Origin of the sequence: Asaia platycodi JCM 25414 (assembly GCF_000614545.1) — a bacterium.
Classification (GTDB): Bacteria; Pseudomonadota; Alphaproteobacteria; order Acetobacterales; family Acetobacteraceae; genus Asaia; species Asaia platycodi.
On record NZ_BAKW01000005.1, the window covers coordinates 1 to 57,671 of the forward strand.

Here is a 57,671-nt window from a genome sequence, read left to right on the forward strand (position 1 = left end):
TATATTCGTCAGGGACTTAGGAAGAAATCCGGAAAAATTTACCATCTTTATTTCCACTTTTGCAATTTACGAACAGAAAGCATGGAAATGATAGTTTATATTTTACAAAATATTATCTTTTCAAAAAATTACCGTGAGTTTTGGACTGTTTTAGTCTTGAAATGCGTCAATCCTTCTTCGGGGCGGGCGATTAAACAGAATGGACGAAGGATGCCCTTGCTCATACGAGTTGGAAACAGCTTATGAGTTACCATGCGAAACTGGCGGCATTCGCACCTGCAAGGATTGTCGATACATATGTTATCTGCACCAAGCATAAAAGTTAGCTCGCTATCCAAGCGTTGAATCGGCGATTCGAGCCCCATTAGAGTCCGAGAAGCGACTGCCTCACATGATCTAGCGCGGCTTGCAAAATTAGATTTATATATTCAACCGAAGATTGGAGACTTCACAAAAACACATCCGGCTTTTTATCCGACATGCGCTGTGCTGTGCTGTGCTCTATTCGTTCGCACAATGCGCTTTTCCAGAATGCTTGATTTATAAGGAGTTCTGGTGCCAGGTGAGGGATTTAGACCCCCGACCTTCGGTTTACAAAACCTGTTCGTTTATTCCGCAAGTCATTGATATAACTATTATAATTTTCAAAAACTTGCGACGACTTATCCGGCTTTCTATCCGGGTAGGTGCCACGGTTCTATAACCGGCCCATATGCCAAGATGGCGAAAGACCCCCAGATCGAGGATCTTTCGCATCGCCATGGCTATTCGATAAAGCCGACCTCAAACTTTGTCTTGCCGGCAAGCGACTGCAGGTTGGTGTTTTCCGGGTAGGACTTCATGAGCGGGAAGAATACCGACCCGCCGATGATACTACGGCCGTCAGCGTCTTTAGGACGCAAGCCCCAGACATCCTGATATGTCATCGGCACGGTTTGGCCGTTCACGGTCGTATTTCCGATATACATCATGATGTGACCGGGAATGTGAATGAGCGTGGTGAACGGCTTGCCGTTTTTAACGAGATAATCGAGCCGCGTTTCGACATCTGCCTTGCCAAGATCGACGGTGCGGCTTGTCGCCTGGATTTGTGCCAGCGAATTGCGCGGCATGAGGATGCCAAAGGGTATGAGCAGGCTACGCAACTCCGCCGAGCAGTCGTTGTAGAAGTTATAATTGCCCCAACCATAGGGACGATTGACGAGCGAGCGCACAAGCATGGCAATATTGGTGCGATTCATCGCTAGCGGCATCGGCGCAAAGGCTTGATCCTGGTCTGCATACCAGGCGATCTGCGCATGTCCTGTGGCATCGCTCACCGGGATGGCTACCTCGGTCACGCCAGATTTGGCATTCCTGGAAGGCAGAACCGTACCGCTGCGGGCCGTGAAATGAAAAACGTTATCGTCAAAAATCGAGACAGGCTGGCGGGTCGCTGCACCGAGATGTGCTGACGCCATTTTGACCCAGCTATTCACGAACGGCTCACGTGCCTGAGCGATATCCTCATAATGCACCCAGCCTGTGACATCCGGCGAGACAACATATCTCCAGCGATGATCGCGACTGACGGTCAGTGTGTAGACCGGCGTGCCAGGCCGCACAGACGACATCTGAAGATTATCGAACGGATAGCCCTCGCCTGCCTTGCGCGGGTCGTTATAGGCGGGGTCATCTGTCGGGAGCACCCGCACGAGGGTTTCCCGCAGAGCGATACCGCGATTGGCAGCGTGATAGCCGTTATCGATGTCTACCGCAGCGTTATCGCGCACCGCATTTTTCCATGCGTCATCGTGAGTTCTGAAGTTCTGCCCCCAGGACTGACGAGCCGCACCCAGATAAGCATTGATGCCCCAGTCGCGCGTGCTCTCCACGCCGGCTGCGAGCAGCTTGCCCACAAAGACAGGATTCCAAGGGGAATGACCGTCATCACCCATACCGAAATATTGTGATTTCAGCGCCGCGAAATAACGCTGCTGGGTTGCAGCGTCGATAAGGACCGCAGTCGGGTCTGCGCCGGCTAGGATCCATTGATCGACCGACTGCGAGTAGTTTGTAAGAGGGAAAACGGATTTGGTTGGGTCGATATAGTCTGGGTTCAACCTCGCCGTGTCCTGGGGTGAACGATCCGGCCCGCTCTGACAGGCAGCGAGGACGAGAGGTATAATAAGGAAAGACGAACGTAATATATGGGTTGAAACTCTATTTCTCACGGCGTTTCCTTTTATTCATGAAAAATATAGTTTGACTATATATGAAAATTAAAAAATGTAACTCACGATATTTTTATCATTGATACCGCCCATTCCTTTAATACGTGCACATCTACGGCGCACTCTCACGCCACGCTATGCAGCCGCTCAGGCATCAGCTTTTCCAGTCTGGCGAGGCCCTTGGCAGTAATACGCACCTGCTCTGTCACCTTTTCCGTGCCGTCGGGGCGGGTAACGGTGGTGATCTTGTGGTCCAAATCGCCGTTGGAGGTGTGGGCCTGATAGCCCAGCCAGTGATCGGCGCCGGGGCGGCGGTAGATCCAGCCATTATGCGCCAGCCAGTCGAACAGGGCCTTGGGGCGCATATGGAGGTTCTTGGCGGCAGCGGTGATGCACAGACTGCCCTCGGCATTCACCAGCCGATCGTACACCTCCGCTTTGGGCAATGTTTCCGCCAGCGCGGCTTTCTGCCGGGCTACCGTGGCCTGCAACACGGCCAGAGCTCGGGCAGCAAGGGCCTCGGGTGTTTCCTCCGGGGCAGCTGTCATGTAGCCGCCGGTCTTGCGTATGGCGGGTAGGACTTCCTCGAACACCCAGCGCTCGAAGCGTTCGGCCTCGGGGCGCTTGCTACGCACGATAAGGCGGCCATTCACCGTGGCTTTGTCCCAGCGTAAAAGCTGTTGTCCCGCCGCCGCGTAGAAACCTCTGTTCAGGAGCGCGACAAGCGTAGAGCTACGCATGGCGGCACTGCCCACATTGAACTGCCACGACAGAAGCGCCCCCTCCTGCCACGGAGCCAGCGAAACATGCACCGCTTCGAGCAATGTCTTACGCAGCCCGGCCAGCGTTTTGCCTGCGAGATCGAGCGCCTCTGTTTCTGTAACGGATTTCGTGACAGCCGTGACGGGCGAGCCATCACCGAGGAAGCGATTGCCAATCCCGATAGTCCAATACCCGGCCGGGCAGAGATAGGGCGCAAAACGCAGCCCCTAGATATCGTCCCGACGCAGAAGCGCCAGAGCGATTTCCAATGAAGCGATCGTCAATCATGTCTCCAAAACGAAAAAAGCCGCCCGGGTTGGGCAGCTTGGGTTAAGATCATCGTCAGCTATTGGTGTCAGCCGAACATATTCAGGTCGATATCAGGGATACCAGAGCGCATTCATTCCACTAGTTCAGGCGCGTGCTGCGTTGGCTCGTTTGCAGCGCCCCCTTGAATTCTCGACCGAGCCGACGCGAAAGGCCCCGTTGGGCTTCTCTCAGGGGCGAAATGCTGCAAGCCAACAGGTTGATCCATCGCGACGTATATAGCCTCGATACCGCCACGGGCATGATAGGTTTCATGCCAAAAACCCGCACCCGCCGTCATCTCTCGTATACGGCGCCACCAGTCGGCATGCGGTTCGCTGCGCGTAAAACGCTCGAGCGCATCTATATCGCGCCAGTATTGACGAAAACCGATATGCGTCAAACTGAACCTCAGTCTTTCGTCAGCAAGCAGGCCATCTGGGCGATCACGAGCAATTTGCGCCAATCCCTGCCCGATCCGTCGCATGGCAAGCAGGCTACGCCAGCCTCGCATCCGAAAACCGAGCATGATCATCACGAGATCGGGATACGCAGAAAGGTCGACGGATTGGCGGTTGATTGCGGCTTGCATGATGCAGCTCCATGGAGTTTACAATGTAAGCATATTGAGTTTGGTGTACATTGTAAACATGAACGATTCCGTTTCTAGCGATCTGCGGACACGCCTTGTCGCCGCAGCCTTGGCGTCCCTCGAGCGAGGAGAAGCAGTGGGGCTGCGCGCCGTAGCTCGCGAAGCTGGCGTGTCAGCCATGGCGCCCTACCGACATTTTCGAGACAAGGAGGCTCTTCTGGCCGCTGTGGCTCTGCATGGTTTCGAGACGCTTCGCGAAGTATTACTGGCGGCAGATCAACAGCCGGATGCCCAAAAGGCCCTACTTGCACAGGGCGAGGCCTATGTCGCTTTTGCCCGGCGTCAGCCTAAGCTTTTCCGCCTGATGTTCGCCGGACATGATGGCGGGCCACCACCTGTTGAAGACAATGCATATGGCGTCATGGTCCGGCGGGTTCGGCAAGTCGCGCCCGATAACCTGGAGGCCGCGACACTCGCCTGCTGGGCCGCGGTTCACGGCCTCGCCACGTTGGCTCTCGATGGTGGACTATCGCCTGCCGGATCATCCTGCGAACGTGCGGCCATTATGCTGGTGATCAGAGGCCTGCATGGAGATGGTGCTACTGAGTGAGGAGGAACGGGAAGCGTAACGACCGACCGCTCCCGCCCTCATGTCGGACATTGTTCTATATGGCATTTTCTTGGGAAGCGGACATCTTCTGATTATATATTAATAATATCGAATACTATCCAAATCCAATGGAATACAGGGTTGGAACGATAAGGTCTGTAAAATGATTAGAAATTTGATACCAATCGTAACATTCGGCACAAACACATTAAACTCAGTTTTATATCCAGAATCGTCGCAAAGAGAAAATAACAGTGAAGCTGAAATAGTTCGTAGTTTTATAATTTCTGGTCGGTTGCGAGGTTTTTTTTGTGAAACCCTCATAACATTTGAAGGAATCACTAGGCGTGATCGTCCATCAGCAATAGGAAGTACACATATAAACGCAAAAACCTATCAAACTGATATTTAAAATATTGGCATAAGAATCAGGATTAAATTTACCCCTCCTACTATCAACATAAACCATATGAATAGAATTAACGATGCGCTTTCTTTGCAAATTCTCCCACTGAGTACCGGAATGGAAATGGGAAACTTCCATTTAGATGACAAAATTTATCCTTTGTACAAGCAAGACGGTGGAATTATGGAATCAGTCCGCTGCATGGACAAGGTGCATGAGTTATCTAGAGGCTTAGGATGTAAAGGTGTGGGTAAAGCTGCTGCAATTAAACTCGGCTTAAAACTCACTCAAAAGTATGGGATTGGTAAAGACGAGCTGTTCTATAGAGGGTTAGGTCGCGCTAAAACCAAGGCTAAAAGAAAAAGCGTAGCCAACGTAGTCGCAGAATGGGCAGATGGCGACAGTATCGCAGCACACTATGGTTTTGGAATGGACCTATTCTGTAGTGAGGACTTTGGACGAAGTTCCAAAAAGGCATCGGTGCTTGATGAAAATCACAGGTGCTGGCTAAAATCTGATTTTGATATCGGCTTTGTGACGCTCAATGACCTTGCCCGAATGCTAACAGAATAGATTGAAGTGGTTTTATTATGTAGCTTCTTTCCCAATCGGCGGACTACAAGCGGGCCGTCTCTTATCCCCCCCTATTTCAGCCTAACGGACCGCCGCCGAATTGGCTCGATGAAGGGCCTCTCGCAGCGGTCCATTCTGCGCTCGCAGCTCCTCGATCAGCTCGAGATTAACCTTCTCCCGTGCCTCTAGATTGTCGACGCGGGCATTCAGCTGGTCGATCTCCTCCTGCTGCGACGCGATGGTGGCCTTCGAACTCGACGCCCCGAAGCCGATCAGCCAGCGGATGGTGAAAAGCAGCCCGCCAATAACCGCGACCCACCAGGGCTGCGGGGGCAGGTTCTCAGGCATTGCCCATCCTCCCCAACGCCGCCCGGATATTGAGCAGGGCAAGTGCGCCATAGGCCGCGATCGCAGGCACGTCAGGAATACGCAGCCGGTTGAAATTACGCACCGCCCGCGCCGCGAGTTCGGGATTGACTGGCTCGAGATCCGGCAGGAGGGACCGGCCGGCACGCAGGCGCGCCTCCCAATCCTTCCGGCTCAGATCCAGCATGTCAGTTCCTTCTGTTCATCGGGGGCAGGTCGTCACCCCAGCCGCTATCGAGGCCGGGCAAGGCGGGTTGATCGTCACGCGGGGCTGCGAGACGGGTATGCGCGTAGGGAAGGGCGGCCTTGGCGGCATCCGCGCGGATGGCGGCGGCCAGGCCTCGATTGCGGTAGATATGCGTGAGGAAGGCCAGCGGCGAACAGGCTGCCAGATCCTGCGGGCTTATGCCGCTCCGGGCATCGAGGCCGGGCGCAAGCGCCGAAGGATCGACCACGAGCGGGCCATTCCAGTCCACCTGCTTCCTGTTCCGGCTGCCCTTTTTGCGTCCGGCGCCAGGAGGTGCGCCACCGTGGGCCATTTCTACTCCCTTTCCTTGATAACTTGATTTCCTTGATAGGCCGGAAAATCCACCGCTGAGCCCTGGGCGGTTGCGGGGGTAGGGTCCGGCCGGACTTTTGTCTCGCCCCCTCGGGGGCAGCGGGGCGGGGTTTCGCGGGTGCCAAGGCAAAAGCCTGGTCTTTGAGCGAAAACGCTTTATTCGAAATCCACTTCATCGTTTGCAATCGATTTCGCGTCTGTTCCGTTCTGTTGGTAATGCACCGTAACCAATTGGCACTATGATTAGCTTTGCTCTTTCTCAGCCGATCCAACAATGAACGGAACGAACGAACACATGGCCTCTCGTCTCATTTCTGAACGTCATCCCTGGGTAAAGTATCTCGCACTCATCAGTATGGGGGTGGCGATCTATGCCGGGGCAATCTGGATCTCGTTCTCGCTTATTGTCGCTTTGGCATGGGGCGCAGTCATCGCCATTGCTGTACGGCCGATACAGCGCAAACTTGGTCAGTTTATCGGTGCGAAAATGGCAGCCGTCAGCCTTATCGGGCTGACATGCGTGCTCTTCACGATCATGGCTGGCATAGCGGGTTATGGCGCGGTGACCGAAATCGGATCGCTTTCAGAAAAAGCCCACCATCTCATTACCCCTCACCAAACATCGGCCCCGGCGAACGGCCCTGAAGCCGCCGCGCAAGACCATGCCGCATCGCCACAGAATGACGAAAGTGCGGGAAAGCCCGAGCCGTCAGATCATAGTGGGGAAGAAGCAGGCTCGGGCGACAGTGCGACGCCAGCTCTGCCGCCTGCCGTCTCAGCTCGGATCGACAAGGTCAAAAGCGTTCTTCCAGCAAGTCTCGCAAACAAGATCGACCCGCAACAGATCATGAAGATGGCCAAGGCCCAGGCCAAGTCGATCTCCAAGATCGCAGGACTCGCGGCTTTCAAAATCCTCAAAAGTATCCCGCATCTCCTAGAAGCCTTTTTCATCGCCATGCTGACTGCAGCATGCTGCCTTCTTTCCTACGGGCGGGTCACTTCATCTCTTCGCAGGGTCAGTATCGAGCTCACCCAGCGTGACGACATTCTTCTGCACATCGTTCGCAGCATTCGTGGTGCCGTCAACGGACTGGTTCTTGTCGGTATTGGTGAGGCCCTCGTCTGCTCGCCCTTGATCTTCATTGCCGATGCTAGCCACGCGGTTATCCTGACGATCCTTCTGGCCATTGCTGCCTCGATCCCCTTCTGCGGCTATCCGGCGGCAATTCTCGTAGGCGGTATCGTCGCGGCTTCAGGGTCGATGAACATGGGCATTGCCGTTGCCGGCTGGGGACTTTTCGTTCTGTTCTGCGGTGAGCATTTCGCCCGTCCGAAGTTCATCTCCGACGAGACCCGCCTGCCATTCCTGCACACGATGATCGCCATTCTAGGGGGCCTGCACATGCTCGGCCTGGTAGGCCTCTTCATCGGGCCGGCCATTGTGGCTGCCGCTCACATGCTGTGGTGCGAACTCGATGGCTCACGCCGAGGCCAAGAGAGCTCAAAACAAACGGCCTGACTGGCTTCCTAAACGGTTTCACGCCAACGGATCGCCCGAACGCGGGCGGTCTTGGTGCTGTGGCAGGGGCCGCAGAGCAGCCGGACATTACCCGGATCGAGCGCCGCGCCGCCGTCTTTCAGTTCATGGATATGATCACCGAAGATCCGGCACCCGGTACGACCGCAGGCCTCACAGCGTCGGCCACGCTGGGCCCGGAGGCGGGACATCAGGCCACGCCATTCAAGCGAGAGATAGATGGTTTGTGTCTGCTTCGGCAGCGCCGTTGCAATACCGGTCTTGATGCTACGAACCACTGGCAGGACGCATTGCAATCTGCGGACTGCCATGGATCGTCACTCCAGAAATCAGGCACAAAAAAAAAAGACGCCTGCCCGAATGGGGAAGCGTCTCGCGATCTTGGCAAGGAGAAGACTGCAAAAATGGAAATATTGGAAGGAAAAAATGCAGGTCAGGCGATTTTTCTAGCTGTGACCGCCCAAGCTTCCTCGAAGCGGGCTTTAGCTGCGCGTGTCGCTGCGCCTCATTCAGAGGCTTTGCGCCACGGGCGCTGCGCGCCGCCAAGATCGGTTCTGTGTGGCGCATAACGACGTCAGCGATTGACGACTATCTCGATCAGGAGGCCAGCAGGCCGTCGTGCCCAGCAATCTCTACCAAGCCGCAAACGGCACCTATTACGCTCGGATCCAGATCAGGGGGCGCGACATCCGCCGATCGCTACGCACGACTGATCGGCGTACAGCCCGGCAGCGACTCAAAGAGCTGCTCGAAAAGGCGGAAGACCAGCGCGCCGGCATAAAGCCCCCTGAGGTCAGGAACTGGGAAGACGCCGTGGTGCGGTGGGAGGAGCTGCAATTTGCCGATCTGCGCCCCAGCACCCAGACGCGATACCGCACGAGCCTGCGGCAGCTCCACCCCTATTTCGCGGGGCGGGATATCAGCCTGATTACCTCCCGCGATGTGCATGAGTTTGTGGCGGCCAGACGACGCACCAAGACCTCTGGCGCCACCATACGCCGCGACCTGATGGTAATGGGCCGCATCATGCGTGTGGCGCGTCGCGCCGGCTGGATTACCGCCAACCCGGTGCCGGACGAGATGGAGGAGATCAAGGAGCGCCGCGAACCCATCAGGTCCGTGGCCTTGCGCGACCTCGCACGCCTGACGCGTCGCGCCCCACCCGGCATGCGCGACATGATCCGCTTTCTGGCCCGGACCGGCTGCCGGCAGGAAGAGGCCGCCTCGCTCTCATGGGAGCAGCTGGGCCTCAACGCCCCCTGCCCCACCGTGACCTTTGCCAGAACGAAGACGAGATCGCCCCGCGTGGTCAGACTCTCGCCCAGGCAGGCCAGAGAGCTGCAACGCAGCCGCCCGGAAAACGCGAGCAGCTACGTGTTCCGCAACCCGTCAGGACAGCGCTACACCAACGTCCCGGGCCGCTTCCGCGTGCTTCTGGCCAGCGTCATACCGGACAAAGCCCGCCACTTCCGCTGCCACGACCTGAGACACACCTACGCCATCCGCGCCCTGCAACAAGGCGCCTCGATCTATGATGTGTCCCAACAACTCGGCCACAGCTCGGTCAAGACGACGGAGATCTATGCCGCCTGGTTGTCGCATCGGATAGGATAAGAAGAAATCATTACCTGCCGGACACACCTCTATAAACAAGCCTGACAGACTAGCCGCATGAGCCCTGGAAGGTTAGCATCAGGACATAGTGTTCTATGTCCTGGTCTTCTTGATGAATGGCTCTGTTGGATACGCCCCTTTAGTGCTCAGCCCTCAAGGCTGAAATCCGACAGGCCTCAGGAAGCCAGAAAACCGTGTATTCAGGGCTCCTTGTATGAACCACCAGGCTTTATCTTCTTTCATCTGGTCCGTCGCGGATCTGCTGCGTGGGGATTACAAACAGTCGGAATACGGGCGGGTCATTCTCCCCTTTACGGTGCTCCGCCGTCTGGACTGTGTGCTTGAAGCGACCAAACCGGCGGTTCTGGCGGAGTACGAAACAAGGACGAAAGCGGGCCTCTCTGATCCCTCGCATTTCCTGCTCAGGAAGGCCGGACAGTCATTTTACAATACCTCGCCGCTCGATCTGGAGACGCTGCTGGGCGATCAGGATCATATCCGCCAGAATCTCTATGCTTACGTGCAGGCTTTCTCCCCCGCAGCGCGCGACATTTTCGAGCGCTTTGACTTCTATGCCCAGATCGAACGCCTGGCGAAGGCAGATCTGCTTTATCTGGTGACCGAGAAATTTGCCAAGATCGATCTGCATCCTGATAGGGTCGATAATGGCCAGATGGGGCTGGTTTTTGAGGAGCTGATCCGCAAATTTGCGGAAATCTCCAATGAGACTGCCGGTGAGCACTTTACCCCACGTGAGGTCATTCGCCTCATGGTCAATCTGATCTTCATTGAAGATGACGATGTGCTGACCTCAGGCAAGGCCGTTGTCCGTGCCATTTATGACCCAACTGCGGGTACCGGCGGCATGCTTTCCGAAGCCGGGGAGTTCCTGCACGAGCACAACCCCTCAGCCCGCCTCACGATGTTCGGTCAGGAACTCAATGACGAGTCCTATGCCATCTGCAAGGCAGACATGCTCATCAAGGGGCAGAACGTCGCCAATATCATTGCCGGCAACACCCTGTCGGATGACGGGCATGGCGGGGAAAAATTCGACTACATGCTCTCCAACCCGCCTTTTGGTGTGGAGTGGAAAAAGGTCGAGAAAACCATCCGCAAGGAGCATCTGGACAAGGGGTTCGATGGGCGCTTCGGCCCCGGCCTGCCGCGCGTGTCTGACGGGTCGATGCTGTTTCTCATGCATCTGCTCAGCAAGATGCGTCCGGCTCAGGATGGCGGCAGCCGCTTCGGCATTGTCCTGAACGGCTCGCCCTTGTTTACGGGCGGGGCGGGTTCGGGCGAGTCAGAAATCCGACGCTATGTGCTGGAGAATGATCTGGTCGAGGCCATTATCGGTCTGCCGACGGATATGTTTTATAATACCGGCATTGCCACCTATGTGTGGGTGCTCTCCAACAAGAAGCCCGCACAGCGCAAGGGGCGTATTCAGCTCATCGACGCATCGAGCTTCTGGCAGAAAATGCGCAAAAGCCTTGGCAGCAAGCGCAAACAGATGAGCGACGAGCAGATTGCAACCGTCACGACCCTGTTCGGCGCCTTTGTGGAGGCCCAGCAGGCCACGGTGCTGGATGCAGAGGGCAAGGAACTCAGCCGTGCCATTCTGCGTGAGGGCGAGCCTGCCCCCGAAGCGCCGGCAGGCGGCAAGGTGAAGCTGGCCCCGATTTCACGCATCTTCCGCAATGAGGATTTCGGCTTCACAACGCTCACGGTTGAGCGCCCGCTCCGTGACGAAAAGGGCAAGATCGTGCTTGGCCTTAAAGGCAAGCAAAAGGGCAAGAAACAGCCCGACAGCACGCTACGCGACACAGAAAACGTCCCGCTTTCGGAGGATATTGGCGCCTATTTCGCCCGAGAAGTCCTGCCCCATGCGCCGGACGCCTGGATTGACGAGACCAAGAGCAAGATCGGCTATGAGATTCCGTTCAACCGCCATTTTTATGTCTTCGAGCCACCGCGCGACCTGCATGAGATCGATGCGGATCTGAAAGCTGTCTCTGCCAGAATTATGGCAATGCTTGGGGAGCTGGCAGAATGAGTTTGCTTGCTTATCCTGAGTATAAAGAGAGTGGCGTTGAGTGGCTTGGGGAGGTGCCCAAACACTGGGGCTTAATACGTTTACGCTTTGTCGGAGCATTCAATCCTTCAAAATCAGAGTTAAATTACCTCGACGATGAAGAACACATTTCATTCCTGCCGATGGAATCGATCGGTGACGATGGGTCACTAGATTTACAAATTACACGTCCACTTTCAGAAGTTCGAAATGGCTATACCTACTTCAGAAACGGAGATGTTACTGTTGCGAAGATTACGCCGTGCTTCGAAAATGGCAAAGGTGCGCTTATGCGTAACCTTATAAACGGCGTTGGTTTTGGTACAACCGAACTCATTGTAATCCGACCTCAGCGTGATCGGACCATAGGTAGCTATCTAAATTGGCTGTTTCGCTCGCCGATATTTCGCAGGCTAGGTGAAGCAAGCATGTATGGTGCAGGTGGGCAGAAGCGCGTTCCAGATGATTTTATCAGGAACTTGCATTGGGCGCTTCCTCCAATCAACGAACAAGCCGCCATTGCAGCATTTCTCGACCGTGAGACCGGAAAGATTGATGCGCTGATTGCAGAGCAGGAAAAGCTTCTCGACTTGCTTGCCGAAAAGCGTCAGGCCACCATTTCCCACGCCGTCACCCGCGGCCTCAACCCCAACGCCCCCATGAAAGACTCCGGCATCGCATGGCTCGGCGAAGTGCCGGAACATTGGGCGTCAAAGCCTATAAAGCGCGTCATTACTTTTCAGCGCGGCCATGATCTCCCTTTGGAAGAAAGAATTGACGGACCTTTCCCTATTGTTTCTTCTGCTGGAATATCTGGAAAACATAACATACCAATTACTGAAGGAGCGACCATCGTTACAGGAAGATACGGAACAATAGGGGAGTTTCATTTAATATCAGATCCGTGCTGGCCCCTTAATACTTCATTATATTCAATATGCATGCACGGAAATTGTCCAAAATATCTATTTTATATGCTCGAATCTATCAAACAACTATTCGTTCTCCACTCTTTGAAAACGGCAGTACCAGGAGTTGATAGAAATGACATTCATCCACTGGGTATTTACATTCCAAAAATTCATGAACAAGAAGCAATTGTCTTCCATCTTGATTACGTAATACGCAAAATAATTATACTCCGCGAGAATGTAATACAGGCGATTATTTGCCTTAAAGAACGCCGCAGCGCCCTCATCGCCGCCGCCGTCACCGGCAAGATCGATGTCCGCGGTGCGATATCTAAGGACAATGCGGCATGACCGATATCCAGCTTTTCCGACTCTCAAACGGCGTCGCAACCGAGCTCTCAAGTCAGACCGCCAAGCTGGAACGCGATCTGCAAATACTAATTGAAGCCAATATGGCGACCTGTCTGGGTGTGCGCTTTTTGGCCCGTGAACACCCAACCGGCAAGACGCATCGAGGGCGCATCGACTCACTCGGTCTGGATGAAAACGGTTGTCCGGTCATTATTGAATACAAACGCCATAGCACCGAGAACGTCATCAACCAGGGTCTCTTCTATCTGGATTGGCTAATGGACCATCAAGCCGAATTCCGGTGGCTGGTGATGGAAAAACTCGGCAAGGAGGCAGCAGGGCAGATCGAATGGACAGGGACGCGCCTGCTCTGCATTGCAGCCGATTTCACACGCTACGACGAGCACGCCGTGCAGCAGATCCCACGCAATATCGAATTGCTGCGCTACAAGCTTTTCAGCAATGATCTGCTACTGCTGGAACTGGTGAATGCCCAGAGCGTGCCGGATGCCACGTCAGTCAAAACCATAGCACCTGAAAACGGGCCTGCGGTCCCTCAGCCCAAAGTTGCCACGGGTAAAGACAAGTCAGTCGAAGAATGGCTTTCCGCGGGATCGACAGAGTTCAGAGAACTTTATGACCAGATTGTTAGCTATTTGAACAGCTTGGGCGATGATGTCCAAGAGAAGCGGCTTAAACTCTATACAGCGTTCAGACGCTTGAAAAACTTCGCCTGTATCGTAGTTTACGCCAACCGCTTCCTCGTCATGTTGAAGATCGACCCCGCAACCGTCACGCTTGAAGAGGGCTTCAGCCGCGACGTAACTCATATAGGTCATTGGGGCTCTGGCGATCTTGAAGTGACAATCCGAACGCTTGATGATCTGGAGCGGGCCAAACCACTTTTTGAACGTAGCTATAGCGAAAGCTGAACACTTCAGGTCATTCCGGCATAAAGTGAACGAACAGGGCCCTTGATGAGCACGCTGCACCAGGAACATCACTTCGAGACCGAAATCTGCCAGAGCCTGGCTAGCCAGGGCTGGTTGTATGCCCAAGGCGATGCGGCGCTCTATGACCGGACCAATGCCCTGTTCATGCCCGATCTGTTGGCCTGGATTGAAGAGACCCAGTCGGAGAGCTGGCAACGGTTGACCAAGACGCATGGCGCCCTGCTGGACGAGCGCCTTGCCGAGCGCGTGCGCAAGAACCTGAATGAGCGTGGCACGCTCGATGTGCTGCGCCGTGGTGTCGAGATGCTGGGCCTCAAAGAGCCTCTGATGCTGGTGCAGTTCAGACCCGCCCTGGCCATCAATCCAGTCATTCAGAAGCACTATGAGGCCAATCGGCTGCGCGTGGTTCGGCAGGTGCGGCACTCAGTCCACAACCCGCAAGACGCGGTTGATCTGGTGCTGTTCGTCAATGGCGTGCCGGTTTCGACTGCCGAACTGAAATCCGACTTCACTCAGGGCGTCTCAGATGCGGTTGACCAGTATCGCTTTGATCGCGATCCACACCCCAAGGGCAAGCAGAGCGAGCCTCTACTGAACTTTCCGGGCGGCGCGCTCGTGCATTTTGCCGTCAGCCAGACAGAGATCATGATGACAACCCGCCTGGCCGGGCCCTCGACCTATTTCCTGCCCTTCAATCGCGGCAATCATGGCGGGGCGGGCAATGCGCCCAACCCTGAAGGTTTCGCAACGTCCTATCTGTGGGAAGAGGTCTGGGCGCGCGAAAGCTGGCTCGACATTCTGCATCGCTATCTCATCGGCAAGCGTGATGAGAAAAAGCAGCTCAAGAGCGTCATTTTTCCGCGGTATCATCAGCTCGATGCTACCCGCAAGCTCGTGGCCGATGTACTGCAGAAAGGCGCTGGAGAGCGCTACCTGATCCAACACTCGGCAGGGTCAGGCAAGACCAACTCTATTGCCTGGACAGCGCATTTCCTGGCGGATCTGCATGATGCAAATCACAAGAAGATTTTCGATACCGTGCTTGTCGTCTCGGACCGCACGGTACTGGATACCCAGCTTCAAGAAGCCATTTTCGATTTTGAGCGTACGCATGGCGTGGTTGAAAGCATCTCGAATGAGCATGGCAGCAAAAGCGCCCAGCTCAGCCAGGCGCTCAAGAATGGCAAGAAGATCATTATCTGCACCATCCAGACCTTCCCGTTTGCCTTGCAGGCCGTGCAGGAACTGGCTGCTACAGAAGGCAAGCGTTTTGCGGTGATTGCGGATGAGGCCCATAGCTCGCAAACCGGTGAAGCCGCCTCCAAGCTCAAACAGCTGCTCTCAGCAGAGGAATGGGCCGAATATCAGGATGGAGGTGAAATCGATACTGAGGCCCTGCTAGCCGCGCAGATGAAATCTCGCACGGATTCGAGCGGTCTGACCTATATCGCCTTTACAGCGACACCCAAGCAGAAGACGCTCGAACTGTTTGGCCGTCCTGGCACAGATGGCAAGCCGCTACCTTTCCATGTGTATTCTATGCGTCAGGCCATTGAGGAACGTTTCATTCTCGATGTCCTGAAGAATTACACAACTTATAAAATGGCCTTCAAGCTTGCGCATGACGGGCAAGAATTTGACGAGGCACAGGTCGAGCGCAGTGCAGCGATAAAGGGCATCATGCAATGGGTACGCCTACATCCCTATAATATTGCGCAGAAGGTCCAAATCGTTGTTGAGCATTATCGAGAGAATGTTCAACCTCTGCTGAATGGCAAAGCAAAAGCAATGGTTGTTGTTGCTAGCCGGAAAGAAGCCGTGCGCTGGCAGAAAGCCATACGAGTCTACATCACGAAGCAGAACTATCCGCTTGGTGTTCTCGTGGCTTTCTCAGGAGAAGTTGAGGATCTGGAGAGTTATCCGGCGCCCGTAACGGAGACCAGCAAGGATCTCAACCCCGGTCTCAAAGGCCGCGATATTCGCGACGCCTTCGCTGAGCCGAATTACCATCTTCTGCTGGTTGCCAATAAATTCCAGACAGGGTTCGATCAGCCTCTCCTGTGCGGCATGTATGTCGACAAGAAACTTGGTGGCATTCAGGCGGTACAGACCTTGTCTCGCCTCAATCGCGCATACCCGGGCAAGGACACGACTTACATCCTTGATTTCGTGAATGATGCCGGCGAAGTCCTGAAGGCATTCAAGACCTATTATGAGACGGCAGAGCTTGAGGCGACGACCGACCCGGAAAAGGTTTTCGATCTGCGCTCCAAGCTTGACGCCGCAGGCTGCTATGATGATTTCGAAGTCGAGCTGGTCGCGAAGGTCGAATTAGACCCCAAAGGCACGCAGGCACAGCTACAGGCTGCAATAGCGCCGGTCGCCGATCGACTGTTGAAGCGTTACAAGGCTGCCCAAGCCGACAAGGCCGCCGCTGAGGCACAAAAGGATGAGTCTGCTGCTCAGGCCGCCCGCGATGCGCTGGAAGCCCTGATTTTGTTCAAGGGTGATATGGGCGCATTCATTCGGCTCTACGCGTTTCTGTCGCAAATATTCGACTACGGAAATACCGATATCGAGAAGCGCTTCATGTTTTATAAGCGTCTCATTCCCCTGCTCGAATTTGGTCGCGAGCGCGATCAGGTCGATCTCTCCAAGGTTACTTTGACGCATCACAGCCTTCGCAATACGGGCACGCTGCCATTGCACCTCGACCAAGGTGACTCTCAAAAACTTCCTCCCATGAACGCGACCGGTAGCGGTTCTGTGCAGGAGAAGCAGAAAGCTCTCTTGGAAGAAATCATTCAGACGGTGAATGGCCTTTTTGATGGTGAATTGAGCGAGAACGACCAGCTCGTTTATGTGAATGGAGTTTTGAAGGGTAAGCTGCTGGAAAATGCCATGCTTGTCGAACAGGCCGCGAGCAACAGCAAAGAGCAGTTTGCGAATTCTCCGGACCTGAACAAAGCCCTCATAGACGCGATTATGGACACGCTGGAGGCCCATCAGATTATGAGCCATCAGGCGCTCAATTCTGCTCGCGTTCGCAGCGGCTTGAAAGAGGTCCTTCTAGGACCAGCGCAACTCTATGAGGCGCTCAGAGAGCGATCCGCACCCCTTTGAACGAATAAATAAGACCGGTTTGGGCTCAGCACGCGCAGACCGGTCTCTACGTCTTTGAGGCTTGCTGTAAAAACGCTCTCAACCCGAATGATAGTTTTTACTCTCGAAAACTGAGCTGATTTATATCCGGCTTTTTATCCGACATGCCATGCGCTGTGCTCTATTCGTTCGCGCAATGCGCTTTTCCAGAATGCTTGATTTATAAGGATTTCTGGTGCCGGGTGAGGGATTTGAACCCCCGACCTTCGGTTTACAAAACCGCTGCACTACCACTGTGCTAACCCGGCATAAGCGTGGATGGGTCGCTTTTCGACGGTAAACAGCAATTCGTCAAGATCTTTCATGCCGAACAAGGCACCGATCCCGATTTACGTCCCCCACTCAGCCAGACCGGCCTGCTGATAAAAAAAAGCCCGGCGCGAAAGCCGGGCTTTTTCTCGGATCAGACCGAGTAGTACATTTCGAACTCGGCCGGGTGCGGCGTGTGCTCGAACTTGTAGACTTCTTTCCACTTCAGCTCGATGTAGCTCTCGATCTGGTCCTTGGTGAAGACATCGCCTTCGAGCAGGAACGAGAAATCGACTTCGAGGGCCTGAAGGGCTTCACGGAGCGAACCGCAAACCGTCGGGATCTGGGCCAGTTCGTCCTTCGGCAGTTCGTACAGATCCTTGTCCATGCTTCGCCCGGGTGGATCTTGTTACGGATGCCGTCGAGACCGGCCATCAGCATGGCGGCGAAAGCGAGGTAGGGGTTGGCGGTCGGGTCCGGGAAACGGACTTCGATACGCTTTGCCTTCGGGCCGACCGAATACGGGATACGACACGAAGCCGATCGGTTGGCTGCCGAGTAAGCGAGCAGAACCGGCGCTTCAAAGCCCGGGATCAGACGCTTGTAGGAGTTGGTTGACGGGTTGGTGAACGCGTTCAGCGCCTTGGCATGCTTGATGATGCCGCCAATGTAGAACAGCGCGTCTTCCGACAGGCCAGCATACTGGTCGCCGGCGAAAAGCGGCTTGCCATCGCGCCAGATCGACTGATGCACATGCATGCCCGAGCCGTTATCACCAGCGATGGGCTTCGGCATGAAAGTAGCCGTCTTGCCATAGGAATGGGCGACGTTATGCACGCAGTATTTGTAGATCTGCATGAAGTCAGCCGACTGAACCAGCGTGGCGAACTTTGTGCCCAGCTCGTGCTGCGACTGCGCCACTTCATGGTGGTGCTTTTCGATCGGCAGTCCCATTTCGCCCATCGTCGAAAGCATTTCAGCGCGCAGGTCGCCTTCGCTGTCGACCGGAGCAACCGGGAAGTAGCCGCCCTTGACCACCGGACGATGGCCCATATTGCCTTCCGGATAGTCCTTCATCGAGGCGTCGGGGCCCTCAATGCTGTCGAGCTGGTATGTGCCGTAGTGCGGGCCAGTACCGAACTTTACGTTATCGAAGATGAAGAACTCGGCTTCAGGGCCGAAGAAGGCCGTGTCGCCCAGACCTGTCGTCTTCAGATAGGCTTCGGCTGCCTTGGCGGTCGCGCGCGGGTCACGGGCATAGTAATTGCCGGTGCGAGGCTCGACGATATCGCAGATCAGGATCAGCTGCGGCTTGGCCGAAAACGGGTCCATGACGGCCGTCGTCGGGTCGGGCAGAAGCACCATGTCGGATTCGTTGATGGCCTTCCAGCCAGCGATCGACGAGCCGTCGAACATGAAGCCTTCAACGAAGGTGTCTTCTTCGATCGTCGTGTGCCACTGCGTCGTGTGGTGCCATTTGCCCTTCGGGTCGGTGAAACGCAGGTCGACCAGTTCGACCGAGTGTTCCTGCATCAGCTCGAAGACGCGCTTTACAGCGGCGCTATCCGGCTTGCCGGGCTTGGCATGGGCTGCATTCGGGGAAGACGCAGCCTTGGAAGCCGCGGCTGGAGCTTTTTTCGCCATTTGTCAAATACCTGTATCTGCCTCAAGGGGCCGCACTGATCGGCTGCAAAACGATTAGGACAGGATTCGCGAACTGTCGAGTATTCCAAAGGCTTTTTGCAACGCACGACGCACGAAAAGCCGCATTCGTGCCCCCCTTGCGAGGTCGTCAAACACCTTTCGGAAGCAAAACGACGCATGGCAGACCAACAGAAAAAGCATATCGGATCGCGTCATTCCCTCATTCCTGATCTTTTCGATGCCCCACGCGACTGTGATGCGCATGTACGTCACGTAACGCCATCGCGACCGGAATCCGGCCTCGCCTCTTCACTGGGATGAAGCACCCCTCGGTACAGCCTTTGCGCCTTCGACTGCATGACGCTCAATTTCTGACCTTTCAGATTCAAAAGCCTTTTGCTCCGAACGTTTTACAGCCGGGATTAAGCCGGTATCATACCTTATTGCTTTTGCAGCCCTTGTCCCTTTGCAGCGCAGGCCCGGCATGAAAACTCCCAACGCCTTTCTCGGCTCCTTGCCGACCACCATCTTCACGACAATGTCCCAGCTTGCCATGGCCCATGGCGCCATCAATCTAGGGCAGGGTTTCCCCGATATCGAAGGACCAGCCGAACTCATCGACGAAGCAGCAAAAGCGCTGAAAGACGGGCGCAATCAATATGCGCCTCTTACCGGCCTGCCTGAACTGCGCGAGGCAGTGGCACGTGCCAACAAGCGCGATTACGGCCTCGACATCGACCCGTCTCAGGAAGTGATCGTCACATCTGGCGCGACAGAAGCGCTGGCTGTCAGCCTGATGGCACTCATCGAACCAGGCGACGAAGTCGTGCTGATCGAGCCGCTTTACGACACCTATCTGCCCGTACTGCGCCTGCTGGGCGCCGTGCCGCGCTGCGTGCGGGTCGAAGCACCGGACTGGCATCTGCCGGAAGACGCGCTGCGCGCCGCATTTTCGGATAAGACCAAGCTGATCGTACTCAACTCGCCGATGAATCCCAGCGGCAAGGTGTTCACCGCACAGGAACTCGATCTGATCGCCTCGCTCGTTCTCGCCCATGATTGCTACGCATTGTGCGACGAGGTGTATGAGCATCTGACGTTCGGGGTAAAACATATCCCGCTCATGACACGCCCCGGCATGCGGGAACGCGCCATACGTATCGGCAGCGCGGGCAAGAGCTTCTCGGTCACCGGCTGGAAGATCGGCTACATCACCGCCTGCCCAGCTCTGGCCTCGGTTATCGCCAAAGCGCATCAGATCATCGCCTTTTCGAGCGCACCCAATCTGCAGCGCGCTGTGGCGAAGGGGCTGGATCTGGGAGAGCCTTTCTTCACCTCACTTTCCGACAGCCTGCGCGCCAGACGCGATCTGTTTGCCGAGGGGCTACACGCGCTGGGCTTTCCCACACTGCCCGCCGATGGCAGCTATTTCGTTGTGGCCGATATTACCGCCCATGCCAGAGGCCGTGATGACGTTGCATTCTGCCGTGATCTGGTGACCGAATCAGGCGTTGCTGCCATTCCGGTCTCGGCTTTCTACGACCCGCAGGGCACCGAGCCGCCACGCCATCTCATCCGCTTTGCTTTCTGCAAGACCGAGAGCGTTCTGCGGGAAGCACTCGATCGCCTCGCGCGCCATTTCAGCCCTCAGGAGGCTGATACGCCGTCATTTTGGCGGTCGGCACACGTTGGTCCAGAGGCTTCTCCTGCGGCGTTGCCTGGTTTTCGGATGCCGCTTTTCCGGGGTCGGCTGTTTCGGGGCCGTTCTTACCCGACGCAGCTTCTCAGGAGCACTCGAACCCGCTTTATCGGAAGTAACCGATGAGCCCCCGGTCTCGACATCACCCGCAGGTTTGGCTGGTGCGGAAGGCGAAACCTGCGGACCAACAGCACTATAAGGATCACTGGGGGGCAGAACGTCGATGGGCGTCTGATTTGCCAGAGGGTTGTGCTTGAGGATCTGCGCAGTATCGCCGGGATAGCGGCGCATCAGCCCAAGCAACGTGCCATTGGTCCAGCCGAACCCGACCTGCATTGGGTATTCGCCGCCGCCCTTGCCACCTGTGGCGCTGATCTCGGGCGATTCCACGTCATATTTTTCCAGCAGCACACCCGATTTCTCATAAGTGCCGATCACGCGTGCCATCCATCGCCTGGCTATGGTCTCGCCGAGATCGCTCGCTCCGTAATTATTGAGCCCCTTGATGGCCATCCATTCTTCGGGCGCCCAGCCATTCGGCGCATCCCATTGCTGACCGCTCTCATGATCTGTCGCCATGATACCCCCAGCCCGAAGCAACCTTGCCTGTATGGTGTCCGCCACTGCCAGCGCCTGGGCCTGGGAAGCAAGACGAAGGAAGAGCGGCATGGCGGTCGCGGCAGACAGCACATCTGTCGATTGACCCTTGCGCCAGTCATAATCGTAAAATGCGCCTTTCTCATCGTTCCAGAAAATGCGCCTGACAATGGCCGTACGCTCATCGGCACGCTGGCCGTAAAGCCTTGCGAGTTTGCGCTGACCGGTCAGGGCGTAGCCATGCTCAAGCGTCTGCTCGAGATGCACGATCAGGCAGTTGACCTCGATAGGGGCGAGATCGGTGGTGTGGATGGTGGCAAGGGTATGCCCGTCGGCCAACCAGCGCGACGAGAAATCCCACCCCGTTTCGGACCCGGCACGCAGGTCGCGATACACTTCCGAAGGCGCGCGTGTGCTGGCACGGGCGGCGGTCGCGACATCTTCGGGATAGCTCTCGTCGCGCGGCGTATCGAGATCGTCCCAGTGGCGCAAAAGCAGCGTGCCATCGGAAAGGCGCACCAGATGACGATAGGCCTGACCCGGCTTGAGTGTGTCGGCGCCTTCCATCCAGTAATCATATTCCTTCTGCAATTCCGGCAGAAAATCGCGGTAGGCGCCCTGTCCGTCATGCTGCGCCAGAAGATCGACCATCAGGGAGAAGAAGGGCGGCTCGGAACGGCTGAGATAATAGGTGCGCGTCCCGTTGGGAATATGGCCATAACGATCAATCAAGGACGCCATATCCTTGATCATCCCGCGCAGCAGATCCCATTGCCCGGTCTCGTAGAGGCCGATCATGGTGAAATAGGTGTCCCAGTAATACAGCTCGGAAAAACGACCGCCTGGCACGACATAGGCATAGGGCAGAGGCAAGAGAGACGAATAGGCCATGGGCTTGTCGGGCTGACGTGTCAGCACGCCCCACATACCCTGAATATAATCATAGATGTTTTCATCAGCCTTGCGCCGATACGACACATCACGGCGAAGCGGGGGCGAGAAATGCTGGGTGTAAAACGCCTTGATGTTGAAATCGGGATGCTTGCGCTGCGCCTCCCAGTCCTGAAGCAGCTTCGCCGGCGCCTCATCGGGGCGTGAATCGGCAATCGTCTTGAAGTCCGGGGCCAGATGGGCGCCGCCGATTGCTGCAAACAGACCGCCCATCGCAATAGACGGCGACCGTAGATCCTGAGGCACCGAGGCCACATGAAGAGACTGAGCCGCCTCGCTCGCTACAGTTTCACGTGGGCCTGGCGCCGGGCCGGTGGCCTGGGCCGATGCAGCACCCTCCGCTGAATCAGGCCTGGCGTTGGGCGCTGCGCCCGAGGACGTCGGTGATGCCTGCGTGTCTCGTGATGCCGTTTGCCCCTGATCGGCAGCCTGCGCCATAGCTGCTTCAGACGACGCACCAAGGACAACCAGTGAAGCGCCGAGCAGCAGGAAATGCGAGAAGGAAAGGCGTTGTCTCGTCATGCGGTCTCCTTGAATGTCGATCCGATACGGTCGGGTCTACCTTCTCTGACCACGGGTTTGAGGCAACATCCTGTCAGAGATGTGACTCGAGCCCCGTGAGGTTTTGTGGCGCTCTGCTCTCCCTCGACGCCAGACACGCCAGAAAAAGGGGATGCCGGATGAACAAGGCAGCATTGAAGAGGTTGCAAAACAGCACGTGCGCCGTCTTTTTTCTGGTCGGAGTCGTGTCAGCACTCTGGTCCTGCCTCGTTCCGGTGGTGAAGCACCATGCAGATCTCGACGATGGCGAGCTGGGGCTGCTGCTGCTCTGCCTCGGTATAGGATCGATCATCGGCATGCCTTTGGCAGGGCAGTTTGTCAGTCGCTGGGGGTGCCGCATTGTCGCAACGGGCGGGCTCGGCCTTGCCGGTTCGCTGCTCATGCCTCTGGCCCTTCTGCATGCCGTGCCGCTTCTGGCCGCATCGGTATTCGGCCTCGGCATGGGGTTGGGCGCGGTCGAGACGGCCTTGAATATCCAGGCCGTCGATGTCGAAAAGCAGAGCGGCAGGCCAATGCTTTCGGGCTTTCACGCCTTTTTCAGCATTGGCGGCGCGGCGGGGGCCGCCGGGCCTCAGCTTCTGGCCCTGATAGAGGCGCAGCCCTGGGTGAGCGTGCTGATCGGCGAGCTGGGCATGATCGGGCTGTTCTGCGCGTCATGGCGCGGCTTGCTGAACCACGCGGAGCCGGGCGGTGGCGCCGGGTTCGGCCTGCCACGCGGCATTGTCTGGCTGCTCGGCCTTCTGACCTGCATCGCCTTTCTGGCCGAAGGCGCCGTGCTCGATTGGGGCGGCGTCTATCTGGCAGGCGAGCGCGCTTCTTTCGACATCACACCGGGCTGGGGCTACGCCGTTTTTGCCACGGCCATGACATTTGGTCGGCTGACCGGCGACCGTGTCGTCGCCAGGGCCGGGCCGGTCCTGATCGTGGCAGGAGGTGCACTCTGTGCAGCTCTGGGTTTCGCCCTCGTAGTGCTTGGCCCCAATGCGGTCAGTCTGCTTGGCGGTTTCGTGCTGATCGGGTTGGCTGCGCCAATATCGTGCCGGTGCTTTACGCCTCTACCGGCAAGCAGACTGTCATGAAGACCAATGCTGCCGTCGCCGCCATCACGACCATGGGCTACGCGGGTATTCTGGCGGGGCCGGCCCTGGTCGGCGCTGTGGCGCATCTCAGCAGCCTCACAACCGCTTTTTCTCTTATCGCCCTGCTGATGGTCTTTATTGCCCTCAATGCCCGTCTCGCCCGATAAGTCGCGTCTTTTTCGGGCTTATGGCCGCTTTCCCCTCGCATTCGGCGGCGGGACACGCCATGTGTCAGGCTCAAGAAGGAGCTTTTCGTACCCATGCCGATTTTTGCCGAAGATGCGCCCCTTTCTGCTCTTGCTGTGACGGATCGTCTGTTTTTCGAGCGGCAGGACAGCACGCTCACACGCGATGAGGCAGAGAAGATCGTCACAAAATCGCTCGACGGCATCGAGGATGGCGAGCTTTTTCTCGAATATCGTGAGAGCGAGTCCATCGTCCTTGATGACGGCGTCATTCGGTCGGCGAGCTTCGATACGTCATCGGGTTTCGGCCTGCGTTCCGTCATCGGCCCCGAGACCGGGTTCGCCCATTCCGACGAAATCAGCAAAAGCGCGCTCGAACGGGCGGCCGGCGCGGTCTCTGTCGTGCGTCAGGGGCGCAGCGGCGCGCTTTCTGCCCCGCCCCAGGCCACCAACCGACGGCTCTACGCGCCGGAAAGCCCGCTGAGCGATACTGATTTTGCTGCCCGTGCTGCCGTTCTGGGTGAGATCGACGCCTATGCGCGTGGCCTCGGCCCTGAAGTGGTACAGGTCTCGGCCAGCATCGCCACAGAATGGCAGGCCGTGCAGATCATGCGCGATTCAGGCTTTCGCACAGCCGATCTGCGCCCGCTGGTACGGCTGAATATCTCGGTCGTGCTCGAACGTGACGGTCGGCGTGAAAGCGGCAGCCGCGGCATGGGCGGGCGCTATACGCTTTCGCGCCTTCTGGGCCGTGAAACCTGGCAGGAAGCCGTCGATGAAGCCGTGCGTCGCGCCAGGGTTAGCCTCGATGCCAGCCCCGCCCCTGCCGGCGAGATGGATGTGGTGCTTGGTCCGGGCTGGCCGGGCATTCTGCTGCATGAAGCAGTCGGTCATGGGCTTGAAGGGGATTTCAACCGCAAGGGCACCTCCAATTTCAGCGACATGGTCGGCAAGCGCGTTGCCGCTCCCGGCGTCACGGTCGTCGATGACGGTACGCTCGCCGAAGGGCGCGGCTCGCTGACCATTGACGATGAAGGCACGCCTTCGGGACGCACGGTCATGATCGAGGATGGCATCCTGCGCGGTTTCATTCAGGACCGTCTGAACGCTCGCCTCATGGGCGTTGCCCCGACAGGTAACGGGCGCCGCCAGTCCTATGCCCATGTGCCCTTGCCGCGCATGACCAATACGCTGATGCTCGGCGGCGAGGCCACGACAGAAGAGATGATCCGCTCAACAAAGCGCGGTCTCTACGCAGTCGATTTCGGTGGCGGTCAGGTGGACATCACGTCGGGCAAGTTCGTCTTTGCGATGTCAGAGCCTATCTGATCGAAGACGGCAAGGTGACACGTCCAGTCAAAGGCGCGACGCTCATCGGCAACGGCTTCGATGCCATGAACAAGATTTCGATGATCGGACAGGATGTGGCCCTCGATCCCGGGATCGGCACCTGCGGCAAGGCCGGTCAGGGCGTGCCGGTAGGGGTGGGACAACCAACCTTGAAACTGGCGGGCCTCACGATTGGCGGCACAGCCTGATTTTCATCTGCAAGTCTATCGCGTTCGTCAGGCTCGTAGGCTGAAACGACGCAGGCGCGAGGGGCATCCTCGTCGCCCCTCCTCATGAAACAGGCTCAGCGGGTGCGTCTGGTACCCATTGCCATGCCTGCCACCATGGCGGCATAGACCAGTGCCATCTCCTTTTTGGAAAAAACCAGCTCCCAGCCAGGGGTAAAGCGTTTGGGCGTCGCTTTGTAATCGGCAAATGCCGCCACCGGTCCCAGAGCAAGCGTCACCAGCAACGCACGAGCGCGACCGGGCTTCCTGCCCAGCGCCAGATCATAGAACACAGACCAAAAGAGCAAAGCGGCTACATTCGTCGCAATACCCGTCCCGCTATGTTTCAGGTCGAAATCCCTGACTTCAGCTGCGTCAGACCCAGCCAGCCAATGGGCAGTGCAATTGACACCCTGAGCTGCACTGAGTCCGCGCTTGCGCGCCAGCATCATAAGAGCCGCATTGCAGGTGAGGGAACCGATCAGGGTCGAGGCAAAGAGGCGCGTACGCATTGGATTGATCCTTGAAATATTCGGGCTGATACCGGGCCACCCTTGTGAGCCGGTTTAATAAAGAATGAGACAGATCGCGCCGCCGATAATTCCCATCGTCCAGAAGATCGACACCACGATACGGTGGCGTATGGCGCGCAACGCCAGCAGACGCATCAGCGGATCGAGATGCTCTTCTTCATGACCTGCCCTGGGCTGCGAGTCAGGATCGGGCCGGACAACCAGACGGTTTTCCGGGCTCACCTGCACCGCCGTACACCAGTCATGACGCAGCTTGTCGAGTTCGATGCGGCGATAGAAAGCTTTGCCACGCAGCATCAGCCGCGACGGCCCGCAACGAAAGAAACGCAATGCACGGAAAACGCCGGGAGCAAGGCCAAGATGGGCCGCCGCCTGAACCGGGTCGAGCAAAGTCTGCACAGGAAGCGGCGTTATCGTGCTGCCGCTCCGGTCTTCCCCCGATCGTGTCATGCACCATGCCTCCCATCCTCGTGAACGGTGAGAAGCGGCGCGGGTTCAGTGCGCGGCAAAACCATATGAGAAAAGCCCTCAACGCCTGATGAAAACGGGTTATTTGCGCCTTTTCTCCCCCTTTTATCCCTGTCCCGTCATCGCAATATTCAAGTTCTGTCACGATAGGGGAGAATACGCTCATGGCGACCGGCTGGGCTCCCGATGGAGCCGTTCAGGACCAGATCGACGATACGATTGCCGATGCCGTCAATCGCGCGCGCCACGCCATGCCCAAAGGGGAAAGTGCGGAGGAATGCATCGAATGCGATGAACCCATCCCTGAGGCGCGACGTCGTGCCGTACCAGGTGTTAAACTCTGTGTTGCCTGCCAGAGCGCACGCGACAGCCGCCCAGTCTTTACCGGCATCAACCGCCGAGGCAGCAAAGACAGCCAGCTTCGATGAACAAGACGATACGGATCGGCGCTCTTGTCGCAGCCTTCGCGAGGTTCGGGTCAGATCCGGTGCTGGCACAGGAAAAATCCGATTGTATCGAACGTGCCGTGACCCTGCCGCTTCTTGGCGGGCGGGGCGACTCCCCCATCCTGCCCGCCACACTTGATGGGAAAGAAATTGCCCTTTATTTCTCCAGCGCGTTCGATGCGCTCTATGTGGGCAATATGGAGGGCTTCGAGACCGAGGATATGCATAAGACGGTCTCGATCATGACCAATCGCGTGCATACCGAAACACGCCCCGTCATCAAGGCGGGGCAGCTCAAGCTGGGCACGCTCGATCTGCAAACACCGGACATGATCCGCCTCGACGATTATCCGATGCAGCAAATCGGCATACGCCCCCTGATCGGTACGATCGGCAGTGTCTTTTTTGAAAACCTCGCCGTGCTGCTCGACATGCCTCACGGTGTTTTCGCCTTGATCCGCTTTCGGCAGGATTCGGCCTGCGCCGAAGCGCCGTCTGATTTCATCGGCTCCGGCGCGCAGGCTCTGTCGCTGTCGGGCAATGATTCCGTGACCGGGCAGATCGATGGCAGGAAACGGGAGCTGACCCTTGATTCAGACGTGCCTGTCACGACGCTGCCCGCAAACTGGCTGAACTTGCCCAAGACAGACACCACGAAGGAGGAACGCAACCCGACCGTTGCACTCTATGGTGCGCTGCACTCCCTGCTTCGTCGCACGACGCTCGGTAACGCAAGCATCGGCTCCCTGTCTTTGAACGGTACGCCTGTCTTTGCGCAGACCGATCTGGCGTCGGTCTGCTCGGTGTCGATTTCTTCCGGTCGCATATCGTGTTGTTCGATTATCCCAATCACCGGGTCTATCTGCTTCCCGCCCGCTCGCAGGTGACCCGCGCAGGCGCCGGACTGCATTTCGACCGCTTTCGCAAAGGGCAGGCCAGTGTAAACGACAAACGCTGAACCCTCTCCGCGGCAGGCACGCCGCTCGCACTACGAAGCCTCAGCGCGAGAATAGAAGCGTCAGAGCACAGGGGTCAGCAAGGGCTTGCCCTGAAAGAAGGCCGCCAGATTGTCGAAAACCAGTCGTCCCATGGCGTGGCGGGTTTCAAACGTCGACGTGGCACGATGCGATTGCAGCACCACATTGTCCAGACCGTAAAACGCTTCAGGCACATGAGGCTCATCGGCAAAGACGTCGAGCCCTGCCCCACGTATCGTGTTGTCGCGCAGCGCCTCGATCAGAGCCTCTTCGTCGACGACCGAGCCACGTGCCACATTAATCAGAAAGCCCTTCGGCCCCAAGGCTTCGAGAATGTTACGGTCGACCATATGGAATGACCGTGCGCCCCCCGAAACGCAGAGCACCAGCACATCGGCCCAATCGGCCAGAACACGTAATTCAGGATAGAACGGATAGTGCGGCGTATCGGTCTGCTGGCGCGAACTGAAATAGGCCACGGCCATATCGAAAGACACCGCCCGTTTGGCAACAGCCTTGCCGATGGCGCCAAATCCGGCGATCCCGAGCTTCTTGCCCTTGATCGTCCATGAATTGACGACCGGTTCGTGCGCCCATTTCCCGGCACGGACGAAGCGGTCATTGCAGGAAATGCCACGCACGACGTCCAGCATCAGCCCGATGGCCATATCGGCCACATCATCAGTCAGAACGCCCTGAGCTGTCGCAAGACGAATGCCCCGGCGCCGACACTCATCAAGGTCGATCTTGTCGATGCCCACCCCGTTGACCGAGATGATCTTCAGATTGGGTAACAGATCCATGACCGGTCGGGGCAGACCGCTACCACCGCCTGTGGTCACCCCTTCGATCCGCCCGGCCAAAGGCGTCAGCGCTTCGATCGAGGTGAACTGATGCAGGCGAAAAGGCGTGCCGAGCTGCTCGTTGAAGCTCTCTGGCATGGGGTCGATCATGATAATATCGGTCTTGCTGGCCATGACTTGTCCATCTTGCAGGTTGCGGGGCCTTCGACCCTAGGAAGAACGCCGCCGGGACGCTCATCACCTTGGCGTTATGCCGTTACGGTGGAGCGCCGCTCACCCTTGCCGATAGTGTCATGTTCAAAGACGGAACGGTGCGCCCAGCCGCGCCTCGACGGGAAACAACCCCTCGAAAGAAACGCAGATTTCGGCAGGGTCATCGAGAAACAGCGTGCCCATGGTCGAACCTGTGGTCACGATATCGCCTGCACGCAGCGGGCGACCGCGCTCAACGGCATGATTGGTCAGCCAGGTGAGCAGACGCAACGGATCGCCTGCCTTGTTGCCCCCCTGCTGGTCGTACCGCTTTTCGCCATTCACCAGCATGGTCATGGGCAGGGTCGTCGGCGTGAAATCGCGCCATGACGTAACACCGCGCCCCACGACGAGCACGCCATGACTACCCTGATCGGCCAGATGCGAGAGGTTATGCTGCGAATTCGGCGTCACGAAACGCGTATCGAGCAATTCAATCGCGCCATGAATGGCTCCAATCGCCTCGGCGACCTCGTCTTTCGTCCAGGGTTCGGCCCTTGCCGGCAGATCGTTCCTGAACGAAAAGGCGATCTCTGCCTCGACCCCATGGAAGCGGCAGAAAGACGGCGAAAGATCCTGCCCGCTCTCGAACACCGTAGCCCGATGCAGCGGTGCGCAAGAGGGCAAGGCCGTGGGGGTTGCCGCGCCCACTTTCCACCCGACGATCTCCCCCTTGCCGGTCTCGCTCAACGCACGAGCCACGACATCCTGCACCGCATAGGCGGCTTTCGGATTAATGGGGACAATGGTCTCGGGAACGGTCTGCAAGGGCTTGTTGGTGCGTCGGGCTTCCAGCAACATCGAGGCGAGAAGGCGTCGGGGGCAGTCTCGCTGGCCGTCTCAAGCGTGGTCGTGGAGAAAGGAGCATTCATGAAATCGGTCATTCCCGGATGATTAGGCGTCAATGAAATAGCTCGATCAGGCAGATCAGCGTCCTGGTCCAGAGGACAAAGCGGAATCGCCCCGATCAGTCAGAAAACATGACACGCCTGTAAGAATTTGGCCATCTTTCCTTTAAATTTCATGCGCGCATGAAAGAGGTCCCGCCTCGGCAGGGACTGGCGTATCAAGACCCAAAGCGCGAAAGAACTGCAGATCAAAGTTTTGCGACAGGATCCGCGTCGCAGCACTGGTCAGGGTCACACAGACCACGCCTGCCAAGAGTGCGGCTTTACCGGTCCAGAGAGCATTCATGGCTTTCTGCAAAAGCGTCATCAAGACTATCGGCAGAAAGACGATCACGGAACTCCAGAAAATATAACTCCAGACATGCCCGCTCATGGCCTCAAAGCTCTGTCTGATACGAAACTGCGGTCGCGCGCTTTTCCACGCGACAGAACTCATAGCGAAGCAGCAGGCAAATATCCAAAAGCACGTTATTCCTGCAATTGTCAGAACCAAAAGAAGAAACAACTCCAGTCCCGCACTTGCATCGGCGGGCAGTAATGCGGGCATCTTCACGATTAGCACCAGAGCGCCCCCCAGTATGATCTCGCAAACCGCTTCGGTGCATGCAGACTTCAGAGCACCCCAGTCCATCCGCCAGAGATCAGGTCCGGACCAGGTGGTCAGGGCGCAACGGGTCACGACGAGGCTAAGGAACCACAAGGCGACTATTTCGAATAACGTATGGTGTTCCCATGGCTCCTGCGACTGCCCCCGGGTTTCGCGACAGACGCCTGCAGGATGTGCGTGATGAGATTGATCACGCACCCCAACGCGATCATGCCGACCATTGGGATCAAGACGTCCAAGCGATACAGAAAGCGCCAGTCCGTACTCTGCCTGAAGAAATGACCTGCTTGCCAGAACGATATCGTCTTCTCAAGTCGTTTCGCCACGTCATTCGCCCTGTGCAGATATAATCTCCAAGACTATTTCTACACCTTTACCTATGCAGCAATGGCGCCATCACGACCTGTTCTTATACCCCGACCTGTCAGCTATTTTCTTTTTAATCCGGTGGCAGCACCATAGGCCGTAAACGCGGCTTGCGGGCCTTGTTAACCAGCGTGTCGAGCGCGGAGAGAAAACGGGAACGGTCAGCCTTGCCGAAAGCGGCCCCGCCGGGTGTCATCATGCCTGCCGAACGCAGATCGGTCATGAGATTGCGCATGGCCAGCGCCATACCGATGGCATCGCCATCGAGAATCCGGCCCTTAGGCTCGATCACATGGGCCCCCTTCTCGACGCAGCGTGCCGCGAGCGGAATATCGGCGGTGATGATGATGTCCTGCTCACAGGCGCGTTCGGCAATCCAGTCATCGGCCACATCGGGCCCCGCATCGACCACAACACGTTCGATCAAGGGCGAGTCCGGCAGCGCGATCATGCGGTTGGCTACAACGAACACATGCAGGCCATAGCGTCCGGCAACGCGATAAACTTCGTCTTTCACCGGGCAGGCGTCGGAATCAATGAAGATGCAGGTCATGGCACCACTTTGCCGCAGCACGGCGGGCGCCGCAAACGCCGCACGACAAAGCGGCATACATAAAAAAAGGAGCGAGGTCCGAAAACCCCGCCCCTTTCGCATGTCAACTCCGGAGCATACCGGGTAACCGGTCTGAGTCAGTTACCCTCGTCGCTGCCATCATCATCGGCATCGCTCCCGCCGGGTGCTATGGCGATGAAGATCTGCTGACCATCGCGCAGCACACGCAGAAGGATCGGCTGCTTGCTCTTGAGCACACCACGCACGGCTGTCAGTACGGCGCGGGGGTTATCGACCGCCGTATTGCCGACGGCCTGAATAATGTCGCCGGGGCGCACACCGGCCTGCTCCGCAGGAGAACCGGCCGCGATCTGGTTGATCACAGCACCCTTTACAGTGTCGTCGACGCCAAGCTGCTGGCGCATATCCCGAGAAAGTGGCGTAAGCGAAATACCGATCTTGCCGCTACCGGACTGGCTGCTGTCATCGCCGGACGTCGCGTCCTGACCTTCACCGTCTTTCGGCATATTGCCGATCTTGGCCGTGATCGTCTGCGTCTTGCCATCGCGAAGCACGGTCAGCGCAGCATCGGTGCCCGGCTTCATCGAGACGGTATGCACGACGAGATCATGCACGCTCTTGATCTTGGCGCCGTTGAGCGCCGTCACCACGTCGCCACTTTTCAGACCTGCCTTGTCGGCCGGGCCGCCCGGCGTCACCTGTGCAACCAGCGCCCCTTCGGGCGGTGCACCCGGCTCGCTGGGCTTGAGGTTCAGCGCCTGAGCCAGGGTCGGGGAGATGCGCTGCATCAGCACGCCCAGATAGCCGCGCGTCACATGGCCCGAGGTACGGAGCTGATCCACCACGCTCTTGACCGTGTTCGACGGAATGGCAAACCCGATGCCGATCGAACCACCCGAGGGTGAAATGATGGCGGCATTCACACCGATCACCTTGCCATTCTGGCTGAAGAGCGGACCACCCGAATTGCCATGATTGATCGGCGCATCGATCTGGATGAAATCGTCATACGGACCTGCATTCAGATCACGCCCACGCGCCGAGACAATACCGGCCGTGACCGTGCCACCCAACCCGAAAGGATTGCCCACAGCCACCACCCACTCGCCGGGCTGAACATTGTCGGAATCACCAAGCTCGATGAAAGGCAGTTTGCCGTTCGGCTTGATCTTGAGCAGCGCCACATCGGTCTTGGGGTCGCGTCCTATAATCTTGGCGGGCAGGGTCGTGCCGTCGTCGAGCGTCACGGAAACCTTGGTCGCGCCATTCACCACATGGTTGTTGGTGACGATATAGCCGTCATTGGAGATGATGAACCCCGAGCCACGGGCCTCAACCGTGCGATGAGGCTGCTGCTGCTGTGGCGCCATCTGGAACGGGAAGGGGAACGGGAAAGGCATCTGCTGGCCACCGCCACCGCCGCCCTCTTCCTGCTCGGCTACATCGGCACGAATATGCGAGGTGATGGAGACGACTGCAGGCTTCACCTGCTTCACCAGATTGACGAAGTTCGGCAGCGTCTGGAGCTGGGTCTGGGGCGTGATCGGCCCTTCTGCCCATGCGGGAGAGGACACACCGGCGCCAATGGATAGCGCAGTGGCTGCGACCAGAGCCAGTGAACGGAATTTCCGTGAAGGCATCAAACGTACAAGCATGGCGTCAGTCATGATCTTTCCAGCGTTGGCACCAAAAGGTGCGGTGTGGTCAATCAAACTTATGAAGCCGCTTCGGGTTCGTCCAGAATAGGCATACGTAAAAACGTGGTAATCCGTTTCATGAGACGCGCGTTTTCCGCAATGTTATGAAAAATTCCCTCAATATTCGAGCATTTTCCTGCTCGCTTACGCCTCCGACCACTTCAGGGCGATGCAGACAGCCGGGCTGCTCAAAAATACGTGGCCCATGATCGACCCCGCCGCCCTTGGGGTCATAAGCACCGTAGACCACCCGCCCGAGACGGAAATGCACCATAGCCGCCGCACACATCGGGCATGGCTCAAGCGTCACGACCAGCGTGCATTCTGCCAATGAACGCGAGCCCAGCGCCATTGCTGCTGCCTGCATGACCAGAATCTCGGCATGGGCGCTCGGGTCCTTGCGCTGCTCCACCTCGTTACCGGCCTGGGCGATAACATGTCCGCCCGGCCCCAGAACACAGCGCCCACCGGCACCTCACCACGTGCAGCCGCTTCCCGCGCTGCCGCCAGCGCCGCCTGCATGGGCGTTCCCACAGCGACCCGGCCTGACTGCTGCCTGTCTGACCGATCATCGGGCGTGCTACGCGGGGATTTTTCGGACACACTCTCTCCCACTCATGGATAACCGGACGACAGACACTCAGGCGCTTTCTGTTTGCGCCAAACCCTGTTTACATCGTCGCCATGACACGCGCACCTCTCATAGGCCTCACCCTCGATATCGAGCCGGGCGGACCGCAGGCCTTCTCGCGCTGGCCCTATCATGCCTTGCGCCAGAACTATTTCAGTGCCCTGATTGCCGCGGGTGCCTGCCGGTCGGCCTGCCTCATGACCCTGCGCTGGCCGCCCCCCTGATGGCACGTCTCGACGGTCTGGTCGTGGCAGGGGGCGCCTTCGACCCGGACCCCGCCCTTTATGGCGAAGTGCTCCATCCCTGCACAACGCTCAAGCCCGGCCGCACCGATGCCGAACTCGCCTATATCGCCGCAGCCCGCGGCCGAGCCCTGCCCATTCTCGGCATATGCGGTGGCATGCAGCTCATGGCCATCGCCTGGGGCGGCGCGTTGTTCCAGCATCTGCCCGAACAAGCCCCCGGTCCCATCGCCCATGAGCAACCCAACCCGCGTGACGAGGCTGGACATGAAGTGAGCGTCGTCCCCGGCACGCTTCTCTCACGCTGCACCGGTCAGGCAGAAATGCGCGTCAATTCGTCGCATCATCAGGGCGTGCGCGACCCCGGCAGCCTCACAATCAGCGCCTGCGCAGCCGATGGGCTGATCGAGGCGATCGAGACGGCTGACGGAATTTTTCGTCTGGGGGTGCAGTGGCACCCGGAATTCGCTATCGATCCAGGCGATGCGCGTCTATTGGCTGGATTCATCGACGCGGCCCGACACGCGACACCACAGGACAGACGAGCATGACCGAAGAACAAAAGGGCGAGCGCATCGCCAAATGGATGGCCCGCGCAGGCGTAGGCAGCCGACGCGACATCGAACGCATGATCGAAGCCGGGCGTATCCGCATGAACGGTTCGTCTGTCGAGCATCCTGCCACTTTCGTGCAGGATGGCGATATCATCCAGCTCGACGGCAAGGTGGTCGGCAGCAAGGAACACACGCGCGTCTGGCGCTATCACAAGCCTGACGGGCTGATGACCACCCATCGCGACCCGCAGGGCCGCCCCACCGTGTTCGACTCCCTGCCCGAGGGCATGCCACGCGTGGTGAGTGTCGGGCGTCTCGACATCAATTCCGAAGGTCTGCTTCTGCTCACCAATGACGGTGAACTGGCCCGACGCCTCGAACTCCCCTCGAATTCCTGGATACGCCGCTATCGCGTGCGCGTGTTCGGCGTGGTGGACGAGCGCAAGCTGGCCGCCCTCGCCCATGGTTCGGAATTCGAAGGCGTGCGCTACGGCGCCATTGAGGCCGGTCTGGACTCGCAGAAAGGCGATAACGCCTGGCTGACTGTCAGCCTGCAGGAAGGCAAGAACCGCGAAATCCGCCGTGTCATGATGGGGCTCAATCTGCATGTGAGCCGTCTGATCCGCGTTTCCTACGGCCCCTTCCAGCTCGGCACGCTGCAAAAGCGCGAGATCGAAGAGGTTCAGGGCAAGATCCTGCGCGAACAGGTGCCTGGCCTCGCCGCCGCTCCGCGTCGCGTCCGCCGCGTCGTGAAAGACAAAACCATCGACAGTGCCAGCCCGGAAGCCGAAGAAGAATAATGCGTATCGTCGGCGGTGAGCGCAAAGGCGTCGCCCTTCAATCTCCCCGGGGCGAAACCACCCGCCCCACCTCCGACCGCGCCCGGCAGGCCGTATTTGACATGCTGGCCCATGCACCCTGGGCCGGGGCGGATTTCCTGCGAGAAGCCAATGTGCTCGACGCCTTCGCCGGTACGGGTGCCCTCGGACTCGAAGCCCTCTCCCGCGGTGCCGCCTCTGCCATTTTCATGGAGCAGGACCGCAGCGCCCGCGCCGTGATATCAGCCAATATCCGCGCCTGTCGCTTCGACGATCGCGACCTCTCCGTACTGACCTGCGACGTTACCCGCGCCCCTCGTGCCACTCGCCCCTGCACGCTGGTCTTTCTCGACCCGCCTTACGGCAAGGAGCTCATCCCTGCCGCCCTAAAGGCCCTGACGCGCTCCGGCTGGATCGCGCCCGAGGCGGTGATCGTCGCTGAAACTGCCGTGAAAGACGAACTCGCCGTCGACCTTCCCCTGCTGACCGAACGACGCTTCGGTGTAGCGCAGGTCAGGATCTGGCGGGCTTCGTGATCCCGGGGCTCCGCTCTAACCCACGAAGGAACAGGCCCCTCCGATCCCTGCTTCATTCAATCAGGTTTCCAGAGGACGACTGTCCTTTGCCGGGGGGCGGGGCAGTGCCCCACGTGATACGAAATTGGCGGAAATCGGTCCTTTTTTGCTCTCGTCTCGCCGCGTTGTTCCGCTATAGTTCTGCCACACGACAGGTATAGTTTCAGACGATGCTCGACGCCCCATGCGCGGGGTGCAACGTATTGCGCAAGCACAGGAAGATGTGAATTTGGCTTTGCTCAGCCGCTGGTTCTCTCCCGCAAATGCCTCGCCCAGACTACGCAGCCAGTTTCATGACCGGCTGACGGAGCTCGGCGGGTTTGTCCTGCTCGCTCTTGCACTTGCCCTCGGTGTAGCCCTGTGGAGCTATAATCCGCAGGACCCGTCTTTCGATACCGCCACCACGGCTGTGCCGACCAATCTTCTGGGGCAACCCGGTGCAACGCTGGCCGACGGGCTGGTGCAATGGCTGGGTCTGGCCAGCGCGCTGCCGATCATCGTCATGCTGTGCTGGGCCTGGCAGATCGTGCGCCATCATGCACTCAGCGTGCCCATTCTGCGTTTTGTCGCCTTTCTGTGCCTGCTGCCGGTTGCGGCGGCGCTGATCGCGACCTTGCAGGTTCTGATGCCGGTCCTGACTACAAGCTGGCCTTCACGGGCGGGGCTAGGCGGGCAGCTCGGCCTCGTTCTGGCCGATCATCTGGTGGCAACCGGGCGGGCCACACTTGGCCGGGCGGGCGGCGTGCTTTTCTCGCTGCTGGGCCTGTTGCTGACCGTGCTGCTCGTCCCGCTTGCGGTGGGACTGCGTCGCAGCGAGTGGCGCGCCCTCTTCAGTGGAGCCCGCTCCGTGGGCAAGGGGTCGGAGCATCTGGCACGACGCATGGGCAATAGCGCACGACAGACGACACCGCCGGACTGGAGCAGCTACGAGCCGGTCGAGGCGAACGCCTACCGCCATGAGCACCCTTATCCCTCGCCCAGACAGACCAGCGAGACGTCACGTCAGCCGTTCATTCCGGCCAATACGGGGTGGCTGCAGCCACCGGAGAAAAACGAGGAGGCGCTGCCGGCGCTCGCGAACGCCCAGACACAGACCGCTCACGCACAAAAACCCCAGACACGACCGCAAACTGTCCCGGTGACCGAACCGCCAACGCCTGCCAACCCTTATGCGATGCAGCTGGCACAGATCTCCCGCGATCAGGAGAGCGGGCCACGTCCCGCCGCCGTGACGCGTTATGCCGAGATAGAGGACTCTGCGCCTTATGCAGAGGAGCCCCCTACCAGACCGCAACCGCAGGAAGAACCCAAGCGCGGCTTTTTCGGCTTCGGGCGGGCGCGTGCAGAGCGTCCCAGCCAGGAACAGCCCGCTGCCGCTGCGCGTCAGGGTTGGGAAAGTGCTGGCTGGCAGCCGCCTTCGCTCGGCCTGTTGCGCAAGGCTCCCGCCCATGGGGGGAACGGCCCTTCCAACGAGGTATTGCAGGCCAATGCGCGCCTGCTGGAGCAGGTGCTGTCGGATTACGGCGTGCAGGGGCAGATCGGTGATATTCACGCCGGGCCGGTCGTTACGCTTTACGAGCTGGAACCAGCGCCGGGCATTCGTTCAGCGCGTGTTATCGGTCTGGCCGATGACATTGCACGCTCGCTCTCAGTGCTGAGCGTGCGTATCGCCACCGTGCCGGGCCGTAATGTGATAGGCATCGAAGTGCCTAATGCCTCGCGTGAAACGGTGTATTTCTCCGAGCTGCTCGACACGCCGGAATTCCATGAGCCTGGCGCTCAGCTTCGTCTCGCGCTGGGCAAGGATATTGCGGGCAACCCGGTCTATGCCGATCTGGCCAAAATGCCGCATCTGCTGATCGCGGGTACCACGGGCTCAGGTAAGTCGGTGGGCGTGAACGCATGATCCTGTCGCTGCTCTACCGGCTGACGCCGGAAGAGTGCCGCCTGATCATGATCGACCCGAAAATTCTCGAACTCTCGATCTATGATGGCATTCCGCATCTGCTGACGCCGGTCGTTACCGAACCTAACAAGGCTGTCGCCGCGCTAAAATGGACCGTGCGAGAGATGGACAAGCGCTATCGCTCAATGGCCCATCTGCAAGTGCGCAACATCACCGGCTATAACCAGCGCGTGCGTCAGGTGCGCTCGACGGGCGAACTGGTGACGCGACGCGTGCAGACGGGGTTCGACCCGGAAACGGGTCAGCCCGTGTTCGACGAGCAGCAGCTCGCACTGGAGACCATGCCGCATATCGTAGTGGTGATCGACGAAATGGCCGATCTCATGATGGTGGCAGGCAAGGAAATCGAAGCTGCCGTGCAGCGTCTGGCGCAGAAGGCACGCGCGGCGGGCATCCATGTCATCATGGCCACGCAGCGCCCGTCGGTTGACGTCATCACAGGCACTATCAAGGCCAATTTCCCGACGCGTATCTCGTTTCAGGTCATCAGCAAGTTCGACAGCCGCACCATCCTTGGCGAGCAGGGTTCCGAGCAGCTGCTCGGCCAAGGCGACATGCTCTACATGCAGGGTGCGGCGCGCATCACGCGCGTGCATGGCCCCTTCGTGACTGACAGCGAAGTCGAGGACGTGGTGGCCGATCTGCGCAGCAAGGGTGAACCGATCTATAATGACGAGGTGATTTCAAACCTCGAAGACGAAGGCGGTAGTGCTTCGTCAAGCGGCAATGGCATGAGCGGCGGCGGATACGACGCCGAGGCCAGCCTCTTCGATCAGGCCGTCGATCTGGTGACGCGTGAAGGCAAGGCCTCGACGTCGTTCATCCAGCGTCATCTGTCGATCGGCTATAACCGCGCGGCCAAGATCATCGAGCAGATGGAGAAGGAAGGCATCGTGAGTGCGGCCAACCATGTCGGCAAGCGCGAGGTTCTTGCCCGTCGCCAGCGCGACGAAGACTGACCCCCCTCCCCCGATGACGCCTTTCCCTTACCCCATCCTGTATCAGAGCCCGCGTCTTGTCGTGATCGACAAGCCTGCGGGGTTGCCCGTTCATCCCGGCCCGAAAACGACGCATTCGGTCGAGGCGCTGTTTCCGCTCCTGTCGAGGCGCAAGGATGGGCCCTGGCTGGTGCATCGTCTTGACGCCGATACGTCGGGTTGCCTCATGATCGCACTACGCAAGCAGGCGCTTGTCGAGGCGCAGGCCCTCTTCGCTGCCGGGCTGGTCCGAAAGACCTACTGGGCTGTGGTGGGTAAAGCCCCGAAAGAGAACGAGGGCATCATCGACGCGCCGCTGCGCAAGGTCACGACAAAAGAGGGCTGGCGTATGGCGCCCCATGTTGAGGGGCAGAAAGCCGTAACAGCCTGGCATGTTGTCTCACGCAGCCAGGGCAGGGCCCTTATGGAGCTGACCCTGCTCACCGGGCGCACCCATCAGGCCCGCGTGCATTGCGCTGTGCTCGGCTGCCCCATCATAGGCGATGAACGTTATGGTGGCAGCACGGGATCTCTGCATCTGATGAGCCGCTCGCTTGAAGCGACGCTTACGACAGAGCAGATTGCAGCACGCGCCGAGCCGTCAGAGAATTTCCGCCGTACCTGTCATGATTTCGGTCTGGCGCTACCGTAAAACAGAAACCAGAACCGGAACAGCCAGGTCTCGGCGGGGCGCTGGCGTATGAAGCCACGCTCAGCCAGCAAAAAGCGCAGTCGCGTCATAAACCCGCCTCCAAGCGTGCTCTGCACGCGCGAGAGGAAAGCTCTAGCCTCTGGCGTCAGGGCTCTGGCGCAATCAGCGTCCTGCAATCGGGCAGTCAGGGCCACGAGGAGCGCCATGAAGGCAGTCGGACCGCGACGCAGGGCACGCATTCCCCTGACGACCACCGACCGCTCGACGCCCACAACATTGCGACGATGCTGACGATAGAGACTGACGCAGCGTTCGTCGAAAACGATCTCCCCCCCGGCCCCCAGCACGAGCGCATAGCTCCACCAATCATGCAGGACGCCCTCGGGTGGCAAGACCGGTCTGATCAACGCCGCGGCCTCCGGGTTGAGCAAAATCGTATGGCCTGTCGCGATGTTCTGAATCAGGGCGGCATGAAAATCAGTCTTGCGCCTAAGCGGAAGGGAAGGCCCTTTTACCGCCAGCTTTTCATCGGTCAGAAACTGACGCGCGCAATACAGTGCCGGTCCAGACAGCCCCAGGATTTTCTTACGTGCCCAGGCTAATTTCTGCGGCACCCAGACATCGTCCTGATCTGCAAAGGCAATCAGCGCCTCGTGCGGCGCCGCATCGAGCAACAAGGCGTAGGAGCGCGCCACCCCGATATTACCCGGCTCGGTGTCGATCTCGATGCACCGCCCCTGCCCGCGATGCTCCTGAAAAGACAGCATGATGGCGCGGGACGCATCCTGTGAGCCGTCATCGCGCCAGTACAGGCACCAGTTCGTGTCCGACTGCGCGAGAAAACTGTCGAGCTGCTGGTTGAGAAAAGCTTCGCCGTTATAGACGGAGAGCAGAATCGCAACGGGCGGCACCGAGGCCGCCCGCTTCGTATCGCGTCCACCTACCGCGTAGAGACGCGGTGCCGCAGAAATCGTCTTGATCTGCCCTGTCACGCTCAGGCCGGCTTGGTCGCGAAATGCTCATCGACAGCACGGGCGACACTATCACGCCATTCCGGCAGGCGAATGCCGAAAACCTGCTCCAGCTTGCTGCAATCGAGACGGGAATCCTGAGGCCGCTTTGCGGGGGTCGGCCAATCCTGCGTGCGGATGGCGGCGATTTCGACGGGCATGGTCTGGCCGTGACGGGCGGCTTCCTCAAGGGCGGCCACGGCAAGACCGTGCCAGCTGGTCTCACCCGTGCCGCTGGCGTGGAAAAGACCGGCAAACCTGTCCTGCCATCCGGCTTCTACTTGATCGGCAATCGAGAGGATCGCCTTTGCTAGATCGTCTGCACTGGTCGGATTACCGTATTGATCGCCCACTACCTTGAGATGAGTGTTCTTCGCACCGGCATTGACCATGGTACGCACGAAATTCTTGCAATGGCCCGAATATACCCAGGAGGTGCGCAAAACGATGCTGCGCGGCTGGGCCTTCAGAACGGCCTGCTCGCCCGCAGCCTTGGTGCGTCCATAGACAGTCTGCGGCGTGACTGGATCGGTCTCGACATAGGGGGTACCCTTGTCGCCGGCATAGACATAATCGGTTGAAACATGGATCAGAGGCGTGTTGCTCGCAGCGCAAAGACGCGCCAGCTCTGCCGGGCCTGTCTCGTTAGCGGCCGTCGCACCCTCGACTTCGCTCTCGGCCAGATCGACCGCCGTCCAGGCTGCCGCGTTGACAACCAGAGAAGGGTTGACCCGCTCCAGCGTAGCCGCCAGCGTTTCGGGCTGAGCCAGATCGAATTCGGGGCGCCCTACCACCACGACTCGATCGCCACCGAGGCGCTTCAGCGAGGTGGCAAGCTGACCCTGCCCACCCGTGACGAGAATGCGCTTTTCCGTTGACGTGCTCATTAGTACTGGAACCATCCCTTGGCTTCTGTGAAGTGCGGCGCGACCTTGTCCTTATCCGACAGAACCACTTCACTTTCGCTGATCGGCCAGTCGATGGCCAGATGCGGGCAGTTCCAGATCACCGCACGCTCGGATGCCTTGTCATAGAGCGAGGTGCATTTGTACTGCACTTCGGTGTTTTCCTGCAGCGTCACGAAGCCATGCAGAAAGCCAGGTGGCACCCAGAGCTGCGACCAGTTTTCTTCCGACAGCTCTGCCGCGACCCATTTACCATAGGTCGGCGAGCCAGTGCGCGCATCGATTGCCACGTCCCAGATCGCACCCTTGGTGCAGCGCACGAGCTTGCCCTGAACGAAAGGGGCCACCTGTGAATGCAGGCCGCGCAGAACGCCCTTCTGCACAGACAGACTCTGGTTGTCCTGCACGAAGGTCAGATCGATGCCTGCATCAACCATCTTCTGATGATTGTAGGTTTCGGAAAAAAAACCGCGTGAGTCGCTGAAACGCTGCGGCGTAACGAGGATGACATCAGGAATGGCGAGACGTTCGACTTTCATGGGTGCGGCTCCTAGTTCCTGCCTGACTGGGTCTGGTGCGCGAGTTCCAGCAGCATGCGGCCCAATTCGGTCTTCTTCTTGGCGTTGCCCTGAACGATGAGTTGGTCACGATCAATGAAGCCCATGCGATAGGCGACTTCCGTTGGCGAGCCTACCAGCATGCCCTGACGGGACTGGATGGTCTGTACAAAAAGCCCTGCCTGCATGAGGCTGTCCGGCATACCGGCATCGAGCCAGGCGCAGCCACGGCCCAGACGATCGACCTGCAACGACCCTTCTTCCAGATACATCTGGTTGAGATCGGTAATTTCAAGTTCGCCACGCGGGCTCGGCTTGACCTTCTTGGCGAATTCCACAACGCGGTGATCGTAGAAATAAAGCCCGGTGACAGCCCAGGTTGACTCAGGCTCGCTCGGCTTTTCGATGATACGCTGCGCGCGCCCGCTCTCGTCGAAGCTGACCACACCATAACGCTCGGGGTCGCGCACCTGATAGGCGAAGACCGTCGCCCCTTCGGGCCGGGCCGCAGCAGCACGCAGCAGCACGCTGAGATGGTCGGCAAAGATAAGATTGTCGCCAAGGGCCAGCGCACAGGGGGCCCCGTCGATCCAGTCTTCTGCGATCAGAAAAGCCTGCGCCAGACCGTCCGGCGAGGGCTGCTCGCGATACTCGAAGCGCACACCGAACTGCGATCCGTCACCAAGCAGACGCTTGAACTGCGGCAGATCATGCGGGGTACTGATGATCATGATGTCCTGAATCCCCGCCAGCATGAGCGTGGTCAGCGGATAATAGATCATCGGCTTGTCGTATACCGGAAGCAGCTGCTTCGAGGTCGCCAGCGTCATGGGGTGCAGGCGCGTGCCCGACCCACCCGCCAGAAGAATGCCCTTCATCGGTTTGGTCTTTTCGGCGCTCATGCTTTTGTTCCCAGTCTCTGTCCGGTGTAGCGGCGGGAGCGAATGCCTTCCCACCAATGACGGTTGTCGAGATACCATTGAACGGTGCGACGGATGCCCGTTTCGAAATCGTGCTTCGCCTTCCAGTCGAGCGCCTTCTCGGCGTGGCTGGGGTCGATCTCATAACGGAAATCATGGCCGGGACGGTCGGTGACAAAACGGATCAGGCGCTCGCGCGGTCCTGCTGGGTCGGGCGACAATTCGTCGAGCACGGTGCAGATCGCTTTGACCACTTCGAGATTGGTGCGCGGCTGACGTGCGCCGATCGCATAGGTCTCGCCAGGCTGACCGCGTTCGACGGCTTTCACCAGAGCCTCGGCATGATCTTCGACGAACAGCCAGTCACGGATATTCTCGCCTTTCCCGTAGACAGGCAATTCCTTGCCCTCCAGCGCATTGATCGTCACCAGCGGGATAAGCTTTTCAGGAAAGTGCCAGACCCCGTAATTATTGGTCGTGTTGGTTACGAAAGTGGGCAGGCCATAGGTATGATACCAAGCGCGCACCAGATGATCCGAAGCCGCCTTCGACGCCGAATACGGGCTGCGCGGATCATACGGCGTCGTCTCGGTGAATGGCGGATCATCGAGTTCGAGATGGCCGAACACTTCATCGGTTGAGATATGATGGAAACGGAATGCTTTCTGGGCATCGGCATCAAGCGACTGCCAGTAGCGGCGAGCGGCTCGAGAAGCGCATAGGTGCCGGTCACGTTCGTTTCTACAAACACGCCGGGGCCATCGATCGACCGATCGACATGGCTTTCTGCCGCAAGATGCATCACCGCATCGGGGCGATACTCGTCAAAAAGCTTCTGCAGCTCGACGCCATTGATAATATTCACTGCGGCATGATGATAGCGCGGATCAGCCGCTACCTCGCCAACCGTTTCCTCAGAAGCCGCATAGGTCATGCAGTCCACATTGAGGACCTCGTGAGACGTCTGACGGATCAGATGCCTGACCACAGCAGACCCGATAAACCCGCAGCCACCAGTCAACAATATTCGCATCGTTTCTCTCAGTCACAGCATTTTCATGGACGGCAAATCCGAGCGTCCGCATCGCCTTGTTTGTCCTTCACTACAATCTGAGAGGGCAGATAGGAAAGATGCGATATGCGACAAAATACATTGTCGTCTCTTCTTATTACGCGGACGGAAAAAGAAAACTTCTCGTGTCTGCCCAGTAGGGAGCTCAGCATGGCTGAGAGATGAATAATTCATTCATTAAATATACTAGTAGACAATAAAATATCAATCACTACCGTTCAATTTTTATAGGAAAAATTAGTAGGAATGCATGTATTGCGCCGTAAATGATTTCGATTCTCATATATTAAGTATGATTACTATTTATCAGTATTTTTTTATTTATTTCTAATCGATATATTCTCTCTGACATTTATGCTCTGCTGTCTTCTCTGACAGTGCTTGCGCCTTGCGTTTTCCTCTCGCCCCTCTCACTCAAGGGATCCGTTCATTCGAGATCAAACTGCTTTTCCGCCCGTTAATTTTTTGGAACCGCTTCGATAAACAGCCCGTGAGCGTTTTCACGCTTTCAGATCTGTCTGATCACTCTAAACGCCGTCAAAGCCGCCAGGCTTCCGAAAATCACGACGCCCAGAGACTGGCCGACCAGAATGCCAATAGGACCGTAGTAAGAGCCGATCCACACAAACGGTATCGTACCCAGCGTCGCTCGTCCCCAGTTGAACCCGGTCGAATAGAATGGATGCCCAAGATTGTTGAACGCCGTGTTCGAGACAAAAAGCAGCCCCACAAAGAAATAGCTCGCCACCAGCCAGCAGCAGAACAGTGTGACGATGCGTATCGCCACCCCTTTCGATGCGAAGAGGTGCAGGATCGGCGTGTGAAACGCCGCCAGAATAGCCCAGGTCAACACAACGCAGAGCGCCGTCAGCTTGAGCGAGGCATAGAGCGTCTCGCGCACACGGTCCTTTTTACCGGCGCCCAGATTCTGCGACATGATCGGTCCGACCGACCCAGTCAGGGCAAATACAAAAGCAAAGGCAACCGGCACGATGCGATCGATCGTCGCTTGGCCTGAAATTGCTTCCAGCCCAAATCGCGACATGAAATGCGTCGTGAAGAGCCCACCGATCGGTGTGGCAAGATTGGTTGCAATCGCTGGCAAGGCCACACCCCCGATCTGACGCGTCGCTGGTGCAATCGCCCAAAGCCGTGGCCATTCCAGCATACGGTGGCCACGCAGGCTGAAAAAGCCGAAGGCCACCACCGTTCCCCGCGAAGCGATTGTGCTGATGGCGGCCCCTGTCAGCCCCATATGGAACCCGAAGATCAAGATCGGATCGAGAATGGCCGATACCAGCGCGCCAACCAGTGTGACCTGCATCGACCGGCGCGCATCGCCAACGCAGCGCAGCAAAGCCGATTGCGCCATGCCGTAACAGACCAGTGGCAGGAATGGCGAAACCAGATGCAAAAACCCAACAGCCTGAACGAGTGCTTCTCCCCGCGCTCCGAGAAGCGTGAGCAGAAAGGACGCCAGAACCGCCGTCAGACAGCCAAGCACGGCAGTGACGGCCACCATCACCACCATGAACGCCGATGCGAAGCGCCTCGCCCTTATGACACGCCGCGCGCCGATCAACCGCCCGATAATGGCACCGAGCCCGATCGTCATCCCGATCGACACCGCCACCTGCACATAGCCGAGCGCCGCCGCAAAGCCGATTGCAGCCGTCAGAGCCGGGTCGTGCAGATGCGAAATATACCAGAAATTGAGCAGATCGACCGCAAACACGGCCATCAACCCGATCGCTCCCGTGCCCGCCATTACCACGACATGGCGCATGATGCTGCCATGAACGAAGCGTGCAGGACGAGTTGCTTTGAGATCGACCTCAGGCGCCGGCTCCTGCGAAGTCAGCTCATCGGGGGAAATCTTGTCGGGGGAAGACGAAGTCAGAGACATATCCCTACAATCCTGCCCTGTTCGCAGGCCAGTGGGAACGACAGAATTTCGGAATAGAGTTTTTTTGTTCTCTCAGGGCTCTGCCCTGACCCGCGAAGGGGCAAGCCCCTTCGATCCCTGCTTTGGTCAAACAGGTTTCCAAAGGACGTCTATCCTTTGGCGGAGGGCGGGGCAGAGCCCCGTGCGCCCCTTTACTTTTGGGCCTTCACTTCCTTGATCCAGCTATCCACGCGATCGGCGAGCAGGTTCAGCGGCAGGGCGCCACCGGAAAGCACGACGTCGTGGAATTTACGGATGTCGAACCGGGCGCCGAGCTCGGTCTTGGCCTTCTCACGCAGGCGCAAGATGGTCTGCTGGCCGAGCATGTAGCCCAGAGCCTGACCGGGCCAGGCAATGTAGCGGTCGGTCTCGGCCTGCATGTCAGGCTCGCTGGTGGGCGAATGCGCGTGGAAGAATTCCAGCATCTGGGCGCGGGTCCAGTGCAGATCATGCACACCCGTATCCAGAACCAGACGATCGGCACGCAGAAGTTCGCCGTTCAGGCGACCGTAATCGCTGTAGAGATCCTTGTAGAATCCCAGTTCCTTGCCGAGACCTTCGGCATAGAGCGCCCAGCCTTCGATATAGGCGTTGTAGAAACCCTGCTGACGGAACGGCGGTAGCGGCAGGGACTGGGCCGTGGAGATCTGGAAATGATGACCCGGCACACCTTCATGATAGGCCGTGTCTTCGGCCGTGTAGAGATCGCGCTTGGCGTAATCGCCCGTATTGACGAACACGATGCCAGGCCGTGAGCCGTCAGGCGTGCCCTGATGATACTCGGCACCGGCGGCTTCCGCCTCGCGATAACGCTCGACGGGACGCACCTCCAGCCTGGTGGTCGGGATCTTGTCGAAATAACGCGTAAGAGCGGGCTCCATCTGCGCGATATATTTGCGATAGAGATCGATGATCTGCTCGCGTGAGGTCGCATAGAGCTTGGGATCCTTGGCCACAGAAGCGCGCAGCGCGGCGAGATCCGGAAAGCCGAGCTTATGGGCAATTTCGACCATCTCGCCCTCGATCTTCGCAACCTGATCGAGCCCGAGCTGATGGATTTCCTTCGGCGTCATGGTGGTGGTGGTCAGGGTACGAATATCGTAGCGATAGAGTTCATCGCCGCCAGGCAGTGCCCAGACCCCTTCCTGAGCGCGACCATGAGCGGCGTAACCCTGCTTCATGAAAGCGGCCAGACGCTGGTAGGCTGGACGCACATCGTGATCGATGGCGGCGAGAATCGCCTTGCGCAGACGCAGCTGATCGGCAGCAGGAACACTGGCAGGAAATTTCGTGACGGGCTCACCAAACGGGCTCTTCTCACCCTCGGGGGCGGCAATCTGCTCGACCTGCTGCTCGGCTTTTTCCAGCAGGAAGCGCGGCGGCATGAGGCCGTCTTTCTCACCCAGTCGGGCCAGGGCGATCACCTGATCGATAGCTTGGGGATGGCACGCAGACGGGCGAGGTAATCCTCGTAATGCTTCGTGGTATCGAAGGGGATACTGGAGACGAAACCCGGATATTGAAGCTGGGCACCGTTCATCTGATCGATAGGCATCTCATAGGTCTTGAGACGGATGCCTTCGAGCGAGTCCTGCAATTGCTGGATGATCATCGCGCGGCTGATCTGACGCTGGTCGTCGAGCGATGCCGGCGCAATGGCCTCGAAGCGCTTGAGATAACCCGTCAAGACGGGCACGGATCCCTTGATATGGGCGAGGGAAAGATCGCTCCAGCGGTCGTTATAGCGATAATCGCCGATAGAGGTCGCAAGCTCCGGCGCGTTTTTGAGCTGATACTGCCATTCCTCGTCAAGCAGCTTGTCGAAAGCCGTCTCGGCCTTGCTGTCAGGCGCGGCCGCCCAGGCAGGAGAGGCGAGCGCGGTTGTTGCACCAAGAAGACAGCCGAAGCCAAGCAGGGCCAGGCGGGAAAGACGGGGGGACTTCATCAGCGATAGTTCTCCTGTGCGCGCCGGTCATGCGGCGCGCCAGGAAGGTCAGAACGCCGCGTGCCAGTCTGTCGAGGGAACCTTCATAGCGGTATCGTTACGATGCCACCACCCGCCACCGAGCGCCTGAAACAGGGCGACACTATCGGTAAAGCGCGTGGCCTTGGCCTGGATCAGGTTGAGACGCGCCTCAAGCTCGATCTGTACCGCCGCCTGAAGTAGAATCGGGCTGATATCGCCGTAAGACATCTGACTCTGGGAGATGCGCAGGCTGCGCACGGCGGCATCCTCGTTAGCGGCGCTGATGGTCAGGGCGTCTGAATCGTCCTGTAGGGCATGAAGCGTATCAGCCACGTTCTGCATCGAGGTCAGCACGGTGTTCTTGTACTGCTCCGTAGCGGCCAGAAGATTGTCACGGGCCTGACGCTCGAGATGCATCAGGGAAAAGCCCTGGAAGATCGGCTGCGCTACCATGGCCCCAATCGACCAGTTGCCGTAACCGGGGGTGAAGAACTGGCTCATGGCATTGATGGCCTGACCCGGCGTCGCTGAAAGCTGCACATTAGGCAATCGATTGGCAATGGCCACACCGACCTGTGCACTGGTGCTGTGCATCTGCGATTCCGCCGCCCGGATATCCGGGCGCTGCGCCAGCAAGGCGCTCGGCAGACTGACCGGCAAAGTGGCAGGCAGACGATAGGTCTCGAGCGGGATTTCAGGAAGAACCTCGTCAGGCGTTGTGCCGACAAGGGCTGCGATCTGGTCATGCGCCTGCTCGGCCTGAAGATGCAACGGCGGCAGAGTGGCCTGAGCCTGCGCAAGGGCGGCCTTCTGAGCCAGAACCTGCGCCTCGGCGATATCACCCAGACGATATTGCTTTTGCATGACGTCCAGCAGTTTCTGCTGGGTCGCGATGATATCTCTGGTCGCCGCGATCTGGGCGTTGACGCTCGACTGGGTGATCAGTGTGACGACCAGCGTATTGATCAGCGTATTCGTCGTGGCGACAAGCTGAAAACGCTGCATCTCCGCCTGGGCTGCCTGATTTTCGACCTGACGACGCAAGCCGCCCCAGAGATCGGCTGATAGGAGATATTCAGCTGAAGCGTATGAAGATTATAGAGATAGCTGTTATTGGCCGGCACAGGCGACAGAGCCTGAGACGTCTTGTTGCGTGTCGGGTTGAACGAGGCCGAGATGCTGGGCAGAAGCGGCGCCCCGGCCACCTTCGTCTGCTCATAGGCTGCCTTGAGCGAAGCCTGAGCCGATTTCAGCGACGGGTTGTTCTGCAGGGCACGCGCCACGAGACCATCGAGCTGCGGCGCGCCAAGTGCCTTCCACCATTCGCCACTCAGATCTGCCCCGACAGTCAGGGTCTGGGCCGCACCGGCAGCACCACTGCCTTGCGTGCATGAATCGTGGCGGGCAGGGCGTTGCTCTGAAAAGCGGCATTCTTGAGCATGTCAGGCCGGTGAAAATTCGGACCTATGGCACAGCCCGACAAGGCCAGGGCTCCGGCACAGGTCAGCAAGAGCTGTTTTCTCATGACACGCCTCCCGAACGGCGCGCCTTACGGCGCTCGATGAAATGCTCCATCTCGAAAAAGAAGACGGGCAGAACGAACAGGGTCAACATGGTCGCGATACCAAGACCGCCCACCACCACGGTAGCCAGACCGCGTTGCACGTCCGTACCAACGCCGGTGGCGAGAGCAGCAGGCAACATGCCTGCGCTGGCCACCGTTGCCGTCATGAGAACAGGGCGAAAGCGCTCTCCTGCGCCAGCCAGAACGGAGTCATGGATGCTCAGCCCGGAACGATGATGCCGGTTGATCGCTGCAATCATGATGATGCCGTTCTGCACGGCCACACCGAACAGCGCGATGAATCCGACAGCGGTCGCAATATTGAGCGTCTCACCGCGCAGATGCAGGGCAATCAGACCGCCCAGCGTGGCAAGCGGCACGACACTGAGAACGAGCACCGCATGGCGGAACGTACCGAACTCCATGAACAGAAGCAGCAGCATGATCGAGAACATGACCAGCAAGCTACGCCCAGACGGGCCTGGGCCCGTTGCTCCTGCTCGAAGCTGCCTGCCCATTGCAGACGATATTTGCGGGGATCGAAATGCACCTGCGCAGCAATGCGCTTCTGGGCATCTTCGAGATATTGAGAGAGCGGGCGCTGGCCGTTATCGACGCGAATGGTGATCTGACGCTCGCCCATCTCATGGGCAATGTTGCTTTCGCCCATATGCAGGCCCACATCGGCCACTTCGGCCAGCGGGATGGGCGCGCCCTCCGTCGACCGTAGCGGCAGCGAGCGGATCGAGGCGAGATCGTTCAGATCCTTGCTGCCCACATGCAGCGTCGCGTTATAGACGCGGTCTTCCACATAGACCTGCGTGATGGCGCCATCGCCGATCGCATTTTGCACCACGGTGCTGATATCGGACACGTTGATGCCATAGCGCGCGGCCTGTTCACGACGCGGAGTGATCATGAGCTGCGGAATCTGCGGCTCCTGAAAGATCGAGGCCTCGGCCGTACCGGGCACATCATGCAGAACACCCACGATCTCACGACCGATACGGCGCAATTCATGAAAATCATTGCCATAGACACGCAAGACGAGAGGCGAATGCGCGCCACCAACGAGATCATTCATGCCATCCTGAATGGGCTGGCTGATACCGAAGCTGATACCGGGGATCTGCGAGAGCCTGTCGCGCAACCGATTGATGAACTGTGCCTTTGTCTCGCCACTTGCCCACTGATCATAGGGTTTGAGTCCGACAGGCATTTCAATATGCGAGAATGTCCACGGATCGGTGCCGTCATCATTGCGACCCAGCTGGGTAATCGCATAGGAGGTTTCAGGGAACTCCCTGATCGCCGAACGCACTTCGCTTGCGATACGGCTTCCCTCATCAAGTGAAATACCGGTTGGCAACTGCACCTGAAGCCAGAGCGCGCCTTCATCGAGATCAGGCAGAAATTCGCGCCCGACAGTAGCCCCCAGAACCAGAACGGCCAGCAAGGCCGCGCCACCGCCGATATACGTGACAAGCGGGCGGGCCAGCATGTGATTGAGGCCACGCTCATAAGCATGGTGCAAGGCCTCAAGCGGCCGGTTATGCCAGATGCGGCGCGGCTTGTGCAGAGCGAGGTAGCTGAGTGTCGGGATGAGGCAAAGCGCGCAGGCCAGCGCGCCGATCAACGCAAAACTGACCGTATAGGCCATAGGCCGGAAGAGTTTGCCTTCACTGCCTTCGAAGGCGAAAAGCGGGCTGTAGGCCACGATGATGATGAGCGTGGAGGAAAAGATCGAACGCCCGGCGATACGCGCCACGCTCAGTACTTCGGTACTGGTCAGCGTGGCTTTGGGCGATTCCTCACGCAGACGCAGAATGGCCTCGGTGATGACGATGGCACCATCCACGATCACGCCGAAATCGATGGCGCCGAGCGAAAACAGATTGGCGGACATGCCGAAGAAATGCATCAGCACGAACACGGTCGAGAGGGCGAGGGGTATGGTCACCGCCGTCACCACGGCACTGCGCGGGCTACCGAGGAAGAGCGTGAGAATGACCAGAACGAGGCCGATACCCTCAACCATGGTCTCGCCGACCTTGTGGGTCGTGGCCTTCACCAGATTGTCGCGATCGATATAGGGTACGAGACGGACATCGAGCGGCTTGAGACGCTCCTGCAACTGGTCGACAACACCATGGACGTTGTCCAGCACCAGAGACGGTTGGCACCTGACAGCATGGTCACGATGCCCTCGATGGTATCGGGGTTGTTATCCTTGCCCAGAATACCCTCACGGATCTGATGACCGAACTGTACCTGGCCCAGATCGCTCAGCAGGACAGGAGTACCGTTATGCTGGGCAACGACGATGCGCTTCATGTCATCCAGCGTGTGGATCATGCCCACGCCACGAACTATATAGGATTGCTCGCCACGCGTGACACGCCCGCCCGCCGCATTGGCGTTGTTGTTCTTGATGGCGTTGACCACATCGTCGGTGCTTAGCCCGTAGCGCAGCAATGCCTCGGGCTTGAGTACGAGCTGATATTCGCGCGTAAGCCCGCCGAAATTATTGACGTTCACGATGCCCGGCACACGCTGAAGCGTCGGAATGACGATCCAGCGCTGGACATCGGAGAGCTGCATCAGATCCATCGAATCCGATTCCAGCGTATAGCGAAAAATCTCGCCAGCAGGCCCGGTAATCGGTCCGAGCTGCGGTGTCACGCCATCAGGCATACTCGCCGTGCCCAGCAATTCGAGCACGAGCTGGCGCGCAGTAAAGACATCGACCCCGTCATGAAAGATCAGGGTGATGAGCGACAGGCCGAATGTGCTGCTCGACCGGCTTTCGGTCACGCCCGGCACGGCGGCGAGCGCACGCTCGAGCGGCACCGTCACCTGCTGTTCCATTTCTTCAGCGGCAAGGCCGGAAACCTGGGTCGTGACCTGAACGTTGACGGCCCCGAGATCGGGATAGGCCTCGACCGGCAAGACGCGCCAGGCATAACCACCCGCCAGAGCCAAAAAGACAGCGCAGATAAAAACGATATGACGGCGCGCAAAGCACCAGGAAATCAGGGTCGCGATCACGGATTATAGAGCTCTCATCTGCGGCGCTGACAAATCAGTCATGATCATTGAGAAGAATGGCGCCACGGGTGACGATCGTCTCGCCCGCCTGTAACCCGGACAGAACGCGCACTGTGTCGCCCTCGTCATAGCTCACTGTCACGGCACGACGACGGAAATGCATCGCTGCGCCATCCTGCACGAAAACGGTCAGACGATCGTTGTTCATGAGCAGTGCCGTCTTGGGAATGAGCACCATCTCTGGCTGCTTCACCGCGATCTCGATATCGGCAAACATGTTCGGACGCAGCATGTCATCGGGATTGTCGCAGGTAATATGGGCGATCACGCGTCTCGTATCGCTGTGCAGCGCCGGTTCGATCGACTGGATCGGCGCGACGCAATGCCGCCCCGGAAGCGCGCTGATCTGCGCGGTCATCTGCTGACCGAGCGAGACGATACCGACCGATTCTTCAGGAATTTCGGCGTCGATCTGCAGCTGTGAAATATCGAGCAGCACAGCCTGGACAGCCGTGGCATCGGTGATATTCACACCAGGGGCCAATGTCGTACTGGCGATGAGCCGTCTACAGGGGCGACCAGGCGCACCAGTCCTTCGCCATCCTGATCGGTGCGGCTGTTCAGGGTTTCAAGACGACGCTCGGCACGCTGACGCTCTGCCTTGGCCTGAGCCAGATCGTTGAGAGCAGAATCCAGATCCTTGCGCGCGTTACCGCCAACGGCAAGCACATCCTGGGCACGCTTGACCACGCGTTCCTGATAGGTCTGCTGGGCGCGTGCCTTCATCAGATCGGCATAGGCCTGATCGAGATCACCCGAAGCCAGTACGGCCAGCACATCGCCCTGATGCACCATCTGACCGGGCTGGAGGTCAGTTTTGATGACGTGGCCAGTGACAGGCGTCAGGATATTGAAACTGCGCCTGGGTTCAGCCGAAACCATTCCGGGCACACGCAGGCCATGAGCCAGAATGCTGGCTTTGACCGGCTCGACATGAAGACGCTTCATGAGCGGTGAATCATCGGTGACGATCACCACGCCGTTTTCGCGTGTCAGCTGCGCCAGAGGACGACCAGGACGGGGGCCACCATGCTCATGAATGATTGTGATCACCACTCCGAGAAGGACGATGGCGATAAGCGCAGCCAGACCGAGGCGGCGAATAAGAGGTGCCTGCATGATCAGGCAAGGCCGGCAAGGGAGCGCATGGAAACCTCGGCTCAGGGAGTATGAAACATTTTGTCGCAGTTGATAGCCGTTCACCCCTGCTCAGCCAAGCGGTCTCCAGCCTCAGAACCGTGTTCTAATAGGATATGACTGCGAAACGCGCATGATAATTTCATGTCATGTGCGTTCCGAACGGTCATTTTGTCGCGACAGCGCGCCTCAGGGGCTGGGCTCGGGTGTGACCTCAGGGCCCAGGGTCCGCAAGGAGCGCGGTCTCACCGGGCCGCCCAGCACATGGCCGATAGGCGTCAGGGCCTCGATATGGTCGCAGAAGATCTTGAATACAGCGAGCATCGGCACCGAAAGAAATGCCCCGCCAATGCCCCACATCCAGTCCCAGAACAGCAGTGAGGCCATCACCAGCACCGGGTTCAGGGTGAAGCGCTTGGCCAGCAGCATGGGGGTGATCGTCTCGCCTTCGAGAATATGAATGCAGAGATAGATCGCGGGTGGCAGCAAGGCCAGCAGGAAGGAGGGGAAGCTGATCAACGCCACGCAGAAATAGACCACAACCCCGGTCAGCGGTCCGATGATTGGCACATAGTTCAGCAGAAACGCAAGCACGCCCCAGAGCAGCGGGTTGGGCATACCTGTCAGCCAGCATTGCAGGAGGTTCAGAGCGCCCACCAGCAGGTTCATGATGGTGATGGTCGCCAGATAGAGCGAGACATTGCGCTCGATCTGCGTGGTGATCTGCACCAGGCGCCTTTTGTCCGAATAGGTCGGCATGATTTCAACGATACGGCGCAGCAGGCTGTCTCCCTCTGTCATGAGGAAGAACAGCATCAGCAGCATGGTGAAGAACTCACCCATGAAAGCGCGCGTGCCTATCAGAAAGGAAGAGCCCCAGACGCGCAGGGTTTCAGCGCCATTCGCGGAGGATGATGCTGCAGCATTCGCTGCGCTGGCATGATGATGGCCGCCGCTCGACATGAGAGCCACCACGCGCAGATAGCCCCGTTGCAGAGAGTCGATCGGCCCCTGCAGAAAGGCCAGCTTCTGCTGAAGCGCCGGCAGACTTTGCGGCACCTTGGTGAGCCACGCTGCCGCTGGCACCGAGATGGCCGTACCGATGCCGACCACGAGCAGGAACATGGCAATGATCAGCATAAGGGCCGCTATGGGCTTGGGGATGCGCAACCGCCCGTGCAGAAAACGCATAGGCCCGATCATCAGCAGATTGACCACGATTGCAAAGACGAAGGGCAGAACGATATCAGCAGCGAAATACAGTGTGTAGAACACAGCCAGCAGCGAGAGAATGAGAATACCGACATCGCGCAGACCGAGACTGTGACGCATCATGGCCTTGCGGATCAGCCGGCCTGATGGACATCGCTTTCAACAGTCTCACTTGCCTCGGGGGCCGCATTCGACACTTCACGAGAAGACATCGCCTTCTGCCCGGCTTCAGGCATGGGCGTGTCCGAAGTCAGAGACGGGTCTGACATGGCGGGCTGTTCTTTCCTGAAAGGCGGTTTGCGGCATGGAACGGGCGCCGTCATGAACGCCGATCAACCGCCCGGGATCACAATCGTTGCCATCAACGTGAAGCAGGTTACATTTTATTGGGTTGAATCACGTTGGCTTGCAACCCATTTTCGGGTTGTATCGTATAGCTGTCTCAGCACACGACTATGATTTTCAAAAAGGATATCGTCATGGCCTGGAATACCCCGAAGGTTACCGAAATTCCGCTCGGCGCCGAAATCAACTCCTATGTCTGCGGCCAGAAGAAGTAAGTTCTTCATCGGTTCGCTTACACACAACAGCCGCACCCCTCGTGCGGCTGTTGTCGTTTCTGGCCGATGACGGACTGACTGACCCCGACCATGCTCGATATCATCGTTCTCGGCAGCGGCGCTGGCGGCGGCTTTCCCCAGTGGAATTCCAACGCTCCTGCCTGCCGCGCTGCCCGCGCAGGCAAGATCCCTTCCCGTAGCCAGGCCTCGCTGGCTGTCAGCGGCGATGGCCATAACTGGTTTGTACTCAATGCCTCGCCCGATCTGCGGTCGCAAATTCTCGCAACCCCGGAATTGCAGGCACAGACCGGTCTGCGCTCGACCCCGATACAGGGCGTCATTCTCACCAATGGCGAAATCGATTCTATCACCGGGCTGCTGACCCTGCGCGAGCGCGAGCCTTTCCGCCTCTATGCCACGCAGGCAACCCATGCTCAGCTCGATGCCAATCCGATCTTCGAGGCGGTCAATCGTGAGATCGTCCCGCGCCTCGTGCTCGACGACCTCAGCGCGCTTGCCCTGCCGAACAAGGACGACACACCGTCAGGTCTGACCGTGACAGCCTTCGACGTGCCCGGCAAGGCACCGCTCTATGCCGAGCATCTGCCAGCCAGAAGGGCGAGACGATCGGGCTCGACATCACAGACGGGCAGCATAGGCTGATCTTTCTGCCCGCCTGTGCCGATCTCACTCCTGAGATACGCGCCCGCATACGCAGCGCCGATGCGCTGTTCATGGAAGGCACGCTCTGGCGCGATGACGAGATGATCCTTGCCGGGCTCAGCCCCAAGACCGGGCTGCGTATGGGGCATATCTCCATGTCCGGCCCCGAAGGCATCATTGCGACGCTGCATGACGCGCCAGCACATCGCATTTTTATTCACATTAACAACTCAAACCCCGTCCTCCTTCCGGATTCGCCGGAGCGCCGGACGGCGGAAGAAGCAGGCTGGATCATCGGCGAAGATGGTCTGCGCCTGACATTGGGAGCACATCATGACGGTTCTTACCCCCGACGCCCTCGAAGCCCGCCTGCGCGAAATCGGCGCCGAGCGCTATCACAACCGTCATGCGTTTCATCGCGCCCTGCATGATGGCAGGCTCGACCGCACCCAGGTTCAGGCCTGGGCGCTGAACCGTTACTACTATCAGGCCTCCATCCCCGTGAAGGATGCAACCCTGCTCGCCCGCCTGCCGACGGCCGAGTTGCGTCGTGAATGGCGTCGTCGCCTCGAAGACCATGACGGCAACGAACCCGGCACGGGCGGCATTGCGCGCTGGCTCAAACTGACAGACGGGCTTGGCCTTTCACGCCCCTATGTGGAAAGCCTTCAGGGTATGCTGCCCGCAACCGGCTTCGCCGTGGAAGCCTATGTGCACTATGTGCGCGACCGCTCCGTTCTGGCCGCCATTGCCTCGTCGCTGACCGAACTCTTCTCGCCCACCATCATCAGCGAGCGCGTATCCGGCATGCTGCGCCATTACGATTTCATTTCCGAAGAGACCCTGGCCTATTTCGCCCCGCGCCTCACCCAGGCCCCGCGCGATTCCGATTTTGCCCTGGCTTATGTGAAGGAGCACGCCCGCACGGCCGAGCAGCAGAAAGAGGTCATCGATGCGCTGATTTTCAAATGCAACGTGCTCTGGACGATGCTCGATGCGCTCCAGCATGTGTATATGGAAGGCCATCCTGCCCCCGGCGCTTTTGCGGGGGCCCATACCCCAGAGGCTTTCAGCGCGTGAGCGTTTCCGAAGACAGCATTCTGAAATTTACCCGCGGTCATCGCCTTCAGCATGACCGCGTGCGCGACGTCTGGCTGATTCAGGCGCCCGAAAAAGCCTTCATTGCCGATCCCATCGCCGCTGCCATTCTACGCCTCGTCGATGGCGCCCGACCGCTCGGCGCCCTGATCGACGCGCTGGCCGAGACCTATCAGGCACCACGCGACACAATTGCTGCCGATGTACAGACCCTTCTTGCTTCGCTCATCGACCAGAAAGTGCTGAGCGCATGAGTTTCGCGCCGCCCCCGATGAGCCTGCTCGCTGAGTTGACCCATCGCTGTCCGCTTGCCTGCCCCTATTGCTCCAATCCCCTCGCCCTCGATCGCCGGGCGTCAGAAATGGAGACGAAAGACTGGCTGCGTGTGCTCGACGAGG

47 protein-coding genes, 1 tRNA gene and 10 pseudogenes (1 of these 58 running past the window's edge) are annotated in these 57,671 nt (G+C 58.5%); 25 read left to right on the top strand and 33 right to left on the bottom strand.

Annotated elements, in window-relative coordinates; translation table 11 throughout:
• On the top strand, window positions 1–246 hold a 246-nt coding region (locus JCM25414_RS23875), incomplete at its 5' end, for a hypothetical protein (RefSeq protein WP_206777950.1).
• A 518-nt stretch (window positions 247–764) separates the two neighbouring features.
• Here the strand turns inward: JCM25414_RS23875 and JCM25414_RS05610 are convergent.
• From JCM25414_RS05610 to JCM25414_RS26495, 3 genes are all read right to left on the bottom strand, one after another.
• Window positions 765–2,102, bottom strand: coding sequence for an SH3 domain-containing protein (locus JCM25414_RS05610; RefSeq protein WP_408734870.1), 1,338 nt, complete (start codon window positions 2,100–2,102; stop codon window positions 765–767).
• Between the two features lie 236 nt (window positions 2,103–2,338).
• Complete coding sequence (locus JCM25414_RS17535) at window positions 2,339–3,199, bottom strand: phage antirepressor KilAC domain-containing protein (protein ID WP_369346010.1); 861 nt, start codon at window positions 3,197–3,199, stop codon at window positions 2,339–2,341.
• 176 nt (window positions 3,200–3,375) lie between these two features.
• Window positions 3,376–3,873 (bottom strand): phenylacetaldoxime dehydratase family protein, encoded by a 498-nt coding sequence (locus JCM25414_RS26495; RefSeq protein WP_025840993.1) that lies wholly within the window; start codon window positions 3,871–3,873, stop codon window positions 3,376–3,378.
• A gap of 58 nt (window positions 3,874–3,931) precedes the next feature.
• Here JCM25414_RS26495 and JCM25414_RS05635 point away from each other — a divergent pair, with 58 nt between their 5' ends.
• Window positions 3,932–4,483, top strand: a complete 552-nt coding sequence (locus JCM25414_RS05635; RefSeq protein WP_035442768.1) for a TetR/AcrR family transcriptional regulator — start codon at window positions 3,932–3,934, stop codon at window positions 4,481–4,483.
• 469 nt (window positions 4,484–4,952) lie between these two features.
• On the top strand, window positions 4,953–5,462 hold the full coding sequence (locus tag JCM25414_RS05640; RefSeq protein ID WP_025840995.1) for a hypothetical protein: 510 nt from the start codon (window positions 4,953–4,955) through the stop codon (window positions 5,460–5,462).
• A gap of 81 nt (window positions 5,463–5,543) precedes the next feature.
• Here the strand turns inward: JCM25414_RS05640 and JCM25414_RS05645 are convergent, their stop codons facing one another.
• From JCM25414_RS05645 to JCM25414_RS05655, 3 genes are read right to left on the bottom strand one after another with little or no spacing between them, the layout of a single operon-like run.
• Window positions 5,544–5,810 (bottom strand): hypothetical protein, encoded by a 267-nt coding sequence (locus JCM25414_RS05645; RefSeq protein WP_025840996.1) that lies wholly within the window; start codon window positions 5,808–5,810, stop codon window positions 5,544–5,546.
• Entirely contained in the window at window positions 5,803–6,015 is a 213-nt protein-coding gene (locus JCM25414_RS05650) for a hypothetical protein (RefSeq protein WP_025840997.1), read from the bottom strand. The genes JCM25414_RS05645 and JCM25414_RS05650 overlap by 8 nt, the downstream gene beginning before the upstream one ends.
• A 1-nt stretch (window position 6,016) precedes the next feature.
• A complete protein-coding gene (locus JCM25414_RS05655; protein WP_025840998.1) occupies window positions 6,017–6,367 on the bottom strand; it encodes a hypothetical protein in 351 nt (116 codons plus the stop codon).
• Between the two features lie 315 nt (window positions 6,368–6,682).
• On the opposite strand from JCM25414_RS05655, the gene JCM25414_RS21460 reads away from it, so the two are divergent.
• The gene (locus tag JCM25414_RS21460) at window positions 6,683–7,906 is read left to right on the top strand and encodes an AI-2E family transporter (RefSeq protein ID WP_025840999.1); all 1,224 of its coding nucleotides are present in this window, start codon (window positions 6,683–6,685) and stop codon (window positions 7,904–7,906) included.
• A gap of 8 nt (window positions 7,907–7,914) precedes the next feature.
• Here the strand turns inward: JCM25414_RS21460 and JCM25414_RS05665 are convergent, their stop codons facing one another.
• On the bottom strand, window positions 7,915–8,235 hold the full coding sequence (locus tag JCM25414_RS05665) for an HNH endonuclease signature motif containing protein (RefSeq protein WP_025841000.1): 321 nt from the start codon (window positions 8,233–8,235) through the stop codon (window positions 7,915–7,917).
• Between the two features lie 307 nt (window positions 8,236–8,542).
• Between JCM25414_RS05665 and JCM25414_RS05670 the strand changes: the two genes are divergently transcribed.
• The 5 genes from JCM25414_RS05670 (at window position 8,543) to JCM25414_RS05700 (ending at window position 16,950) form a co-directional block, all read left to right on the top strand.
• Window positions 8,543–9,538 (top strand): tyrosine-type recombinase/integrase, encoded by a 996-nt coding sequence (locus JCM25414_RS05670; RefSeq protein ID WP_025841001.1) that lies wholly within the window; start codon window positions 8,543–8,545, stop codon window positions 9,536–9,538.
• Window positions 9,539–9,752: 214 nt separating this feature from the next.
• Entirely contained in the window at window positions 9,753–11,594 is a 1,842-nt protein-coding gene (locus JCM25414_RS05675) for a type I restriction-modification system subunit M (protein ID WP_025841002.1), read from the top strand.
• Complete coding sequence (locus tag JCM25414_RS22330; protein WP_035442732.1) at window positions 11,591–12,874, top strand: restriction endonuclease subunit S; 1,284 nt, start codon at window positions 11,591–11,593, stop codon at window positions 12,872–12,874. The genes JCM25414_RS05675 and JCM25414_RS22330 overlap by 4 nt, the downstream gene beginning before the upstream one ends.
• A complete protein-coding gene (locus JCM25414_RS05695; protein ID WP_025841005.1) occupies window positions 12,871–13,806 on the top strand; it encodes a DUF5655 domain-containing protein in 936 nt (311 codons plus the stop codon). Before JCM25414_RS22330 ends, JCM25414_RS05695 begins: the two co-directional genes overlap by 4 nt.
• A gap of 45 nt (window positions 13,807–13,851) precedes the next feature.
• Window positions 13,852–16,950, top strand: a complete 3,099-nt coding sequence (locus tag JCM25414_RS05700; RefSeq protein WP_025841006.1) for a type I restriction endonuclease subunit R — start codon at window positions 13,852–13,854, stop codon at window positions 16,948–16,950.
• A 212-nt stretch (window positions 16,951–17,162) separates the two neighbouring features.
• Here the strand turns inward: JCM25414_RS05700 and JCM25414_RS05705 are convergent.
• Window positions 17,163–17,237 (bottom strand) — tRNA-Thr (locus JCM25414_RS05705).
• A gap of 155 nt (window positions 17,238–17,392) precedes the next feature.
• Window positions 17,393–18,882, bottom strand: a pseudogene (glnA, locus tag JCM25414_RS17555) (type I glutamate--ammonia ligase).
• 484 nt (window positions 18,883–19,366) lie between these two features.
• Here glnA and JCM25414_RS24635 point away from each other — a divergent pair.
• Complete coding sequence (locus JCM25414_RS24635; protein WP_025841008.1) at window positions 19,367–20,707, top strand: aminotransferase; 1,341 nt, start codon at window positions 19,367–19,369, stop codon at window positions 20,705–20,707.
• A gap of 210 nt (window positions 20,708–20,917) precedes the next feature.
• On the opposite strand, the pseudogene treF reads toward JCM25414_RS24635, so the two are convergent.
• A pseudogene (gene treF / locus JCM25414_RS17560) lies at window positions 20,918–22,651 on the bottom strand (alpha,alpha-trehalase TreF); the annotation flags it as partial.
• Between the two features lie 158 nt (window positions 22,652–22,809).
• Between treF and JCM25414_RS17565 the strand changes: the two are divergent.
• The 3 genes and pseudogenes from JCM25414_RS17565 to tldD all read left to right on the top strand — a co-directional run bounded on the left by JCM25414_RS17565 (window position 22,810) and on the right by tldD (window position 25,492).
• On the top strand, window positions 22,810–23,769 hold the full coding sequence (locus JCM25414_RS17565) for an MFS transporter (protein ID WP_051535713.1): 960 nt from the start codon (window positions 22,810–22,812) through the stop codon (window positions 23,767–23,769).
• A complete protein-coding gene (locus tag JCM25414_RS23665) occupies window positions 23,766–23,936 on the top strand; it encodes a hypothetical protein (protein ID WP_199897600.1) in 171 nt (56 codons plus the stop codon). Before JCM25414_RS17565 ends, JCM25414_RS23665 begins: the two co-directional genes overlap by 4 nt.
• A gap of 93 nt (window positions 23,937–24,029) precedes the next feature.
• Window positions 24,030–25,492 (top strand): annotated as a pseudogene (gene tldD / locus JCM25414_RS17570) (metalloprotease TldD).
• 95 nt (window positions 25,493–25,587) lie between these two features.
• Here the strand turns inward: tldD and JCM25414_RS05745 are convergent.
• Both JCM25414_RS05745 and JCM25414_RS05750 read right to left on the bottom strand, forming a co-directional pair.
• Window positions 25,588–26,022: a hypothetical protein gene (locus tag JCM25414_RS05745; protein WP_242403386.1), complete on the bottom strand. Its 435-nt coding sequence runs from the start codon at window positions 26,020–26,022 to the stop codon at window positions 25,588–25,590.
• 54 nt (window positions 26,023–26,076) lie between these two features.
• Window positions 26,077–26,493 carry a hypothetical protein gene (locus tag JCM25414_RS05750; RefSeq protein WP_025841011.1) on the bottom strand — a complete coding sequence of 139 codons (417 nt, stop codon included), beginning with the start codon at window positions 26,491–26,493 and terminating at the stop codon, window positions 26,077–26,079.
• A gap of 182 nt (window positions 26,494–26,675) precedes the next feature.
• On the opposite strand from JCM25414_RS05750, the gene JCM25414_RS05755 reads away from it, so the two are divergent.
• Window positions 26,676–26,939, top strand: coding sequence for a DksA/TraR family C4-type zinc finger protein (locus JCM25414_RS05755; protein WP_025841012.1), 264 nt, complete (start codon window positions 26,676–26,678; stop codon window positions 26,937–26,939).
• Window positions 26,936–27,844, top strand: a complete 909-nt coding sequence (locus JCM25414_RS05760; protein WP_025841013.1) for a hypothetical protein — start codon at window positions 26,936–26,938, stop codon at window positions 27,842–27,844. Before JCM25414_RS05755 ends, JCM25414_RS05760 begins: the two co-directional genes overlap by 4 nt.
• Window positions 27,845–27,975: 131 nt before the next feature.
• On the opposite strand, the gene JCM25414_RS05765 is transcribed toward JCM25414_RS05760, so the two are convergent.
• The 6 genes and pseudogenes from JCM25414_RS05765 to JCM25414_RS17575 all read right to left on the bottom strand — a co-directional run bounded on the left by JCM25414_RS05765 (window position 27,976) and on the right by JCM25414_RS17575 (window position 33,663).
• Window positions 27,976–28,911 carry a 2-hydroxyacid dehydrogenase gene (locus tag JCM25414_RS05765; protein ID WP_025841014.1) on the bottom strand — a complete coding sequence of 312 codons (936 nt, stop codon included), beginning with the start codon at window positions 28,909–28,911 and terminating at the stop codon, window positions 27,976–27,978.
• A 123-nt stretch (window positions 28,912–29,034) separates the two neighbouring features.
• On the bottom strand, window positions 29,035–29,790 hold the full coding sequence (locus JCM25414_RS05770) for a 2-keto-4-pentenoate hydratase (protein ID WP_025841015.1): 756 nt from the start codon (window positions 29,788–29,790) through the stop codon (window positions 29,035–29,037).
• Window positions 29,791–30,003: 213 nt separating this feature from the next.
• On the bottom strand, window positions 30,004–30,576 hold the full coding sequence (locus JCM25414_RS05775; RefSeq protein WP_148300962.1) for a hypothetical protein: 573 nt from the start codon (window positions 30,574–30,576) through the stop codon (window positions 30,004–30,006).
• 367 nt (window positions 30,577–30,943) lie between these two features.
• A complete protein-coding gene (locus tag JCM25414_RS05785; protein ID WP_025841018.1) occupies window positions 30,944–31,423 on the bottom strand; it encodes a YaiI/YqxD family protein in 480 nt (159 codons plus the stop codon).
• 137 nt (window positions 31,424–31,560) lie between these two features.
• Window positions 31,561–33,084 (bottom strand): Do family serine endopeptidase, encoded by a 1,524-nt coding sequence (locus JCM25414_RS05790; RefSeq protein ID WP_025841019.1) that lies wholly within the window; start codon window positions 33,082–33,084, stop codon window positions 31,561–31,563.
• A gap of 133 nt (window positions 33,085–33,217) precedes the next feature.
• A pseudogene (locus JCM25414_RS17575) lies at window positions 33,218–33,663 on the bottom strand (nucleoside deaminase).
• Window positions 33,664–33,825: 162 nt separating this feature from the next.
• On the opposite strand from JCM25414_RS17575, the pseudogene JCM25414_RS17580 reads away from it, so the two are divergent.
• The 5 genes and pseudogenes from JCM25414_RS17580 to JCM25414_RS05820 all read left to right on the top strand — a co-directional run bounded on the left by JCM25414_RS17580 (window position 33,826) and on the right by JCM25414_RS05820 (window position 39,556).
• Window positions 33,826–34,565, top strand: a pseudogene (locus tag JCM25414_RS17580) (gamma-glutamyl-gamma-aminobutyrate hydrolase family protein).
• Window positions 34,562–35,368 carry a pseudouridine synthase gene (locus tag JCM25414_RS05805; protein ID WP_025841020.1) on the top strand — a complete coding sequence of 269 codons (807 nt, stop codon included), beginning with the start codon at window positions 34,562–34,564 and terminating at the stop codon, window positions 35,366–35,368. Before JCM25414_RS17580 ends, JCM25414_RS05805 begins: the two are co-directional and overlap by 4 nt.
• Window positions 35,368–35,922, top strand: coding sequence for a 16S rRNA (guanine(966)-N(2))-methyltransferase RsmD (rsmD, locus tag JCM25414_RS05810; RefSeq protein ID WP_035442741.1), 555 nt, complete (start codon window positions 35,368–35,370; stop codon window positions 35,920–35,922). Before JCM25414_RS05805 ends, rsmD begins: the two co-directional genes overlap by 1 nt.
• A gap of 223 nt (window positions 35,923–36,145) precedes the next feature.
• A pseudogene (locus JCM25414_RS17585) lies at window positions 36,146–38,886 on the top strand (DNA translocase FtsK 4TM domain-containing protein).
• Window positions 38,887–38,899: 13 nt separating this feature from the next.
• Window positions 38,900–39,556: an RluA family pseudouridine synthase gene (locus JCM25414_RS05820; RefSeq protein ID WP_025841022.1), complete on the top strand. Its 657-nt coding sequence runs from the start codon at window positions 38,900–38,902 to the stop codon at window positions 39,554–39,556.
• On the opposite strand, the gene JCM25414_RS05825 is transcribed toward JCM25414_RS05820, so the two are convergent.
• The 15 genes and pseudogenes from JCM25414_RS05825 to JCM25414_RS22880 all read right to left on the bottom strand — a co-directional run bounded on the left by JCM25414_RS05825 (window position 39,529) and on the right by JCM25414_RS22880 (window position 55,275).
• Entirely contained in the window at window positions 39,529–40,548 is a 1,020-nt protein-coding gene (locus tag JCM25414_RS05825) for a glycosyltransferase (RefSeq protein WP_025841023.1), read from the bottom strand. The genes JCM25414_RS05820 and JCM25414_RS05825 overlap by 28 nt on opposite strands.
• A 2-nt stretch (window positions 40,549–40,550) precedes the next feature.
• Window positions 40,551–41,453, bottom strand: coding sequence for a dTDP-4-dehydrorhamnose reductase (gene rfbD / locus JCM25414_RS05830; RefSeq protein WP_199897601.1), 903 nt, complete (start codon window positions 41,451–41,453; stop codon window positions 40,551–40,553).
• Window positions 41,453–42,010, bottom strand: a complete 558-nt coding sequence (rfbC, locus tag JCM25414_RS05835; protein ID WP_025841025.1) for a dTDP-4-dehydrorhamnose 3,5-epimerase — start codon at window positions 42,008–42,010, stop codon at window positions 41,453–41,455. The genes rfbD and rfbC overlap by 1 nt, the downstream gene beginning before the upstream one ends.
• An 11-nt stretch (window positions 42,011–42,021) precedes the next feature.
• Window positions 42,022–42,930 (bottom strand): glucose-1-phosphate thymidylyltransferase RfbA, encoded by a 909-nt coding sequence (rfbA, locus tag JCM25414_RS05840; protein ID WP_025841026.1) that lies wholly within the window; start codon window positions 42,928–42,930, stop codon window positions 42,022–42,024.
• Window positions 42,927–43,981: pseudogene (gene rfbB / locus JCM25414_RS21475) on the bottom strand (dTDP-glucose 4,6-dehydratase). Before rfbB ends, rfbA begins: the two are co-directional and overlap by 4 nt.
• A 547-nt stretch (window positions 43,982–44,528) precedes the next feature.
• Window positions 44,529–45,806 (bottom strand): MATE family efflux transporter, encoded by a 1,278-nt coding sequence (locus JCM25414_RS17600; protein ID WP_035442778.1) that lies wholly within the window; start codon window positions 45,804–45,806, stop codon window positions 44,529–44,531.
• 311 nt (window positions 45,807–46,117) lie between these two features.
• Window positions 46,118–47,910 (bottom strand): annotated as a pseudogene (locus tag JCM25414_RS17605) (DUF885 domain-containing protein).
• A 48-nt stretch (window positions 47,911–47,958) separates the two neighbouring features.
• Window positions 47,959–48,936 (bottom strand): efflux transporter outer membrane subunit, encoded by a 978-nt coding sequence (locus tag JCM25414_RS17610; RefSeq protein WP_277911051.1) that lies wholly within the window; start codon window positions 48,934–48,936, stop codon window positions 47,959–47,961.
• Window positions 48,897–49,214, bottom strand: a complete 318-nt coding sequence (locus JCM25414_RS25830) for a TolC family protein (RefSeq protein WP_277911052.1) — start codon at window positions 49,212–49,214, stop codon at window positions 48,897–48,899. The genes JCM25414_RS17610 and JCM25414_RS25830 overlap by 40 nt, the downstream gene beginning before the upstream one ends.
• A gap of 65 nt (window positions 49,215–49,279) precedes the next feature.
• Window positions 49,280–49,456 (bottom strand): hypothetical protein, encoded by a 177-nt coding sequence (locus tag JCM25414_RS24645; protein ID WP_242403389.1) that lies wholly within the window; start codon window positions 49,454–49,456, stop codon window positions 49,280–49,282.
• Window positions 49,453–52,543 (bottom strand): annotated as a pseudogene (locus tag JCM25414_RS17615) (efflux RND transporter permease subunit). Before JCM25414_RS17615 ends, JCM25414_RS24645 begins: the two are co-directional and overlap by 4 nt.
• A 34-nt stretch (window positions 52,544–52,577) precedes the next feature.
• Window positions 52,578–53,075, bottom strand: coding sequence for an efflux RND transporter periplasmic adaptor subunit (locus tag JCM25414_RS25835; RefSeq protein ID WP_051535714.1), 498 nt, complete (start codon window positions 53,073–53,075; stop codon window positions 52,578–52,580).
• Entirely contained in the window at window positions 53,072–53,722 is a 651-nt protein-coding gene (locus JCM25414_RS25840; RefSeq protein WP_051535715.1) for an efflux RND transporter periplasmic adaptor subunit, read from the bottom strand. Before JCM25414_RS25840 ends, JCM25414_RS25835 begins: the two co-directional genes overlap by 4 nt.
• Before the next feature lie 207 nt (window positions 53,723–53,929).
• Window positions 53,930–55,075: an AI-2E family transporter gene (locus JCM25414_RS17625; protein ID WP_369346005.1), complete on the bottom strand. Its 1,146-nt coding sequence runs from the start codon at window positions 55,073–55,075 to the stop codon at window positions 53,930–53,932.
• An 11-nt stretch (window positions 55,076–55,086) separates the two neighbouring features.
• Window positions 55,087–55,275, bottom strand: coding sequence for a hypothetical protein (locus JCM25414_RS22880; RefSeq protein WP_148300963.1), 189 nt, complete (start codon window positions 55,273–55,275; stop codon window positions 55,087–55,089).
• 156 nt (window positions 55,276–55,431) lie between these two features.
• On the opposite strand from JCM25414_RS22880, the gene pqqA reads away from it, so the two are divergent.
• The 5 genes and pseudogenes from pqqA to pqqE form a co-directional block, all read left to right on the top strand.
• Window positions 55,432–55,512 carry a pyrroloquinoline quinone precursor peptide PqqA gene (gene pqqA / locus JCM25414_RS17630; RefSeq protein WP_023978294.1) on the top strand — a complete coding sequence of 27 codons (81 nt, stop codon included), beginning with the start codon at window positions 55,432–55,434 and terminating at the stop codon, window positions 55,510–55,512.
• Between the two features lie 90 nt (window positions 55,513–55,602).
• Window positions 55,603–56,495: pseudogene (pqqB, locus tag JCM25414_RS17635) on the top strand (pyrroloquinoline quinone biosynthesis protein PqqB); the annotation flags it as partial.
• Window positions 56,496–56,508: 13 nt separating this feature from the next.
• Window positions 56,509–57,255, top strand: coding sequence for a pyrroloquinoline-quinone synthase PqqC (gene pqqC, locus JCM25414_RS05890; RefSeq protein WP_025841027.1), 747 nt, complete (start codon window positions 56,509–56,511; stop codon window positions 57,253–57,255).
• Entirely contained in the window at window positions 57,252–57,527 is a 276-nt protein-coding gene (gene pqqD, locus JCM25414_RS05895) for a pyrroloquinoline quinone biosynthesis peptide chaperone PqqD (protein ID WP_025841028.1), read from the top strand. The genes pqqC and pqqD overlap by 4 nt, the downstream gene beginning before the upstream one ends.
• Window positions 57,524–57,671 carry the 5' end (the start) of a pyrroloquinoline quinone biosynthesis protein PqqE gene (gene pqqE / locus JCM25414_RS05900; RefSeq protein WP_025841029.1) on the top strand. The gene runs 935 nt beyond the window's last position, so the window shows 148 of its 1,083 coding nt (coding positions 1–148); it begins with the start codon at window positions 57,524–57,526; its stop codon lies off the right edge, out of view. The genes pqqD and pqqE overlap by 4 nt, the downstream gene beginning before the upstream one ends.

Excerpts from the sequence above, each read along its gene's own strand:
- JCM25414_RS26495 (WP_025840993.1), bottom strand. The coding sequence starts at position 3,873 with ATGCAAGCCGCAATCAACCGCCAATCCGTCGACCTTTCTGCGTATCCC.
- JCM25414_RS05635 (WP_035442768.1), top strand. The coding sequence starts at position 3,932 with ATGAACGATTCCGTTTCTAGCGATCTGCGGACACGCCTTGTCGCCGCA.
- JCM25414_RS05640 (WP_025840995.1), top strand. The coding sequence starts at position 4,953 with ATGAATAGAATTAACGATGCGCTTTCTTTGCAAATTCTCCCACTGAGT.
- JCM25414_RS05645 (WP_025840996.1), bottom strand. The coding sequence starts at position 5,810 with ATGCCTGAGAACCTGCCCCCGCAGCCCTGGTGGGTCGCGGTTATTGGC.
- JCM25414_RS05650 (WP_025840997.1), bottom strand. The coding sequence starts at position 6,015 with ATGCTGGATCTGAGCCGGAAGGATTGGGAGGCGCGCCTGCGTGCCGGC.
- JCM25414_RS05655 (WP_025840998.1), bottom strand. The coding sequence starts at position 6,367 with ATGGCCCACGGTGGCGCACCTCCTGGCGCCGGACGCAAAAAGGGCAGC.
- JCM25414_RS21460 (WP_025840999.1), top strand. The coding sequence starts at position 6,683 with ATGGCCTCTCGTCTCATTTCTGAACGTCATCCCTGGGTAAAGTATCTC.
- JCM25414_RS05665 (WP_025841000.1), bottom strand. The coding sequence starts at position 8,235 with ATGGCAGTCCGCAGATTGCAATGCGTCCTGCCAGTGGTTCGTAGCATC.
- JCM25414_RS05675 (WP_025841002.1), top strand. The coding sequence starts at position 9,753 with ATGAACCACCAGGCTTTATCTTCTTTCATCTGGTCCGTCGCGGATCTG.
- JCM25414_RS22330 (WP_035442732.1), top strand. The coding sequence starts at position 11,591 with ATGAGTTTGCTTGCTTATCCTGAGTATAAAGAGAGTGGCGTTGAGTGG.
- JCM25414_RS05695 (WP_025841005.1), top strand. The coding sequence starts at position 12,871 with ATGACCGATATCCAGCTTTTCCGACTCTCAAACGGCGTCGCAACCGAG.
- JCM25414_RS05700 (WP_025841006.1), top strand. The coding sequence starts at position 13,852 with ATGAGCACGCTGCACCAGGAACATCACTTCGAGACCGAAATCTGCCAG.
- JCM25414_RS24635 (WP_025841008.1), top strand. The coding sequence starts at position 19,367 with ATGAAAACTCCCAACGCCTTTCTCGGCTCCTTGCCGACCACCATCTTC.
- JCM25414_RS17565 (WP_051535713.1), top strand. The coding sequence starts at position 22,810 with ATGAACAAGGCAGCATTGAAGAGGTTGCAAAACAGCACGTGCGCCGTC.
- JCM25414_RS23665 (WP_199897600.1), top strand. The coding sequence starts at position 23,766 with ATGAAGACCAATGCTGCCGTCGCCGCCATCACGACCATGGGCTACGCG.
- JCM25414_RS05745 (WP_242403386.1), bottom strand. The coding sequence starts at position 26,022 with ATGCGTACGCGCCTCTTTGCCTCGACCCTGATCGGTTCCCTCACCTGC.
- JCM25414_RS05750 (WP_025841011.1), bottom strand. The coding sequence starts at position 26,493 with ATGACACGATCGGGGGAAGACCGGAGCGGCAGCACGATAACGCCGCTT.
- JCM25414_RS05755 (WP_025841012.1), top strand. The coding sequence starts at position 26,676 with ATGGCGACCGGCTGGGCTCCCGATGGAGCCGTTCAGGACCAGATCGAC.
- JCM25414_RS05760 (WP_025841013.1), top strand. The coding sequence starts at position 26,936 with ATGAACAAGACGATACGGATCGGCGCTCTTGTCGCAGCCTTCGCGAGG.
- JCM25414_RS05765 (WP_025841014.1), bottom strand. The coding sequence starts at position 28,911 with ATGGCCAGCAAGACCGATATTATCATGATCGACCCCATGCCAGAGAGC.
- JCM25414_RS05770 (WP_025841015.1), bottom strand. The coding sequence starts at position 29,790 with ATGTTGCTGGAAGCCCGACGCACCAACAAGCCCTTGCAGACCGTTCCC.
- JCM25414_RS05785 (WP_025841018.1), bottom strand. The coding sequence starts at position 31,423 with ATGACCTGCATCTTCATTGATTCCGACGCCTGCCCGGTGAAAGACGAA.
- JCM25414_RS05790 (WP_025841019.1), bottom strand. The coding sequence starts at position 33,084 with ATGCCTTCACGGAAATTCCGTTCACTGGCTCTGGTCGCAGCCACTGCG.
- JCM25414_RS05805 (WP_025841020.1), top strand. The coding sequence starts at position 34,562 with ATGACCGAAGAACAAAAGGGCGAGCGCATCGCCAAATGGATGGCCCGC.
- rsmD (WP_035442741.1), top strand. The coding sequence starts at position 35,368 with ATGCGTATCGTCGGCGGTGAGCGCAAAGGCGTCGCCCTTCAATCTCCC.
- JCM25414_RS05820 (WP_025841022.1), top strand. The coding sequence starts at position 38,900 with ATGACGCCTTTCCCTTACCCCATCCTGTATCAGAGCCCGCGTCTTGTC.
- rfbD (WP_199897601.1), bottom strand. The coding sequence starts at position 41,453 with ATGAGCACGTCAACGGAAAAGCGCATTCTCGTCACGGGTGGGCAGGGT.
- rfbC (WP_025841025.1), bottom strand. The coding sequence starts at position 42,010 with ATGAAAGTCGAACGTCTCGCCATTCCTGATGTCATCCTCGTTACGCCG.
- rfbA (WP_025841026.1), bottom strand. The coding sequence starts at position 42,930 with ATGAGCGCCGAAAAGACCAAACCGATGAAGGGCATTCTTCTGGCGGGT.
- JCM25414_RS17600 (WP_035442778.1), bottom strand. The coding sequence starts at position 45,806 with ATGCGCCATGTCGTGGTAATGGCGGGCACGGGAGCGATCGGGTTGATG.
- JCM25414_RS17610 (WP_277911051.1), bottom strand. The coding sequence starts at position 48,936 with ATGCAGCGTTTTCAGCTTGTCGCCACGACGAATACGCTGATCAATACG.
- JCM25414_RS24645 (WP_242403389.1), bottom strand. The coding sequence starts at position 49,456 with ATGAGAAAACAGCTCTTGCTGACCTGTGCCGGAGCCCTGGCCTTGTCG.
- JCM25414_RS25840 (WP_051535715.1), bottom strand. The coding sequence starts at position 53,722 with ATGCAGGCACCTCTTATTCGCCGCCTCGGTCTGGCTGCGCTTATCGCC.
- JCM25414_RS17625 (WP_369346005.1), bottom strand. The coding sequence starts at position 55,075 with ATGATGCGTCACAGTCTCGGTCTGCGCGATGTCGGTATTCTCATTCTC.
- JCM25414_RS22880 (WP_148300963.1), bottom strand. The coding sequence starts at position 55,275 with ATGACGGCGCCCGTTCCATGCCGCAAACCGCCTTTCAGGAAAGAACAG.
- pqqA (WP_023978294.1), top strand. The coding sequence starts at position 55,432 with ATGGCCTGGAATACCCCGAAGGTTACCGAAATTCCGCTCGGCGCCGAA.
- pqqC (WP_025841027.1), top strand. The coding sequence starts at position 56,509 with ATGACGGTTCTTACCCCCGACGCCCTCGAAGCCCGCCTGCGCGAAATC.